The organism is Achromobacter sp. NPDC008082, from assembly GCF_042957345.1.
Taxonomy (GTDB): Bacteria; Pseudomonadota; Gammaproteobacteria; order Burkholderiales; family Burkholderiaceae_B; genus Achromobacter; species Achromobacter kerstersii_A.
Genome location: NZ_JBIBIB010000002.1, coordinates 1 through 57,089 on the forward strand (window position 1 = coordinate 1; position 57,089 = coordinate 57,089).

Here is a 57,089-nt window from a genome sequence, read left to right on the forward strand (position 1 = left end):
CGCCGATGATAGTGGACGGACGTCTGTGAAAGTAGGTCATCGTCAGGCTTTTATTCCGCAAAACCCCACAGGTAACCCTGTGGGGTTTTGTCTTTTATAGTGAGAACCCAAGGTGTTCGTGATATTAGGTGATACCTGATATCACTTGAGTAGTTGGGTGTTCGATGCAGTGCTGAAGCAGTACCCAGAATTCGAGCGGTTGATGAGTCACGCAACCCCTCAAGCAGTTACGCTTGACGACCATAGCAAGGTGGTACCACTCCTTCCCATCCCGAACAGGACAGTGAAACGCCTTCGCGCCGATGATAGTGGACGGACGTCTGTGAAAGTAGGTCATCGTCAAGCTCTTATCCCTCAAAGCCCCGCCGGTTCCCGGCGGGGCTTTGTTTTTGTGCGTTCGACCCTGGAAATGCGCGCAAAACCGTGTGCGTCAACCCTCGTCAATCAGGCTGTGAGCCGCGCCAATGTTGAATGTGCACAAATAACAACGACCGTGGGCGGGCGGAGTTTGTGCGGTAAGATTGACCGAGTCAATTCGTTGGAGCGTTATCGTGAGTGATCCCCAGACCCCTGTGCCCGGTACGACGTTAGACCTGCGCACGCTGACCCACGTGGCTTATGGCTTGTTTGCCTTGGGCTTCCTGACGAGCGGCATTCTGGGCATTGCGACGCTGGCTGCGGTTGTGCTGATGTACCTGAAGCGCTCCGATGCGGCCGGCACGGTATACGCCGCCCACTTCGACTGGATGTTGCGCACGTTCTGGTGGGCCATGTTGTGGCTGGCGATCAGCGGTATTGCCCTGTACATCTTCATCGGTTGGATCGGACTGATTGCGACGGTGGTGTGGGTGTTGTATCGCCTGATCAAAGGATGGCTGGCGTTGCTGGAAGGCAGCGCGCCAACCACGTACGCCTGAGCAGAGCTGTACGTTAGAAGGGCCGGCTTATCGCCGGCCTTTTTCATGTGTGTGCGCCTTGTGTGTGCGCCTTGTGTGGGCTCCCTGTGTGCGTTCCCGGTAGGCGTTCCCAGTAGATGCACCTTGTAGGCGCTTCCTGTAGGCGCTTCCTGTAGGCCCTTACAGGCAGCGCTTCCTGCAAGCGCAGCCGGCAGACACGCACTCACGCGCAAGCGTCTGCGACTCAATACCTGCCAGACACGCCTGCTGACCTTGATGCGCATTCGAGCAGGGTACGTGCGGGGATGCGCTCAGCGTGGCGCAGATTGCCTGTCTATGAGCGTTGCGGGCGTTCGTGGGTGCTAGGCGCCCACATTCGATTGTGCGGCGGACTGCCGTTCGCTGCCCGCAGGTACGAATCGCTTGAAGACGCGCATGCAGCTTGGCGATCAGAGGAGTTGACCGTAGAGCATCGTTTGGGAATTTGCCGTCTCCAAAGAATATGGAGGACCGGTTTGCGCGAAGCGTTGCGCTGGAAAATAGCGCTTGCGCGAGAGAGTTGGGCTAGCCCGGCGGTAAGCCAGGGCGTCGCGACAATCCAGTAGGCAGGGACGTACGGGGTACGCCCTTTGCCTGCTTACTTCAGATGTGCGTTGACCAGTTTGGTCAGTTCGAACATCGTGACCTGATCCTTGCCAAAGATCGGACGCAGCTTGGCATCGGCGTTGATGTTGCGCTTGTTGCTGGCATCTTGCAGGTTGTGCTTCTTGATGTATTCCCAGATCTTCTTGGTGACCTCGGTACGCGGCACGGCTTCCGAGCCGATGACAGCGGCCAATTCGGCGCTGGGGGTCAGGGGCTTCATGAATGCAGCGTTCGGCTTGCGCGCGGTCGCGGGTTTGGAGGTTGTGGCCATAATGCGGCGCTCCTTCTCTGGCTGTTGGAAAAATTGTCCTGCGGCCGGAGCATAACGTGTCTCTCTCGTAAAGACAAAGGCATTTATCCTCTGTAGCAACTAAAATGGGCGCACCGTCCCCTCTATCACGTCATTCTGTAACCTCCTATGTACGCACGATCTCCGTTGGAATCAATTCGGCTCTTTCATGACGAGTTGACAGCGCTGCGGCGCGATTTGCATGCACACCCTGAGCTGGGCTTCGAAGAAGTCCGTACCTCCGGGATCGTGGCCGGCGCGCTTGAGGCGCTGGGGATCGAAGTGCACCGTGGCATCGGCAAGACCGGTGTGGTGGGTGTCATCCGTGGCAAGCGTTGCGATAGCGGGCGCATGATTGGCCTGCGCGCCGACATGGATGCGTTGCCCATGACGGAGGACAACGACTTCGGCCACAAGTCCACCAAGCCGGGCTTGATGCATGGTTGCGGTCATGATGGCCACACGGCAGTGTTGATCGGCGCGGCAAAGTACCTGGCGCAGACGCGCAATTTCGACGGTACCGCGGTGCTGATTTTTCAGCCGGCGGAAGAAGGGCGTGGCGGCGCACGTGCCATGCTTGAGGATGGCTTATTCGACACGTTTCCGTGTGATGCGATCTATGCCTTGCACAACTGGCCGGGACTGCGGCCCGGCACGATCGGCATCAATCCAGGGCCGATGATGGCGGCAGCGGACCGCTTCGAAATCCAGATTACGGGCCGGGGCGGCCATGGCGCGCATCCGTATCAGACGATTGATCCGGTGACGATTGCCGGGCAAATCATCACCGCGTTGCAGACCATCGTGTCGCGCAATGTGAACCCGCTGGATTCGGCTGTGGTGTCGATCGGGTCGATGCAAGCGGGCCATCCGGGTGCGATGAGTGTGATCCCGCGCGAAGCCAAGCTGGTTGGCACGGTGCGCACGTTCCGCAAATCCGTGCAGGAGATGGTCGAGACGCGCATGCGCGAGTTGGTCACCGCCATCGCCAGCGCCTTCGGCGGCACAGCCGAACTCATTTACGAACGCATCTATCCCGCGACCCTGAACACGCCGCAGCACGCGAATCTGGTGGCCGATATCGCCACCGAGATGATCGGCAAGGAAAACGTGGTGCGTGATCTGGTGCCCTCAATGGGCTCCGAAGATTTTTCCTTCATGTTGCAGAATAAGCCCGGCGCGTATTTCCGGCTGGGCCAGGGCGGCGCCGAGTCCGGCTGCGTGCTGCACAACTCGCATTTTGATTTCAACGATGCGGTCATTCCCCTGGGCAGCGCGATGTTCTGCGCGCTGGCAGAACGGGGCATGCCGCTGGCAGATTAAGAAGCCTTTCATGTCTACTCAAAACACGACTCAGCTCACCATCACCCGCCCCGACGACTGGCACCTGCACTTGCGCGATGGCGCTGCGCTGGAAGCCGTGGTGGCGGATACCGCACGTCAATTCGCACGCGCCATCATCATGCCGAACCTGAAGCCGCCGGTGACGACCACCGAGCAGGCTTTGGCGTATCGCGGCCGCATCCTGGAGGCGTTGCGCAAGGCAGGCGGAAACCCGGACGGTTTCACGCCGCTGATGACGCTCTATCTGACCGACAACACGTCCCCCGAGGAAATCTTCCGCGCGCACGAGTCCGGCCAAGTCTATGCCGTGAAGCTGTATCCGGCGGGCGCCACCACCAACTCGGACGCTGGCGTGACCGACTTGCTGGGCAAGTGCACGAAGGCGCTCGAAGCGCTGGAGAAGTGCGGCATGCCCTTGCTGGTGCATGGCGAAGTGACGGACCCGGCGATTGATGTGTTCGACCGTGAAGCGATTTTCGTTGAACGCGTCATGAAGCCGTTGCGCCGCGCGTTCCCGGCACTGAAGGTGGTGTTCGAGCACATCACGACGAAGGAAGGTGCGGAGTATGTGCGCGACGCCGAAGGGCCGATCGCCGCGACGATCACGCCACAGCATCTGCTGTACAACCGCAACGCCATTTTTCAGGGCGGCGTGCGTCCGCATATGTACTGCCTGCCGATCCTCAAGCGTGAGACGCATCGCCTGGCTTTGGTCGAGGCGGCCACCAGCGGCAGCCCGCGCTTTTTCCTGGGCACCGACAGCGCGCCGCACGCGCGTGGCCTGAAAGAGCATGCGTGCGGCTGTGCGGGTTGCTACACCGCGCTGCATGCGATGGAGCTCTACGCGACCGCGTTCGACGCCGTTGGCAAGCTGGACAAGCTGGAAGGGTTTGCCAGCTTCCACGGCCCTGACTTTTACGACCTGCCGCGCAACACGGGCACGTTGACGCTCGTGCGCGAGACCTACCAAGTGCCCGACGAGCTGGCATTCGGCGACACGACGCTGGTGCCGTTGGCGGCCGGCGAAGCATTGGCCTGGCGCGCCCATAGCTGAGCGCCGGCTTTGCGCTGAAAATGCGCGGTCGACAATGAAAAACGGGGTGGACGGCAAGTTGCTGTCCACCCCGAATTTTTTGCTGTGTCGCAAAGCGTCTATATATATAGACAACCTACATACATGGCCTACACAGGCGTCCTGCCAAGACCAGCGCCTTAAAGCGTGCCGTCGCGGCGCGCTTCCAGCAATTCCCAGCGGGAGAATTTTTCTTCCAACTCGCTTTCCAGCTTGGCGAGTTCACCGTTGATGCGTTCGACTTCCGCAGGGGCGTCGCGGTACAGGCTGCCGTCGGCCAGCTTGCCTGCGAGTTCCGCCTGCTGCGCTTCGAGCGCCGCGATGGCGTCTGGCAGGCCTTCAAGTTCGCGCAAGTCCCAGGCATTCATCTTCGTGGCCTTGGCCGGCTTGGGGCGGGCAACCTTGGCGCGCGCGGCGCTGTCGTCGGCTGGCTTGACGGCAACGTCGGCGTCCTCGGCCGGCGCTGCGGGCGCCGGGCGCTGGGCGACCCATTCGTCGTAGCCGCCAACATAGTCGCGCCAGTGTCCGTTGCCCTCGTAGGCAATGGTCTGGGTGACGACGTTGTTCAGGAATGCGCGATCGTGGCTGACAAGCAGCACGGTGCCGGCGTATTCCTGCAGCAACTCTTCAAGCAGTTCCAGGGTTTCGATGTCCAGGTCGTTGGTGGGCTCGTCCAGGACCAGTACGTTGGCGGGGCGCGCGAATAGACGGGCCAGCAGCAGGCGGGCGCGTTCGCCGCCGGACAAGCTGCGCACCGGCGAGCCGGCGCGAGCGGGCGAAAACAGGAAGTCGCCCAGGTAGGTCATGACGTGCTTGCGTGTGCCGCCAATTTCAACCCATTCGCTTCCCGGGCTGATGATGTCGACGAGCGAGGCGTTTTCGTCCAGCTGCGCGCGCATCTGGTCGAAGTACGCAACGGCCACGTTAGTGCCCAGGCGCGTGGTGCCGGTGTCCGGCTGCATTTCGCCCAGGATCAGCTTGAGCAAGGTCGTCTTGCCCGCGCCGTTAGGGCCGATGATGCCGATGCGGTCACCGCGCAGGATGGTGGTGGTGTAGTCGTCCACTACGACCTTGTCGCCGAAGGTCTTGCCGACGTGTTCGAGTTCGGCCACGAGTTTGCCCGAGCGTTGGCCTTCCGCTAGCGCCAAGGACACATCGCCGATCCGTTCGCGGCGTTCGGCACGCTGGACCCGCAGGCTTTCCAAGCGGCGCACGCGGCCTTCGTTGCGGGTGCGACGGGCTTCGACGCCCTTGCGTATCCAGACTTCTTCTTGCGCCAGCAGCTTGTCGAAGCGAGCCTGTTCCAGGCGCTCGGATTCCAGCCATTGCGCCTTGCGCTCTTGCCATTGCGAGAAGTTGCCGGGAAAGCTCAGCAGGCGGCCGCGGTCGAGTTCGACAATGCGGGTGGTGACGGCATCTAGGAAGCGGCGGTCGTGGGTGATGATGACCGCGGCGCCGCGCCAGCTGCGCAACATGTCTTCCAGCCAGGCGATGCCCTCGAAGTCGAGGTGGTTGGTGGGCTCGTCCAGCAACAGCAGATCGGGTTCTTCGACCAGGGCGCGCGCTAACGCGACGCGCTTGCGGGTGCCGCCCGACAAACCGGCAATCTGCGCATCCGCGGGCAGGCCCAGCTTTTCCAGCATGGAGCGCACGCGGGAGGGGCGCTGCCAGTCTTCGTGGTCGCCTTCCACATTGCAGACCACATCGAACACCGTGGCGTTTTCATCCAGCTCGGGTTCTTGTTCGACCGTGGCGACGCGCAGCCCGGAATTGCGGGCGATGTCGCCGTCGTCGGGCAGCGTGCGGCCATCGAGCAGTCTCAGCAGCGATGACTTGCCGGCGCCGTTGCGGCCAATAAGGCCGATACGTTCGCCGGCCTGGATGGCGAAGTCGGCGTGGTCCAGCAGTGGGTGGTGGCCGTAGGCCAGCTGGATGTCGGTAAGGGTGATGAGAGTTGCGAGGGCCATGTAGGGGTTCGTTTTTGCGGCGTCTAAGCGGATCAGCGCGTATTGTCGCCGAAACCCCGTAAAGCTGTTTGACGACACTTCTGGCGCGCGCCAAGGGGACAGAGCCGTGACCTGTAATAGAATACGAACCGCAAGGCGGGTCGGGCGATCGCGGTGGATGCAAATCCATCGAGGAAGGTCCGGACTCCATAGGGCAGGGTAACGGCTAACGGCCGTCCGGTTGCGTCTTCGGGCGCGGCTGAGGAATAGGGCCACAGAGACGAGACTGGGAAGCGGGCGTGCATGGCACGCACCGATACGGCCATCTCCGTATCGCGCCCTTCGGTAACGAAGGGCGGCGTCGCAGGGTGAAACGCGGCAACCTCTATCCGGAGCAACATCAAATAGGCATGCGTGCGGCCCTCGGGTCGCGAAGGGCGGCTCCGTCCAAGCATGCGGGTAGGTGGCTAGAGCGGCTCAGCAATGATCCGCGCAGAGGAATGATCGTCCGCCAGGGCAACCTGGTGTACAGAATCCGGCCTATAGACCCGTCTTGCATCGAATTTTCCACGCGAGAGTTGGCCGGGCCGGGAGCCTGGCTGACTTCGGCCGCGCCCGGCGTTGGCTTCCCCAATTTTTTCGCAGCTTATCGCGGCAAGGTCGGCGGGAAGCCTCGCCACGACGGGCGATACGGCCCCACGTAAAACAATGCAAAGTCATCCTTAGGCGCTACTTCTGAAGAAGGACTTGTAGAGTGTGCCGCAACCTCCTGATTTATTAGGAGGTTTTTCTTTTTGCGGATTTACATATTGATCTAAGTCCTTGTTGTGATTGAAAAAATTGCAACCACGCGCTTGACCGCCCCTGTGCCATACCGTAGAGTGGGAAATAGTAGGAAATTGTGCAATTAAGTGGGGTAAAAGTGGTGTTTCAGGGAAGCAGCGCGCTCACGCTGGATGCCAAGGGACGGATCTCGATTCCGACCCGGCATCGTGACGCGCTGATGTCGCAGGCCGATGGCCGGCTGACCCTGACACGCCACCCTGACGGCTGCTTGCTGGTGTACCCGCGTCCCGAGTGGGAAAAGAAGCGCGAACAGATCGCCGCTTTTCCCATGACGGCTCGTGCGTTGCAGCGGCTGTTGCTGGGCAACGCTCAGGACGTCGAACTGGACGGCTCCGGCCGGGTCCTTATCGCTCCTGAACTGCGCAACGCTTCCGGTATGACGCGCGATGTGATGCTGCTCGGTCTGGGCGCGCACTTCGAGCTGTGGGACGCCGCTACTCTGGCCAGCCGCGAGGCTGAGGATTTGGCCAAGGGTATGCCGGATGTGTTGAACCAGTTTTCGTTCTGAAAAATTTATGGAATTCGAACATCGGCCCGTTCTGCTGGAGCCGACGGTGGACGCACTATTGCTGCCCGACTTCGGCGGCAAGGGCGCGACACGGTCGCACACGCAGACCGAGCCGGATACGGCTACGCGGGCGGAACGCGGTGTGTTTGTCGACGGCACTTTTGGCCGCGGCGGGCACAGTCGCGAACTGCTTGGACGCTTGGGCAAGTCCGCGCGGCTGGTGGTGTTCGACAAGGACCCCGAGGCGATCGCGGTAGCCAATGCGTTGGCGGCGGCGGACCCCAGGGTCACGGTCATTCATGGCGGCTTTGCCACCATGGCAGAAGAATTGCAGCAGCTCGGCATCGACAAGGTTGATGGCGTGATGCTGGATCTGGGCGTTTCGTCGCCTCAGATTGATGACGCAGAGCGCGGCTTCTCATTCATGAGAGACGGCCCGCTCGATATGCGGATGGACACCACTCGTGGTCCCACGGTGGCGGATTGGCTGGCGCAAGCCAGTGTGGATGAGATGCGGGAGGTCATAGCGGATTATGGCGAAGAACGGTTTGCTTTTCAGGTTGCAAAGGCGATTGCTGCTCGCCGCGCAACAAGGCCGCTGCGCACCACGCTCGAGCTTGCCGAGTGCGTCGCCAGCGCCGTCCGCACGCGCGAAAAGGGGCAGCATCCGGCCACACGCACCTTTCAAGCTCTACGGATTTACATCAATCGGGAACTCGAAGAGCTCGCGCGCACCCTCGCGGCAGCTCTAGACCTGCTTGCCCCAGGGGGGAGGTTGGCGGTGATCAGCTTTCATTCGCTTGAAGACCGCATGGTCAAGCAATGCATCGTGGCGGCGGCTCGTCCGGCCGCCGCGCATGCACGCCTGCCGCTGCGCGAAAGCGAAATGCCCCAGCCCGTCCTGCGTTCCCTGGGCCGTGTTCAGGCCGAAGACGATGAAGTCTCCGGCAATGCCCGCGCCCGCTCTGCTGTCCTGCGCGTTGCCGAACGCACCGAAACGCCGCTGCCCGCCGAGGGCGGTTTCGCGTTTGTGAAGATCGGCTCGCTGCCCGGCAGCGACCTGGCTCCGCCGCCTCGGCGCGGCGGCAAAGGGGGGCGGCGCTAATGGGCCGTGTGAACCTGATCGTTGCGGCGCTACTTATGCTGTCGGCCATTTCCCTGGTCACCAGCCGGTATCAGTCGCGCCAGCTTTTTGTTGAGCTGGGGCGCGATCAGGCGCAAGCGCGCGACCTCGAAACCAACTGGCGCCGCCTGCAACTTGACCGCGCCGAACTCGCCCGCAACGCGCGGGTGGACGTCATTGCACGTGACGGCCTGAAGATGATTCCCATCGTTCCGGACCGCACGCTGTATTTGAATCAAGCGCCCGTCTCCGCCACCGGAGGCGCGCAATGAAACGCGTTCCCTTCTTCGACAACCCCGTACTGCGCGGGCAATTGCCCACGTGGCGTGCACGCCTGGTGCTGATCCTGCTGTTTGGCGGGTTTACGGTGCTGGCTGGCCGCGCGCTGTTTCTGCAAGGGTTGTCGACGGAGTTCCTGCAGCAGCAGGGTGAACGCCGCTACGAACGCACGCTGACGCTTGCCGCCACGCGCGGCAAGATCATGGATCGCAATGGCGCCGTGCTGGCGTCCAGCGTGCCCGCCCGCGCTATCTGGGCCATTCCCGAAGACGCCAAGCAAGGCACGCCCGCGCAGATGGACGCGCTGGCCAAGCTGCTGGAAACGCCCGTGGCCGATCTGCGCCACCGCCTGGTCGACGAAGACAAGAACTTCGTCTACCTGAAACGTCAGGTCGCCATGGACGTGGCCGACAAGATCAAGCAGCTGGGCATGCCCGGCATTCATCAGCAGCCCGAAACCCGCCGCTATTACCCGGATGGCGACGTGATGGCCCACGTGGTGGGGTTCAACAGCGTCGAAGATCAGGGCCAGGAAGGCGTTGAGCTGACCTTCAACCAGCAGTTGCAGGGCCGCCCCGGCAGCCGCCGCGTCATCAAGGACCGGCTGGGCCGCGTCATTGAAGACGTGCAGGCCGTGACGTTGCCGGTTGATGGCCGGGATCTGCGCCTGTCCATCGATACCCGTTTGCAGTACCTGGTGTTCAAGGAATTGAAGGACGCCATGGACAAGCACCAGGCCAAGGGCGCTACCGCCGTGGTCGTGGACGTGCACACGGGCGAGATCCTGGCGCTGGCGAACGTGCCCACGTTTGATCCGAACAAGCGCGAGTCCTTCCACGGTTCCAAGCTGCGCAATCAAGCCATTACCGATACGTTCGAACCCGGCTCGATCATGAAGCCGTTCACCGCTGCGCTGGCGCTGGACCTGGGCCGCATCACGACGTCGACCTTGTTCGAAACCGGCAATGGCCGCTTCCAGTATCAAGGCAGCACGATCAGCGACGTGAGCCGCAATGGCACGCTGGACGTGGCGGGCGTGCTGCGCAAGTCCAGCAACATCGGCATGACGATGATTTCCGAGAAGCTGGAATCCCGCGAGATGTGGGATCGCTTCACCGAGCTGGGCCTGGGTCAGGCCCCTCAGGTGGGATTCCCCGGCGCGGCCCCTGGCCGTCTGCGTCCGTGGGACCGCTGGCGCTTGATCGAAAAGGCGACGATGGCCTACGGCTACGGCCTGTCTGTGTCGCTGTTGCAAGTGGCGCGCGCCTATACCGTGTTTGCCCGCAATGGCGACATGGTGTCGCTGACGCTGGTCAAGCGCGACAGCGACCCCACCAGCGTCAAGATCTACACGCCCAAGACCACCGCCATGGTGCGCGCGATGCTGGAAGCCGCCGCTGGCCCCGAAGGCACGAAGGCCGCTCAGGTGCAGGGCTATCGCGTGGCCGGCAAGAGCGGCACCGCGCGCAAGATCGTGGATGGCAAGTACAGCATGCAGCGTTACCGGAGCTCGTACGTGGGCTTCGCTCCGGTGTCTGACCCGAAGATTGTCGTGGCGGTGTCCATCGACGAACCGACAGTTGGCGGTTATTACGGCGGCGCCATTGCCGCGCCCGTGTTCTCCCACATCGTGGGGGGGAGCTTGAGGCTGATGGGGGTGCGGCCGGACGCGCCTTTTGAATCCACGATTGTTGCTGGTCTCAAGGAGCCAGGCAGATGAGCGCCAAAGGCTTCCTCTCTACCCCGGTCGCCACGGTTGCTGAAACCGTGGCGTGGTTGCATGCGCGCGTCTCGTTGACCGCGCACCTCAAGCTGGACTCGCGCGATATCGAGCCGGGCGATGTGTTCGTCGCCTGCCCGGGCCTGTCCAGCGATGGACGTCTCTATATAGATAAGGCGTTGGCGCTGGGCGCCAGCGCTGTGCTGTTCGAAGCCCCCGCCAACGACGCCATCCAGACCGCCGCGGCCGACACGCCGATGCTGCCGGTCACCGGCCTGCGTGCCTTGCTCGGCGAGCTGGCTGACACGTGGTACGGCCGTCCGTCCGCCGCGTTGGCGGTGGTGGCGGTAACGGGCACGAATGGCAAGACCTCGTCTGTGCAATGGATTGCGCATGCGCTGAGCCGCAACGACAAGCCTTGCGGCACCATCGGCACCTTGGGCGCCGTGCTGCCCGACGGCCGGACGCTGGGCGGCGACCTGACCACGCCCGACGTGCTGACCGTGCACCGTACGCTCGCCGCCATGCGCGACGCGGGGGCGCAAGCCGTGGCGATGGAAGCGTCGTCGATCGGTATTGAACAAGGCCGCCTGGACGGTGTGCGTGTGGCGCTGGCCGCCTTCACGAACCTGACGCGCGACCATCTTGATTATCACGGCACAATGGAACGCTACGAGGCCGCCAAGGCGCGCCTGTTCAATTGGCCGGGCCTGACCGCCGCCGTCGTCAACGCTGACGATGACGCCGGCCGCCGCCTGATCGCAAGCATGCCCGCAGGGATGGCGATGGGCTACAGCCTGAGCGATGCGGCTGAGCTTCCTGCCGCGATGCGCGCGCGTGATCTTCAAGCCACGTCGCAGGGCCAGATCTTTACGCTGATGTCGCCGCATGGCGAAGCCCAGATCGTGACGCGTCTGCTGGGCGCGCACAATGTGTCGAACCTGCTGTTGGTGGCGGGCGTGCTGTACAAGCTGGGCCTGCCGTTTGCGCAGATCGCGCGTGAACTGGCCGCGACGGACCCCGTTGACGGCCGTTTGCAAACCGTGGAAACGGTGCCGGTGTCGACGCAGACGCCGGCCGGCCGCGGCGGCCCGCTGGTGGTGGTGGATTACGCCCACACGCCGGATGCGCTGTCGCGTGCGTTGACCGCATTGCGCGCCGTAGCGGTGGCGCGGTCCGGCCGCTTGATCTGCCTGTTTGGTTGCGGCGGCGAGCGTGACCCGGGCAAGCGCCCCGAAATGGGCCGCATTGCCGCAGAGCTGGCCGACCATGTCGTAGTCTCCAGCGACAACCCGCGCACGGAATCGCCTGAATCGATCGTCGAACAAATTCTGACGGGCATTCCCGCAGCCGCCCACGCCGACGTTCAAGTGGATCGGGCACGCGCCATCATGCAGACCATCTGGTCCGCGTCGCCCGACGACGTGGTGCTGCTGGCCGGCAAGGGGCACGAGACCTATCAGGATATTGGCGGCGAAAAACTGCCTTTTGATGACCGCGAGTGGGCACGGCTGGCGCTGTTGCTGCCGCAGGTCAAGGGCGTGTCGACGGACACCCGCCGCATTGGCACGGGTGAATTGTTCGTCGCGCTGGTGGGCGAGAACTTTGACGCGCACAACTATCTGGATCAGGCCGAAGGCCGGGGCGCATGCGCGGCGGTGGTGGCGCATGCCGTGGGCGACGCCAAGCTGCCGCAACTGGTGCTGGGCGATACGCGCGTTGCGCTGATGCGCATCGGCGCGGCCTGGCGCGCGCAGTTCACGCTGCCTGTGGTTGCCGTGACGGGCAGCAACGGCAAGACGACCACCAAGGAAATGATCTCGGCCATGTTGGCCGAATGGCAGGGCGAGGCTGGCCGCTTGGCCACCGCCGGCAATCTGAACAATGACATCGGCGTGCCGCTGACCCTGCTGCGCTTGCGCACGGAACACCGCGCCGCCGTCTTCGAACTGGGCATGAACCACCCGGGCGAAATCGCGCAATTGGCCGCCATGGCCGCGCCCACGGTTGCGCTGGTGACCAACGCGCAGCGCGAGCATCAGGAATTCATGCACACCGTGGAAGCGGTGGCGCATGAGAACGGTGCGGCGATTGCGGCGCTGCCTGATGACGGCGTGGCCGTGTATCCCGGCGATGAGCCGTACTCGGCCATCTGGGACGCCTTGGCCGAACCGCGCCGCGTGCTGCGCTTTGGCTTGCAGCCGGGGCTGGATGTGTATGCGGAACAGATTCTGGCCGATGTCGGCGCCACGCGCTGCCGCGTCGTCACGCCCGTCGGCGTGGCCGATCTGGTGTTGCCCGTGCCGGGTTTGCACAACCTGCGTAATGCACTGGCCGCTATCGCCAGCGCCATCGCAGCGGGCGCGCCGCTGGATTGCGCGGTGCGCGCCCTGGCGGGATTTGTCCCCGTTGCGGGCCGCATGCAGCACAAACATTTGAGTGACGGAACGTTGCTCATTGATGACACCTACAATGCCAACCCCGATTCCGTTCGCGTGGCCATCGACGTGTTGGCGCGCATCGCCGGCAAGCGTGTTTTGGTGCTGGGCGACATGGGTGAAATCGGGGACAACGGCCCCGCCTTGCATGCCGAGGTGGGCAATTACGCGCGCGAGCATGGGCTTGACGCGCTGATCACGCTAGGCGACGCCAGCCGCGCGGCTTCGGCCGCATTCGGTGTTGGCGCGCACGCCTGCGCATCGGTAGACGAAGTGGTTGCCGCCTTGCGCGGTTTGCGCGCGTCCTGCGTATTGGTTAAGGGATCGCGCTTTATGCGCATGGAGCGGGTAGTGACGGCTTTTTCTATGAATGACGCGACGGCGGCCAAGGGGCAGGGAGAGCACCATGCTGCTTGAAATCGCCCGTCTGCTTTCTGATGATGTGCGCGCCCTGGGCGTGTTCGAATACATCACCTTGCGCGCCGTGCTGGCGTGCGCGACGGCGTTGCTGATCGGCCTGGTTGCCGGTCCGCGTGTGATTCGCAAGTTGACCGAAATGAAGATCGGCCAGGCCGTGCGCGCCTACGGCCCGGAAACGCATCTGGTCAAAACCGGCACCCCCACGATGGGCGGCGTGCTGATCCTGATTTCCATCGCCATCAGCACCTTGCTGTGGGCGGACTGGACGAACCGCTTCGTGTGGGTCGTGCTGCTGGTGACGTTCGGCTTCGGCTGGATCGGCTGGATGGACGATTACCGCAAGGTGGTTTATCGCGATCCGGAAGGCATGCCCGCGCGGCAGAAGTTCTTCTGGCAGGCCACGATCGGCATCATCGCCGCCGTGTACCTGGCGTTTGCCGTGTCCGCGCCCGCCAACACTGAACTGTGGCCGTTGTTCAAGGCCTGGGTCGGCAGCGGCTTCACGATGGCGTTGCCCACGCGTGCCGACTTGATCGTGCCGTTCTTCAAATCGGTGAGCTATCCGCTGGGCGTGCTGGGTTTTGTGGCGTTGACGTGGGCCGTGATTGTCGGCACCAGCAACGCCGTGAACCTGACCGACGGCCTGGATGGCCTGGCCATCATGCCAACCGTGATGGTCGGTAGCGCGTTGGGCATCTTCGCCTACGTGGTCGGTCGCGTCGACTATTCCAAATATCTGCTGTTCCCGTATATTCCTGGCGCCTCGGAATTGATGGTGCTATGCGCGGCGATCGGGGGCGCGGGCTTGGCATTTTTATGGTTCAACGCGTATCCGGCGCAGGTCTTCATGGGTGACGTCGGCGCGCTGGCGCTGGGCGGCGCGCTGGGCACCATCGCCGTGATCGTGCGCCAGGAAATCGTGCTGTTCATCATGGGCGGCGTGTTCGTGGTGGAAACGCTGTCGGTGATGATCCAGGTGACCTGGTTCAAGTACACGAAGCGACGTTATGGAACAGGTAGACGCATATTCCGCATGGCCCCGTTGCATCATCACTTTGAAGTGGGTGGCTGGAAAGAAACCCAGGTGGTTGTGCGTTTCTGGATCATCAGCATGATGCTGGTGCTGATCGGCCTCTCTACTCTGAAGTTGCGATGAACACGATTGAACCCTCCCGCGCTGACGCGCCGCTCGTCCTGATCCTTGGATTGGGCGAGACGGGTGTCGCCGCCGCTCGCTGGTGCGCCCGATTGGGCGCCCGCTTGCGCGTGGCCGACACACGCGCCGAACCGGGCGGCCTTGCCGCGCTGCGTGACGCGCTGGCGCAAAGCGATGTGGAATACCGTTTGGGCTGCGACGCGTCGTTTGATGTGGCGCTGCTGGATGGTGTGAACCAGGTGGTGCTGAGCCCCGGCCTGGCGCCCGCGCTGCCGCCCGCCGCCGAGCTGCTGCGCGAGGCGAAAGCCCGCGGCATCGAAGTCGTCGGTGAAATTGAATTGTTTGCGCGCGCACTGGCCGATCTGGCCGAGACGCGCGAATACCGTCCGCGCCTGTTGACCGTGACGGGCACCAATGGCAAGACCACCGTGACGGCGCTCACGCGCGACTTGATCGACGCCAGCGGCCTGACGGTTGTGGCGGCGGGCAACATCAGCCCGGCCGCATTGACCGCGCTGATGGACGCGCTGGACAACGACGCGCTGCCGCAAGTCTGGGTGCTGGAACTGTCCAGCTTCCAGCTGGAAACGACGCAGTCGCTGAGGGCTGACGCCGCCGTCGTGCTGAACGTTACCCAAGATCATCTGGACTGGCATGGCGGCATGGACGCTTATGCCGAGGCCAAGGCGCGCATCTTCAAGATGGCGCGCATCGCTATCGTCAACCGTGACGACCCGATGACGCTGCGCATGGTGCCGACGGTGAACGCGCTGAATGTGCGCAGTTTTGGCCGCGACATGCCGGAACTGGTGGGCGACATGGGCCTGGAACTGGGGCAGGGCGTGGCCTGGCTGGTGGCGTCAGAGCCCAGCGATTTCGACGAACCTGCGCCGCCCGTGCGCCGCAAGAAAGATGCGCCCGAACCCGTGCGCGCCAACGGCCGCATGAGCCGCTTGATGCCCGTGGACGCCTTGCGCATCCGCGGCATCCACAACGCCCTGAATGCGCTGGCCGCCTTGCAACTGGCGCGCTGCCTGGACTTGGGCTGGGGCGCCATGCTGCGCACGCTGCGTGAATATGCAGGCGAGCCGCACCGCGCGGCGTTCGTGCGCCAGATTGGCGGCGTGGACTACATCAATGACAGCAAGGGCACCAACGTGGGCGCCACCGTGGCCGCGCTGGAAGGCCTGGGCCAACCGGTCGTGCTGATCGCCGGCGGCCAGGGCAAGGGCCAGGATTTTTCTCCGCTGATCCCGGTGGTGTCGCGTCATGCGCGCGCCGTGATGCTGATCGGCGTGGACGGCCCCGAAATCGGCCGCGTGTTGGCGCCGACCGGCGTCAACTGCATCACCGTTGACTCGTTGCATGACGCCGTGCGCGGCGCGGCCGAACTGGCGCAGCCTGGCGACGCCGTGCTGTTGTCGCCGGCTTGCGCCAGCCTGGACATGTTCCGCAACTACCCGCATCGCGGGCAGGTGTTCGTGGAAGAGGTCGAAGACCTGGCCCGCGACCGTGGAGAGGTGGCATGAGCCTGATCGCCGATCTCACCGCCAGCGTCAATGCCGTACGGCCCGGCCGTACCAAGATGCGCAACTTCGATCTGCCGCTGGTCATCGCGGCATCGACGCTGTTGCTGCTCGGCTTGCTGATGGTGTATTCGGCGTCGATCGCGCTGGCCGACGGCCCGCGTTACGCGTCCTATGGGCGTTATTACTTCGTGATCCGCCACGGCTTGTTCGTCAGCGCCGGGCTGGTGGCGGGCGCCGTTGTGCTGGCCATTCCCATCCGGGTCTGGCAGCGCATGGCGGTGCCGCTGTTCGTGGTGTCGATGATCTTGTTGGTGGCGGTGCTGGTTCCCGGCATCGGCCGTGAAGTCAACGGCGCGCACCGCTGGATCCCGCTGGGCCCGCTGAACTTCCAGCCGTCCGAATTGATGAAGCTGGCCGCCTTGCTCTACGCCGCCGATTACACCGTGCGCAAGCAGGAACACATGCAGGCGTTCGCCCGCGGCTTCTTGCCGATGGCGTTCGCGCTGGCCGGCGTGGGCATGCTGCTGTTGCTGGAGCCTGACCTGGGCGCGTTCATGGTGATCGTGGCCATCGCCATCGGCATCCTGTTCCTGGGCGGCATCAACGGCAAATACTTCAGCAGCCTGCTGGCCGTGCTGGTGGGCACCTTCCTGATGCTGATCTGGTTGTCGCCGTGGCGCCGTGCACGTCTGTTCGCCTACCTGGACCCCTGGAATGAAGACAACGCGTACGGCAGCGCCTATCAGCTGTCGCACTCGCTGATTGCCTTGGGCCGGGGTGAATGGTTCGGCGTGGGCCTGGGCGCCAGCGTTGAAAAGCTGCACTACCTGCCCGAAGCGCACACCGATTTCCTGATGGCGGTGGTGGGCGAAGAACTGGGCTTTGTGGGCGTGATGGCGGTGATTACGCTGTTTGCCATCATCATCTATCGCGGTTTCGATATCGGCCGTCAGGCCATCGCCATGGAACGCACGTTCGCGGGCCTGGTGGCGCATGGCGTGGCGATGTGGTTCGGCGTGCAGTCGTTCATCAACATGGGCGTGTGCCTGGGCCTGCTGCCCACCAAGGGTTTGACGCTGCCGCTGATGAGCTATGGCGGTTCGGGCGTGGTGATGAACCTGTGCGCCTTGGCCATGCTGATCCGGGTCGACGTGGAAAACCGCGTCATGATGCGTGGGGGGCGAGTATGACCGCGGCCCGCACCATTCTGATCATGGCCGGCGGCACCGGCGGACACATCATGCCGGGCCTGGCGGTTGCCGATGTGCTGCGCGAGCGCGGCTGGCGCGTGCTGTGGCTGGGCAACCCCGACAAAATGGAAGGCAAGCTGGTGCCGCCGCGCGGTATCGAACTGGTGCCGCTGCGTTTTCAAGGCGTGCGAGGCAAGGGCGCATCCGCGCTGCTGAAGCTGCCGTTCTTGCTGCTGCGCGCGTTTGGAGAAGCCTGGTCGCGTTTGTCGGATGTGCGTCCGGACGTGGTGCTGGGCATGGGCGGCTACGTGGCGTTCCCGGGGGGCGTGATTGCTGCGCTGCGCGGCACGCCGCTGGTGGTGCACGAACAGAATGCCGTGGCAGGCACGGCGAACAAATGCCTGGCGAAGATGTCGCGCCGCGTGTTGAGCGGGTTCCCCGGCGTGCTGCCCAAGGGCGAAGCCATGGGCAACCCGGTGCGTGCCGACTTGTGCGCGCTGCCCGACCCGGCCACGCGCTACGCCAACCGCACGGGCCCGCTGCGCGTGCTCGTCGTGGGGGGCAGCCTGGGCGCGCAGGCGCTGAACACAACCGTTCCGCAAGCGCTGGCGCGCTTGCCGCAACAAAACCGTCCGATGGTCATCCATCAGGCCGGCGAACAACATTTGCCCGCGTTGCAGCAGGCCTATGCCCAAGCGGGCGTAACGGCCGATTGCCGCGCGTTCATCGATGACATGGCGGGCGCCTTGGGCGACGCGGATCTGGTGATCTGCCGCGCGGGGGCCATGACGGTGTCCGAAGTGGCGGCCGCTGGCGTCGCCGCGCTGTTCGTGCCGTTTCCGCACGCCATCGATGATCATCAAACCGCCAACGCGCGCTTCTTGAGCGACGCCGAGGCCGCCTGGCTCCAGCCGCAGACCGCCTTGACGCCCGAGTGGCTGGCGGACTGGCTGGCCCAGCGCACCCGACAAGAACTGGAAGCCGTCGCCATCCGTGCCCGCGCGCATGCGCACCCGGAAGCGGCAGCGCATATCGCCGACGTCTGTGAACAAGCAGCGGGGCGTTCATCATGAAACACAGAATTCAACATATCCATTTCGTAGGCATCGGCGGCTCGGGCATGAGCGGCATTGCCGAAGTGCTGCTCAACCTGGGCTACACCATCAGCGGCTCCGACCTGAGCGAGTCCGCCGTGACGCGCCGTCTGGCCAGCCTGGGCGTGAAGATCGCGATCGGCCACGTGGCCAGCAACGTCACGGGGGCGGGCGCCATCGTGACGTCCACGGCGGTGGCGGGTGACAACCCTGAAGTGATCGCCGCCCGCGCGTCGCGCATTCCCGTGGTGCCGCGCGCCATCATGCTGGCTGAGCTGATGCGCTTGAAGCGCGGCATCGCCGTGGCGGGTACGCACGGCAAGACCACAACCACCAGCCTTGTGGCCAGCGTGCTGGCCGCGGGCGACCTGGACCCGACGTTCGTGATCGGCGGCCGCTTGAACTCCGCCGGCGCCAATGCGCGCCTGGGCCAGGGCGACTACATCGTGGTCGAGGCCGACGAGTCCGACGCGTCCTTCCTGAATCTGCTGCCGGTGATGGCCATCGTGACCAACATCGATGCCGATCACATGGACACCTATGGCCATGACGTGGCGCGCCTGAAAAGTGCGTTCATCGAATTCACGCAGCGCCTGCCGTTCTACGGCAGCGCCGTGCTGTGCTCGGACGACGCCAATGTGCGCGAGATCATGCCCTTCGTGTCGCGTCCGATCACCACCTACGGCCTGAACGAAGACGCGCAAGTGCGCGCCTATGAAGTGCAGCCGGAAGGCACGCGCATGCGCTTCAACGTGCAGCGCACACACCGCGACACGCTGCTGCCGCCGTTGCAAGTGGTGCTGAACCTGCCGGGCCTGCACAACGTGCGCAATGCGCTGGCCGCAATCGCCGTGGCAACCGAATTGGGCGTATCCGACGACGCCATCTGCGACGCGCTGGCCGCCTTCAAGGGCGTGGGCCGCCGTTTCACGCAGACGGGCGAATTCCCCGTGCCGGCCAGCCATGGCGGCGGCACGTTCACCGTCATCGACGACTACGGCCATCACCCCGTTGAGATGGCCGCCACGCTGGCCGCCGCGCGCGGCGCCTGGCCTGACCGCCGCATCGTGCTGGCGTTCCAGCCGCATCGCTACACGCGGACGCGTGACTGTTTTGAAGATTTCGTGCGCGTGCTGGGCACGGCCGACGCGGTGTTGTTGACTGAGGTCTATTCGGCCGGCGAGCCGCCGCTGGTGGCCGCCGACGGCCGCGCCCTGTCGCGCGCGCTGCGTGTGGCCGGCAAGGTGGAACCGGTGTTCGTCGAAGACGTGGCCGAGCTGCCCCAGGCAGTGCTGGACTTCGTGCGCGACGGCGACGTGGTGATTGTGATGGGCGCGGGTTCGATCAGCAAAGTCCCCGGCCAAGTAGGAGAGCTGGCATGAGCACGCAATTCGGCAAAGTGGGTGTGTTGTACGGCGGGCGTTCCGCCGAGCGCGAAGTGTCGCTGATGTCCGGCAAGGGCGTGCAGCAGGCGCTGGCCAGCGCCGGCGTGGACGCGCATCTGTTCGACACTGGCGAACGCAGCCTGGCCGAGCTGGCCGCCGAAGGCTTCGACCGCGTCTTCATCGCGCTGCATGGCCGCTATGGCGAAGACGGCACGATTCAAGGCGCGCTGGAATTGCTGGGCATTCCTTACACCGGCAGCGGCCCGATGGCGTCCGCGCTGGCCATGGACAAAACCATGACCAAGCGGGTGTGGCAGCAGATTGGTCTGCCCACGCCCGACTTTGAAGTGCTGGACGCCGACACGGAACTTCGTCTGGTGCCCGACCGTCTGAGCTTGCCGCTGATTATCAAGCCGCCGCATGAAGGGTCCACCGTCGGCATCACGAAAGTGGTGGGCTATTCCGACATGAAGGAAGCCTACGCGGCGGCCGCGCGCTTTGACAGCGTCGTGCTGGCCGAACAATTCATCACCGGCCGCGAGCTGACCGTGGCCGTGCTGGGTGCAGGCAAGGGCGCACGCGCTCTGCCCGTGATCGAGATCGCGGCGCCCGGCGGCAACTACGACTACGAACACAAGTATTTCTCGGACGACACGCAGTACTTCTGCCCGGCCACATTGCCGGACGGCGTGGCTGAAGAAGTCGCCGCGATTGCTGTGAAGGCCTATCAGGCGCTGGGCTGCGAAGGCTGGGGCCGCGCCGACTTCATGCTCGACCGCAACAACCGGCCGTGGCTGCTTGAAATGAATACCTCGCCTGGCATGACCAGCCATTCCTTGGTGCCGATGGCCGCGAAGGCCGTTGGGATCAGCTACGCCGATCTGTGCGTGGCAATTTTGTCTGAGGCGTCGTGCAAAGTGCACAGCGCCGCGCGTAACGCTTGACCTGGATAATCCGTGTGGAACGACGCTCGTACTACCAACCTGATCGCCAACACGCTAGCCGTGATGGCGGTTTGCGCCATGCTCATCGCGGGCGTGGTGTGGGTAGCGCAGCGCCCGTTCTTCACGCTGACGGCCATCGAGCTGGAATCGATGCCGGACACCGAGCTGCACTATGTGTCGCCGCAAGCGGTGCGAGCCGCCATCGCGGGGCGCTTCAAGGGCAACTTCTTCACGGTGGACCTGGACGACGCGCGCGAGATCTTCGAGTCGGTGCCGTGGGTGCGCCATGCCACCGTGCGCCGGATCTGGCCCAATGTGCTGCGCGTGCGCATCGAGGAACAGCAGCCGCTTGCGCTGTGGAACGAGAACCAGATGATCAACACCTGGGGCGAAGCGTTCACGGCGAACACGGGCGAAGTGGACGACGAAACCGTCCTGCCGCAGTTCTCCGGGCCCGAGGGCACGGAGCCGCTCGTCGTGCAGCGCTATGCCGAGCTGGCGCGCTGGTTTGCGCCGCTGGACATGCATGTGAAGCAGCTGGAGCTCAGCCCGCGCTACGCCTGGCGGGTGGTGTTGTCCAACGGCATGATGCTGGACTTGGGCCGCGATCCGGGCGCCGATGCGCCGGACCCGCATGGCCTGCCCGGCGCTCTGCCGTTCGCGGCCCGAATTCAACGCTTTGTGCAGGCGTGGCCCGCCGTGTCGGGGCGCCTGGAAGGGCGCACCATCACGCAGGCCGACCTGCGCTATCCGAATGGTTTCGCCCTGGCGCTGGCTCCGTTGCCCGCGTCGGAAACCAAATCCAAATCCACACCGAAACCTCCCAAGAAACGCTAACGCCATGACCCGTGACATCAAGGACCTTATCGTCGCCCTCGATATCGGCACCAGCAAGGTGGTGGCTGTGGTGGCTGAAATTTTGCCCGAAGGGCGATTCGAAGTGCTCGGCCTGGGCCAGCACGAATCGCGCGGCATGCGCAAGGGCGTGGTCGTCAATATCGAGACCACTGTGAATTCCATTCAGCGCGCGCTTGAAGAAGCCGAGCTGATGGCAGATTGCAAGATTCGCGACGTCTACACCGGCATTGCCGGCAGCCATATCCGCAGCTTCAATTCCAGCGGCATGGTCGCTGTGAAGGACAAAGAAGTCACCGCCACCGACGTTGCCCGCGTCATCGAGACCGCCAAAGCGGTGAACATCCCGACAGACCAGCAGGTGCTGCATGTGCTGACGCAGGAGTTCATCGTCGACGGCCAGGAAGACATCCGCGAGCCCATCGGCATGAGCGGCCTGCGCCTGGAAGTGCGCGTGCACATCGTGACGGGCGCGGTCAGCGCCGCGCAGAACATCGTCAAGTGCGTGCGCCGTTGCGGCCTGGAAGTGCAAGACCTGATCCTGCAACCGCTGGCATCCAGCCTGGCCGTGCTGACCGCCGACGAGAAAGAACTGGGCGTTGTGCTGGTGGATATCGGCGGCGGCACGACCGACGTCGCCATCTTCACCGGCGGCGCAATCCGCCACACCGCGGTGCTGCCGATTGCCGGTGACCAGATCACCAACGACATCGCCGCCATGCTGCGCACGCCGACGCCGGACGCCGAAGAAATCAAGCTGCGCTACGGCGTGGCCAAGCAGGTGCTGGCCAGCCCGGATGAGTCCGTGGAAGTGCCGGGCCTGGGCGACCGCGGCCCGCGCCAAGTGAAGCGCCAGGCGCTGGGCGCCGTGATCGAGCCGCGCGTTGAAGAACTGTTCACGCTGGTGCAGCAGGTGGTGCGCGATTCCGGCTACGAAGATCTGCTGGCCTCGGGCGTGGTCCTGACCGGCGGGTCGGCGCAATTGCCCGGCATGATCGAACTGGCCGAGGACGTGTTCCTGAAGCCGGTGCGCGTGGCGGTTCCCGAATATGAAGGCAGCCTGGCTGACGTGATGCGCAATCCGCGTTTCTCGACGGTGATGGGCTTGTTGCAGGAAGCACGGATGCAGCGCGTGCGCGGCCGCAAGGTCGCCGCCCAGACCGGCAATTTCAAGAGCTTGCTGGCGCGCATGAAGGAATGGTTTATGAATTGAAAGGTGCAGGTTGGGGCCTGCTCCTTGGTGTGACTCGCGGTTGTTTTGCGGGAAGCGCCAGAAAGAGGAGGCGTCTCAAACCCGTCGCGGACCTATGTAGTCGGCATCGGCTTTGAGGCGATTCACAAAATATAGGTTGTTGGGGAATTTTTGTGATTTGCAAAATCGGACTTGTGAGGGAGTCATCATGATGAACTTTGAGATGCTTGAGAACAACACCAAAGGGACCGTAATCAAGGTCGTTGGTGTGGGCGGTGCGGGCGGCAATGCGGTCGCGCACATGATTCGCAGCGGCGTGCACGGCGTGGATTTCATCTGCGCCAACACCGATGCGCAGGCACTGGCGGCGACCAACGCCCCGGTGCAAATTCGTCTGGGCCGTACTGGCCTGGGTGCGGGCGCCAAGCCCGAGCAAGGACGTGCGTCGGCTGAAACCGCGCGCGAGGAGATCCGTGCTGCGCTGAACGGCGCTCACATGGTCTTCATCACCGCCGGCATGGGCGGTGGCACCGGCACCGGCGCAGGTCCGGTCGTGGCCGAAGTGGCGAAGGAACTGGGCATTCTGACCGTGGGCGTGGTCACCAAGCCTTTCACGTTCGAAGGCAACAAGCGCCTGAAGATGGCCGAAGACGGCATTGCCGAACTGGCCAAGCACGTGCATTCGCTCATCGTGGTTCTGAACGAGAACCTGTATGAGCTGATGGACGAGGACGCGACGCAGGAAGACTGCTTCCGTTCCGCCGACGACATCCTGCACAACGCTTGCGCGGGTATCGCCGAAATCATCAACGTCGAAGGTAACGTCAACGTCGACTTCGAAGACGTGAAGACGATCATGGGCGAGCAGGGCCAGGCCATGATGGGCACGGCATCGGCTTCGGGCGCAGACCGCGCTCGCGTCGCTGCCGAGCACGCCATTGCTTGCCCGCTGCTGGAAGGCGTGGACCTGAACGGCGCTCGCGGCGTGCTGGTCAACATCACCGCCAGCCGCACGCTGAAGATGCGCGAAACGCGCGAAATCATGGAAACGATCCGCAGCTACGCTTCGGACGACGCGACCGTGATCTTCGGTACGGCCTATGACGAGTCGATGGGTGAAAACCTGCGCGTGACCGTGGTGGCAACCGGCCTGGGCCGTGCGCAAGCGCGTCCGCAGCTGGTTCAGAACACCGCTGAGGTGCTGCGCACCGGTACCGACAACATGCCCATGGGCACGATGCCGGCCGGTCAAGGCGGCGATTACCGCAATCTGGACATGCCGTCGGTCATGCGCAATCCGCGCAGCCAGGCGTCGGCCCAGGTGCGTGCACTGGAAAGCTCGGGCATGGATCACTTCGACATCCCGGCGTTCCTGCGTAAGCAAGCGGATTGAACCTAAGAGCCGATCACAGGCTCTAATCGCACTCCCTCATCTCCGGCTCGCCTGTCCCCGCGGGCGAGCCGGAGGCGGAGCGGTCCGTGTTTCCCTTGCACGTTTCAAATAAGGGACGGAGGTATCGGTCGGTTCTGGCGCACGTTGGCGTCATGGATCGGACAGCGTTACAATACGTCAGTTACGCCGGCAATCTGTACTCTTCGTGCCGGCTTCTTGGCTCCAAAGCACCTAAGTCTCATGTTCCGACAACGCAGCATTCAGAATCTAGTCCGCACGACAGGCGTCGGCGTCCACTCCGGACGGCGGGTAGAACTCACCCTGCGTCCGGCACAACCCAATACCGGTATTGTTTTCCACCGCGTCGACCTGCCCGAGGTCGTGGACCTGCCCGCGCAGGCCACTGGCGTGGGCGATACGCGCATGGCGTCCGTCCTGCAACAAGGCAACGTCCGCGTCTCCACGGTGGAGCATCTCATGTCGGCATTGGCCGGCCTGGGTATCGACAACCTGCATATCGACCTCACTGCCGAAGAAGTCCCCATCATGGACGGCAGTGCGGCCACGTTTGTTTATCTGTTGCGCTCGGCGGGCATCGTCGAGCAGAACGCGCCCAAGCAATTCATCCGCGTCAAAAAGACGGTCGAAGTGCGTGAAGGCGAAGGCCGCAACGAGAAATGGGCTCGCCTGGAACCCCACGAGGGTTACGCGCTGGCGTTCTCGATCGACTTCCGCCACCCCGCCATTGATTCCACGGCCAATTTCGCCGAGATCGATTTCGCCACGCACTCGTATGTGCGCGAGATCGCCCGTGCGCGCACCTTCGGTTTCGTGAACGAAGTGGAAGCGCTGCGTTCGATGGGCCTGGCCCGCGGCGGCAGCCTGGACAACGCGATCGTCATGGACGAGTACCGCGTGCTGAACAGCGACGGGCTGCGCTACGACGACGAATTTGTGAAGCACAAGATCCTGGACGCCATTGGCGACTTGTATCTGCTGGGCAAACCCCTGGTGGCGCGCTATGTGGCGTGCAAGTCGGGCCACGGCCTGAATAACCAGCTGGCCCGTGCGCTGCTTGCTCAGCAAGACGCCTGGGAACTGGTCACCTATGAATCGCAGGCAGAAGCGCCGCAGGCCTTCCGCCACGAATGGAAGCTGGCGTAACGCCGCTTTCTGATCGGGCCTGAACCGGGGCGTGTCCCCGGTATTCCCATCAGGCCCCTGCTTAAGGATGGCGCTGGCCGCCATCCGTTAGCGCAAAAATCGCCATCCGGTTGCAAACCATCGGGTCTAAACCCCCGAGAACTTGGTTTCGCTTCGTTTCCGGGCGCCCCTGGCGCCGGACAGGGCCGGATGGCTTCAGCTACGCTTGTGATGCTTCAAAAGCTTGGCGACGGCGTCGGCCAACGGGCCGGGACGCAGCGTGTCATGCAACGATTTGAACGCGCCCAGTGCGGTGTCTCCGAGCGGTTGCGCCTCTTTGGGAGGCAGCGGCTGACGGGCGCCGGGCTTCGGTAAACCCGCTTGTACCTTGACGGCAATTTCGTTAAGGTTCCAGCCTTGGTCGGCCAGGGCGCGCGCCACGCGCGGCGCCAATTGCCGCATCTTGGCGGCATGCGCGGCGCTTGGCACCACCAGATGCAGGCACTGGTTTTCCAGTTTGCCGACCTGGCAGACAGCACCTAGCGGGGCGGGCAGAACCGCCGCCACCGCATACTGAATTTGCAAGTGCTTGCGGGCAGTCGCCAACACACCGGCGCCCCGCATGTCATGACCCAGCCATCCCAGAGCGGTATTTTCTTTCCGCCGGCTGGCACTGGAACGTTGACGGTATGAAGTGGGTCTATTCATCCCGGCTATAAAGATTTAGGAAGCACACCTTGAAAATCGTGATTATGCACGCCCGCGACGGGCGGGACGGGCATTTCACCCTGGGAGGAGCGCGACTGGCGTTGTTTCTCGGGGCCGCGCTCGTGACGGCAGCCATCTTTGGCGCCGCGCTGCAACGATACCTTACTCCCATGCTGCCGGCGGTTCAGACCGTCGGGTGGCCGTTGGCCACTCAGCCGGGCCGGGACACTGATTTCCTGCGTGGAAACATGAACTTGCTGGCCGCTAAAGTTGGCGCGTTGCAGGCCAAGCTGGTCAGTATCGACGGCCTGGGCCAGCGCGTGGCCAAGGTGGCCGGCGTGGCCTATACGGACCCGGAGCTGGCCAAGCAATTGGCCGTGGCCCAACCCGAAGCGTTGACGCAGCCCGAAGCCACGCAGGTCATGGACGACCTGTTCACCGACCACCCGCCGCCCAGCGCGGCGTCGGCCGAAGCCTTGGGCCGCCAGCTGGACGAAATCCAGGCCCGGCTTGCGCAGCAGTCCGACAACCTGAAGCTGCTGGATGCGGCGCTGACCAAGCGGTCGGCCGACCAGGCCCGCATGCCGACCGCGATGCCGATCACCGATTACCCCTATCTGAGTTCGTCCTATGGCTGGCGCCGCAACCCGGTGACGGGGCGCACGGCCATGCATGAAGGGCTGGATTTTGCGGCCCCGTCTGGCACGCCGATTCTTGCGGCCTCTGGCGGCGTGGTGCTGGAAGCCAAGTTCCAGCCCGGCTTTGGCAACATGGTCGAGATCGACCATGGCGATGGCCTGATCACGCGTTACGCCCATGCGTCATCGCTGATGGTCAAGCAAGGGCAGCTTGTCGAGCGTGGCCAGCAAGTGGCCCGCGTGGGCAGTTCGGGGCGGTCTACCGGCCCGCATTTGCACTTTGAAGTCCGCCTTGCCGGACAGCCGCTGGACCCCCGATTGTTCCTGGGTTCGCAGCAGCCCGCGCCGCCCGCGGTGGCGCAGGCCACCACAAATGAACCTGCGGCGCGCTGACCGGTCCAACAGGACAATCAAAGCACCCTGGTCATAGATCCAGGCTATTACGCTCCAGGTGCGTTAAACTGGTTCGTTTCCCAGCGGACCCCCGCTCAACCAATAACATCAAAAGTCACGGGCGACGCTGCCCAGGCCTTGTGCAGGCGCGGCGTGGTACGTGCGGCCGACATACGCATGGTTTCTCTGCTCAAAAAACTCATAGGTAGCCGCAATGACCGGCTGCTTAAGCAGTATCGCAAGCTGGTAACCCAGATCAATGGGCAAGAGCCCAAGATTTCCGCGCTTTCCGATGCGGAGCTGGCGGCCAAGACCGACGAATTCCGATCCCGATACGCTCAGGGAACGTCCCTGGACGACCTGCTGCCCGAAGCCTTCGCCGTGGTTCGCGAAGCCGGCAAGCGGGTATTCGGCATGCGCCACTTCGACTCTCAGTTGCTGGGCGGCATCGCGCTGCACAGCGGCAAGATCGCCGAAATGCGCACGGGGGAAGGCAAGACGCTGATGGCGACGTTGCCCGTTTACCTGAACGCGGTCGCCGGCAAGGGCGTCCACGTCGTGACGGTGAACGACTATCTGGCCCGCCGTGATGCGGAATGGATGGGGCGCCTGTACCACTTCCTGGGCATGACCACGGGCGTGGTGGTGCCGCAGCAGCCGAACGAAGAGAAGAAGGCCGCCTACGCTGCCGACATCACGTACGGCACGAACAACGAATTCGGCTTTGACTACCTGCGCGACAACATGGAATACCGTGTTGAGGACCGCCGCCAGCGCGTGCTGTTCTACGCCATCGTCGACGAAGTGGACTCGATCCTGATCGACGAAGCCCGTACGCCGCTGATCATCTCCGGCCAGGCCGAAGATCACACCGAGCTCTACATCCGCATGAACGCGGTGCCGCCGCTGCTCAAGCGCATGGCCACCGAGCCCAAGCCGCAGGAGCCGGAACCCGAAGGTGATTACTGGGTCGACGAAAAGAGCCAGCAGGTCTATCTGTCGGAAGCCGGCCACGAGAACGCCGAAGCCATTCTGGCCCGCCTGGGCATCTTGCCCGAAGGCGAGTCGCTGTACGACCCGCGCCACATTGCGCTGATGCACCACCTGATGGTGGCTTTGCGCGCCAACAACCTGTTCTTCCGCGACCAGCAGTACGTCGTGCAAGACGGTGAAGTGGTGATCGTCGACGAATTCACGGGCCGCCTGATGGTGGGCCGCCGTTGGTCCGATGGCCTGCACCAGGCCGTCGAAGCCAAGGAAGGCGTGAAGATCCAACACGAGAACCAGACGCTGGCGTCGATCACGTTCCAGAACTACTTCCGCATGTACGAAAAGCTGTCCGGCATGACCGGTACGGCCGATACGGAAGCGTACGAATTCCAGGAAATCTACGGGCTTGAAACGGTCATCATCCCGACCAACAAGCCTATGATCCGCAAGGATCAGAACGATCAGGTCTTCAAGACTGATCCGGAAAAGTACAACGCAATCCTGGAAGACATCCGCGATTGCCACGAGCGCGGCCAGCCCGTGCTGGTGGGCACGACCAGCATTGAAAACTCCGAGCTGCTGTCGGGCCTGCTGAAGAAGGCCAAACTGCCGCACGAAGTGCTGAACGCCAAGCAGCACGCCCGTGAAGCCGAGATCGTTGCCGAAGCCGGCAAGCCGGGCCACATCACCATTGCCACCAACATGGCCGGTCGCGGTACCGACATCGTGCTGGGCGGCAGTGTGGATAAGCAGGTTGACCTGATCCGCGCCGACGAATCGCTGTCGGAAGCCGAAAAGAACGCACGCATCGAACAGGTGCGCGCGGAATGGAAGCCGCTGAACGAGCAGGTCAAGGCCGCTGGCGGCCTGCGCATCATTGGCACCGAGCGTCACGAATCCCGCCGTATCGACAACCAGCTGCGTGGCCGTGCCGGCCGCCAGGGTGACCCGGGTTCGTCCCGTTTCTACCTGTCGCTGGAAGATTCCCTGATGCGCATCTTCGCGGGTGACCGCGTGCGCGCCATCATGGAACGCCTGAAGCTGCCCGAGGGGGAACCCATCGAAGCAGGCATGGTGACGCGTTCGATCGAAACCGCGCAACGCAAGGTGGAAGGCCGCAACTTCGACATCCGCAAGCAATTGCTGGAATACGACGATGTGGCCAACGACCAGCGCAAGGTGCTGTATTCGCAGCGTAACGACGTGCTGGAAGCTGCCAGCGTCAGTGAAACGGTGAACAACCTGCGCGACGCCGCCGTGGTTGAGCTGTTCAACACCTACGTGCCGCCGGAATCGGTGGAAGAGCAGTGGGACATCCCGGCCCTGCAAAAGGCGCTGGAAGCCGATTGGCACCTGCATCTGCCGCTGACCGAAATGCTGGAAAAAGAAACCAGCCTGACGGACGAAGAGCTGCGCGAACGCGTGGTTAACGCCGCGCGCGAGGCCTACCAGGCCAAGGTCGATCAAGTCGGCACGGAATCGTGGTCGCAGTTTGAGCGTTCGATCATGCTGCAAGCGATCGACACGCACTGGCGCGAGCACCTGTCGTCGCTGGATTACCTGCGCCAGGGCATCCACCTGCGCGGCTATGCGCAGAAGAACCCCAAGCAGGAATACAAGCGCGAAGCCTTTGAGCTGTTCTCGGGCATGCTGGACCGCATCCGCGACGACGTGGTCCGCGTGTTGATGACCGTGCGTGTGCAGTCGTCGGAACAGGTTGAACAAGCCGAAGCCGAAGCCGCGCAATCGCATGTGCAAAACGTGCAGTACCACCACTCTGATTACGACGAAGCGTTGGCCCAGACGGAATCGGATGACGGTGCGCAGCCCGTGCGCAATGCGCTGCCCAAGGTTGGCCGCAACGACCCGTGCCCGTGCGGCAGCGGCAAGAAGTACAAGCAGTGCCACGGCAAGCTCGTCTGATCAGGAAATAACGCCATGCTGCATTCTGTCGGCCGCACCGAATTCGACCACGCCGTCGTGATGGTGCGCGACCGGCTGGATGCGCTGGCGCCGCACTTCGAGCGCCAGGGCTTTCACCTGAGCGACAAGGCGGTGCACAACTTGGGCTCGTGCAATCGGCTGATCGTGCTGGAAGGCACGTATGTTGAATTGCTGGGCTGGCCGCAAGGCGCGCCGCCTGCCCGCAAGGAAATCGCTGATTCTCCGTTCGGACTGGAAGCGCTGGTGTTTCGCACCTATGACGCTGAGGCCACGTATGAACGGTTGAAGGCGGCCGGGTTCGCCGTGAATCCGGTGCAGGAACTGACGCGCCCCGCGATGCTGGACGGCCAGGAAGTGCAGGCCCGCTTTCATACCGTGCGTTTTGCCGAGCAGCCCTTGCCCGGCATTCGCATGTATTTCTGCCGCCATCTGACGCCCGAATGCGTTTGGTCTCCTGAATTGATGGCGCACCCGAACGGCGCGCGCAGCTTGTTGCGTATCGACGCGCGCGCGGCGGATGCCCGGGCCGTGGCCGAGCGCTTGGCGCTGGTGGCGGACGTTACCGCCGAAGCCGCCACGGGCGGCTGGGATGTGCCGCTGGCCAATCTGCGTATTCACGTGCAGCAAGACGCAACGGCGGTCACGCCGGTGTTGTCCACGCTGACGCTGGAAAACCGCGACGGCGCGCACTACACGCTGGATACCGGCCTGTAAGTCTCCCCCCGCAGCCCGCTCCCTGCGGCCTCTCTCCTGCAGGCCCCTTCTGCAGGCACTTTCTGCGGCACCTCCTGCGGCACCTCCTGCGGTTACTCATCCCTGTTTTTAATGCCCATCCCGGGCAGAAATGCGCGCGTTTTTGCCGTGCGCATTTCCGGGCAAACCCGAGTTGCGAAGCAAAGTGTATGCACTTTAGTATGCACTTCATCCCCCTTCGCCAGCCGCCCTGATGACCCACCCCCCTTCAGCCATCCGACCCGCTGCCCGGACGTCCGCCGGACAGGCGGAGCTGTATGGCGCGGTCAAGGCGATGGCGGTGCGGTTTGATTTCAAGCCGGGCGAACGCATCAACGAAGTCGAGCTCGCGCGCCGTTTGAACGTCAGCCGCACGCCGTTGCGTGAAGTGCTGAATCAATTGATGGTGGAAGGTTTTCTGACGCGGTCGGTGAACCGTGGCTTCATCGCCCGGCTGCTGGACGCCAAGCAGATCCATAGCCTGTACGAATATCGCGCTGTGCTGGAGGCCGGCATTGTGCGCGCGGCGTGCGAGCGCGCCAGCGACGAAGAACTGGCCAGCCTGCGCGCGTTCGTGGAGCGGTCGCGCGATGTGCCCGAAGACAGCGACGCCACGCGCTTGCTGGAGCTGGACGAAGCATTCCACCTGCATCTGGCGCGCCTGTCGCGCAACGAAGAGTTCGTGCGCGCCCTGGAAAGCGTCAATGCCCGCATCCATTTCGTACGCTGGATTGACATGCAGCAGGGCCGCCGCAGCCATACCCAAGGGGAACATCTGCGCATCGTGCAGGCGCTGGAACAGCGGGATGCCGATGGGCTGGCCGGGCTGATGAGCACGCATATCGGCCGGCGGTTGGATCAGATCACCGACGTCATACGCACCGGTTTTTCAACGATTTACATGCGGGACCAGGCCGAACCCGCCACGGCAGCGCCGGCCAACACTACAACAGCAGGGGAAAAAAAATGACTCATACGATGAAGCGGATTGCAGCGAGCTTATGCGCGCTGGCCGCGGTGGGGGGCGCCATGTTCGCCGCGCCCGCCGCCGCCGAAGAACGGCCATTGATCCTGGTCGTGCCGTACCCGCCGGGCGGCAGCACGGACATCCTGGCGCGCATCTTGCAGCCGCGTTTGTCGCAGCAATTGGGCGGGCGCGCCGTTGTCGTGGAAAACCGCCCGGGCGCCGCCAGCCAGATCGCAACGGCCTTTGTGGCCCGCGCGGAACCCGATGGCAACACGTTGCTGGTCAGCTTCGACAACCACGGCATCAACCCCGCCGTGAAGCCCAAGCTGCCCTACGACACGTTCAAGGACTTCGTCGCCATTTCGCAGACCGTGCGTTTTCCGCTGGTGATCGGCGCCAACCCGAACGTGCCTGGGGATAACTTGAAGGAGTTCCTGGCGGCCGCCGCCAAGGAATCGCCCAACAAGTTCAACTACGCCTCGACCGGTGTCGGGTCGCTGAACCACCTGGCGCCGGAAGAACTCAAGCGCCTGTCGAAAGTGGAGTTGCTGCACGTGCCATATGGCGGCGGCGGTCCGGCCATTCAGGCGGTGGTGGGCGGTCAGGCCAATATGACGTGGCTGAGCTTTGCGGCGCTGCGTGGCCAGATCCAAGGCGGCAAGATCAAGCCGCTGGCGGTAGCGGGCGAAAAGCGCCTGCCCGAATTGCCGAATGTGCCGACCGTGATCGAGTCCGGCTTCCCCGGCTTTGTCGCCTATTCGTGGAGCGGCATGTTCGCGCCCAAGGGCACGCCGGAAGCCACCGTGAAGAAACTGACGGCGGACTTCAAGGCGGTGCTGGCCGACCCGGAAATCAAGAAGAAGGTCACCGAAGCGGGCTTCGAGATCGTAGCGTCTGACGGCCCTGCGCTGGATGCGTACGTGAAGTCGGAGTACGACCGCTGGAGCGCCTTCATCAAGAGCAGCAACATCAATCTGGATAACTGAGCGGTGGGCGGCCGGACGGCTTGCCGTTCGGCCCCATCCGCGAAACACGTGGAGATGACATGGAAAATTTGACCGGCGCCGAAGCCATGGTGCGGATGCTGCAGCACAACGGCGTCAAACATATTTTTGGCCTGTGCGGCGACACCAGCCTGCCGTTCTACGACGCGCTGTACCGCCTGGACCACGGCATGCAGCACATCCTGACGCGCGATGAGCGCAGCGCGGGCTATATGGCGGACGCCTATGCGCGCGTGACCGGCAAGGTCGGCGTGTGCGAAGGCCCCAGCGGCGGCGGCGCAACGTATCTGCTGCCCGGCTTGGTGGAAGCCAACGAATCGTCTATTCCCGTGCTGGGCATCACGTCAGACGTGGCGGTGGGCTCGCGCGGCAAGTATCCGCTGACGGAACTTGACCAGGAAGCCTTGTATCGCCCGCTGACGAAGTGGAACCGCACGATTGATCGCGCTGACCAGATTCCGGGCATGGTGCGGGCGGCGTTTCGCGCCATGACGACGGGCAAGCCGGGCGCCGCGCACCTGTGCTTTCCGTATGACGTGATGAAGCAGCAAGTGGATGCGTCGGACGTGTGGGCGCAGCCCGAGCACGGCCAGTTTCCGTCCATGCGCTTTGCGCCGGACCCCGCTGACGTGGCCCGCGCCGCGCAGCGCCTGATCGGCGCGCGTTCGCCGGTGATCATTTGCGGCGGTGGTGTCGTCATCGCCGGCGCCAGTGGCGCCTTGCAGGAACTGGCGGAAACGCTGAAGGCGGCGGTTTGCGTCACGGTCAGCGGGCAGGGCAGTTTGGCCGATACGCACCCGCTGAACGCAGGCGTGGTGGGTTCGAACGGCGGCGTGATGGCCACGCGCGACGTGGTGGCCGCTGCCGACGTGGTGCTGTTCGTGGGGTGCCGCGCGGGGTCCACGTCGACCGAGCACTGGCGCTTCCCGAACCGCGACGTGCCGATTTTGCACATCGATATCGACCCGATGGTGATCGGCGCCAACTACCTGACCGAAGTGGGTCTGGTGGGCGATGCCAAGCTGGCGCTGCAAGCGCTGGGCGCCGAAGTGCAGGCGCGTCTGGCGCATCGCAACGCCGACGCCGTTGACGGCGCGGTGCTGGCTGGCCGCGCCAAAGCGGCCCGGCTGGCGCAACTGGAGCCGCTGGCCAACAGTCTGGAAGCCCCGATCCGCCCCGAGCGTGTCGTGCAATCGCTGAACCGCCTGCTGCCCGATGATGCGATCGTGTGCGCGGACCCTGGCACGCCTTGCCCGTATTTTTCGGCTTACTACGACGTGTCGCGCCCCGGCCGGCACTTCATCACCAACCGCGCGCACGGCGCGCTGGGCTTTTCGATGTCGGCGGCGCTGGGCGCCTGGGTTGGCCGGCCGCAGTCCAAGTGCGTGTCCGTGATGGGCGACGGCAGCTTCGGTTTCACCGTGGGCGAACTGGAAACCATCGTGCGTCACAAGGCGCCGCTCTTGATGATCGTGTTTTCGAACTCGGTCTATGGCTGGATCAAGGCCAGCCAGAAGGCAGGCTACGACCAGCGCTACTACAGCGTGGACTTCAACCGCACCGACCATGCCCGTATCGCCGAAGCGTATGGAGTGAAGGCGTGGCGCGTGGAAGACCCGTCCAAGCTGGACGCCGCGATCAAGGCCGCCATGGAACACGACGGCCCGGCGCTGATCGACGTGGTGGCGCAGCCGCTGCAAGACGCGGCCGCGCCGGTCAGCCAGTGGATGGGCTGATACGGCATGGCGGGGATGCGGCAACGGTGGCGCAGTGTTGCGGCATCCATGCATAAAGGGGCCCTTCGGGGCTCCTTTTTTTGTGCCGGAGCGCGGCGCGCGCTCCTATACTGATCCGCTTCGGCGCGCAGGCGCGTGGCCTGCGGCACATTACAGGGGAATCGGGCATGGACTTGGGGATCAGTGGCAAGACGGCTTTGGTGTTTGGCGGCAGCCGCGGCATGGGCCGGGCTTGCGCCCTGCAATTGGCGCGGGAAGGCGTGGCGGTCACCATCGCGGCCCGCAATCCGCAAACGCTTGAGCAAGCCGCGGCCGAGATCTCGCACGAAACCGGCATCGGCGTGGGCTGGGTATCGGCCGATCTGACGCAAGCCGCCGGGCGCGATGCGGCATTGGCCGCCTGCCCGCACCCCGACATCCTGATCAACAACGCCGATGGCCCGATGCCGGGCGACTTTCGCGACTGGACGCGGGACGACTGGATTGCGTCGCTGGACGCGATGATGCTTGGGCCGATCGACATGATCCGCCGCGTGGTCGACGGCATGATCGAGCGGCGCTTTGGCCGCATCGTGAATATCGTGTCGCGCAGCGTGAAGGCGCCGCATGCGGAGCTCGGCCTGTCCAACGGCGCGCGCTCAGGGCTGGTCGGTTTTGTGGGCGGGCTGGCGCGGCAGACCGTGCGCCACAACGTCACCATCAACAACCTGCTGCCGGGGGCGTTCGCGACCGATGCGCAGGTGCGGCACATCCAGGGCATGTTGGAGCAGTCCGGCGGCAAGACGTTCGACCAGCTTTGGGACGAGCGCAGCCGCGCCAATCCGGCGGGGCGCTACGGACAGCCCGAAGAAATGGGCGCCTTGTGCGCGTACATCTGCTCGGTGCATTCCGGCTACATGACCGCGCAAAACATCCTGATCGACGGCGGCGGCTACCCCGGCACGTACTGAGGATTCCCCATGGACCAGACAGACATCAAGATCCTGGCCTTGCTGCAAAAGGACGCCACCTGTTCGGTTGCTGAAATTGCCGAGCAGGTGAACCTGTCCGTCACGCCATGCTGGCGCCGCATCCAGAAGCTCAAGGACGATGGCGTCATTGCGCGCAACGCCATCCTGCTGGACCCGCGGGCGCTGGGGCTGAACCTGACCGTCTTTGTGTCCATCAAGACTAGCCAGCACAACGAGAAGTGGACGCAAAGCCTGATCAACGCGGTGATGGCGCTGCCCAATGTGGTGGAGTTTCATCGCATGGCGGGCGATATCGACTACCTGCTCAAGGTGGTCGTGGAAGACATGGCCGCGTATGACCGCTTTTACCGCCGGTTGATCGGTGCGGTGGATCTGCTGGATGTCAGCGCGAGCTTCTCGATGGAAATCATCAAAAGTACGACGGAATTGCCGCTGGACGCGGTGTAACGGCCGGCGCGCAATTTTTTTTCTTGGGCGAGGGCTGCGGCGGATGCAAATTTCTTTCGGCGTGTTGCACAAGGCCCATCTCGCAATTCTTTTGCGCGGCGCTCGGCGTAGGATATCGCTCATTCCTGCTAGGGAATGAATCGGGATATCAGAGGACCCTATGTCGTTGGCAGTACCCGCCGGCTGTGCCGGTTTGGCCAAATCGCGGCAAGCGCTATCGGTGGACGACCTGCTGGCCGGCTGGAACGGCGCCGACGATTTATGGGTGTTCGCGTATGGGTCCTTGATCTGGCATCCCGGTTTTGCCTGGCGCGAGCGCCGCTTGGCGACGGTGCGCGGCTATCACCGATCGTTGTGCTTGTGGTCTCACGACCATCGCGGCTCGCCTGATAACCCCGGGCTGGTGTTCGGCTTGAACCGGGGCGGTTGCTGCCGTGGCGTGGCATATCAGATTTCGGCGGCCGATGTGCGCGACGTGTTCCAGGCGCTCTGGCGCCGCGAGATGGTGACCGGCGCCTACACCCCCCGTTGGCTCACGTGCCATACCGAAGCCGCGCCGGTGCGCGGGCTGGTCTTCCTGCTGAACCGCGCTTGCGATGAATACGCCGCTGACCTGAGCGACGACCGCCTGCTCGCGTGCATACGCAATGCCGTCGGGCATTCGGGGCCGTGCCTGGATTACGTGGTGGAGACCGAGCGTGCGCTGCGCGCGCACGGCATTGACGATTGGCGGCTGGGCGATCTGGTCCGCAAGCTGGGCCACGCTTTTTGACGCTTGGGCCCTGCGCCTTAGAAGTGCCAGCGGCCGAACATGTACAGCACGTTGCCTGCGCCGGAGGCGCCGGGAATGTAGGTGGCGTAGAACATGGCGTCTTTGTAGCCTGCGCCCACCAGCGGCAGGATGCCGGGGAACGGCACGTAGCTCATGATGTCGTGCCGCGCGGTCAGGAACACCGTGTAGCCCGCGCCCAGCCGGAAGTTCTCGCTGACTTGTCCGATCTTCAAAAAGCCGTAGCCGGCAATCGGTTCGACCTTGCTGTGCGAATCCAGGAACGCCATGGCGTACAAGCCCTGCCAGTCGCCGTCCTCGTCGTAGATGCTGCGGCCATAGCCGCCACCCCACGCCAGTTCGTTGAAGCTGTCGATTTTCTCTTTGCTGTACATGGCGCGGTTGTGCCAGGCGTAGCCGGAAACGTAGAGGTCGTGGCCGCCTTCGGTCCAGATCTGGTCCAGGCGATTACAAGCGGACTGCGCCCAAGAGGGCATACCATCACAGGCTTGAGCAGCGGCGGCGAAAGTCGAGAGCAGCAAGCAAAGGACGGCTGCCCGGAATTTGGCGGTCATTACGGGTACTAAGGGATGAAGATGACAATTCCATTACTTTACATGGAGTCATGGGCATATCCCTGTCAGACCGCTGTCATGAAACAGTGTTCGAATGCCTCTGCCCGCGGAGCGCGGGCAGAGGGCCAACATAGATTAAGAATTCTCTGTGGCGGCCAGGCTACAGCAGGAAGAGCGTCGCCAGCCCCAGGAAGATGAAGAAGCCGAGCGAGTCGGTGGCGAAGGTCAGCAGCACGGACGATCCCATCGCCGGGTCCTTGCCGAAGCGGGCGCGCACCATCGGCACCAGCACGCCGACGGACGCGCCGACCAGCATGTTGCAGATCATCGCCGCCATCATCACGAGGGCGATCGAGAGCGAATGCGAGATCACCCAGGCGAACAAGGCGGCGACCAGGCTGCCGCACAAGCCCACCAGCAAGGTCACGAACAGCTCGCGCTTGACCAGCTGCCACAGGTTGCGTCCGGTGATCCGGCCCATGGCCAGCGCGCGGATGATCAGCGTCATGGTCTGGTTGCCGGAGTTGCCGCCAATGCCGGCCACGATGGACATCAGGAAGGCCAGGATGACGATCTGGCTGACCGTGCCTTCGAACTGGGACGCCACGAAAGACGCCGTGGCGGCGGTACAGAGGTTGAACAGCAGCCACGGGGCGCGGTTGCGCAAGGCGGTGCTGACCGGGGCGAAGATGTCTTCTTCTTGCAGACCGGCGCGCGACAAGGCCTGTTCTTGCGAGTCTTCACGCATCACGTCCACGACGTCGGCGATGGTGACGCGGCCGATCAAGCGGCCCTGGTCGTCCATCACGGGGGCGGACACCAGGTCGTAACGTTCAAAGGCGCCGGCCGCGTCGGCGTCGGAATCCAGCGGGTTCAGCGCCAGGAAATCCGAATTCATCACGGCGCGCACTTCGGTTTCGGGTTCGCTGACCAACAGGCGCGACAGCGGCAGAATGCCTTGCAGCTTGTCCTGGCGGTCCACCACGAAAATTTGGTCGGTGTGGTCGGGCAGCTCGTGCAGGCGGCGCAGATAGCGCAGCACCACTTCCAGCGTGACGTCTTCACGCACCCGGACCATTTCGAAGTCCATGATCGCGCCCACGCTGTCTTCCGGATAGCCCATGGCTTCCAGCAGCTGTGCGCGTTCTTCTTCGGTCAGGCCCTTTTGCACTTCCGCCACCACGTCGGGCGGCAGGTCGGGCGCCAGGTCGGCCAGCTCGTCGGCGTCCATGTTGCCGGTGGCGGCGACCAGGTCTTGCCGGTCCATCGCTTCAATCAGCGATTCCCGCACCCAGTCTTCGACTTCCAGCAGCACGTCGGCATCGTGCTCGGGGCTGACCAGCTTCCAGATGGCCTGGCGTTCGTCCTTGGGCAGCGATTCCAGGATGAAGGCGATATCGGCCGGATGCAGGCCGTCTAGCAGGGTCTTGAGTTCGGCCTCGTGCTGGCGGTGCACCAGGTCTTCAACCAGCGTGGCTTTGGCGTCGCCTTCTTCTTGGCGATGCACCAGATCGGCTACCAATTGCTGGCGGCGCAGGCGTTCCTGCACTTCGGCCAGGGCGGTCTGTGCGTCTTCCGGGTCGAGGCGGCGTGGCGTCGCGGGCGGTTTCTGCGCGGCGGCGGACTGCGTCATGCGTTACGGCTCAAAGAGTGGGGAGGGGGCGGCTGCGCCGCGCTTCGTCGGTGGCGACGTATGTCAGGGTGGCCTCGGTGACCTTGACGACTTCGGCGTCCAGGCGTTGGCGTTCCGCGTAGACCTCGACCGACACCGTGATCGACGTCGTGCCGGTCTTGACGATGGCGGCGTAGAAACTGAGGAGGTCGCCCACGAACACGGGCTCTTTGAACTGAAAGGCGTTGACTGCGACGGTGGCGACGCGGCCAGCCGCGCGGCGGGCCGCCGGAATGGAGCCGGCGATGTCGACTTGGGACATGATCCAGCCGCCAAACACGTCCCCATGGATATTTGCGTCGGCCGGCATCGGCATGACGCGCAATACCGCGTCGCGATCGGCGGGCAAAGTCGTAAACGGGGATTTGTTGCTGGAGGTCATGCGGCCGACTCCACTGCTAGGGAACCAGCCGATTATGCAGGAAAAAAGCGACTGCGGCGTGCATGGAAGGGCGGCCGCCGCGCTTTGCGGCGGCGGCCGCGCGGATCAGGTCGCCAATTTGACGATGCCGTAGCCGCCAACCAACAGCCACGCGTACAGGATCAGGCCCAGGGCCATCACGCGGGGGCCGGCCTTCTTGATCTGGGCAAAGCGGGTTTCGATGCCCAGCGCCGTCATGGCCATGGTCAGCGCAAAGACATCCAGGCGGCGGATGGCGGCGATGGCGTCGGCGGGAATGATGTTCAGCGAATTGATGATGGCCAGCACCAGGAAGCCGACCGCAAACCAGGGGATGGGCAGCTTGGCGCCCTTGGCCTGGCCGCCCGCGTGGCTGGCGGCGCTGCGCAGGTACATGCCCAGCACCAGCAGCACCGGCACCAGTAGCGCCACGCGGGTCATCTTGACGATGGTGGCGACTTCGGTGGTGGCGGGATCAATATTGCTGGCCGCGCCGACCACCTGCGCCACTTCGTGGATGGTGCCGCCGATATAGATGCCGAGCGCCTGGGTGTCCAAGTTGAGCCAGCCGGCGTGATAGAGGATGGGGTACAGGAACATGGACAGCGTGCCGAACAGCACCACGGTGGCCACGGCCACGGCGCTCTTGTGCGGGGCGGCGCGCAAGGTCGGTTCGAACGCCAGCACGGCGGCCGCGCCGCAGATGGCGCTGCCTGCGGCGGTCAGCATGGCGGTGTCGCGATCCAGGCCCAGCATGCGCTGGCCGACAACGGTGCCAATCAATAAGGTGCCGAGCACGACGGCCACGGAAACGGCCAGCCCGGGCAAGCCCACGGCCGCGATCTGCTGAATGCTGATGTTCAAACCGTAGAAGGCGACGGCGATGCGCAGCAGGCGCCGCGCGGTGAAGTTCACGCCCACGCTCCAATCCGCCGGCATGGTGCCGCGCAGGAAGTTGCCATACAGCATGCCGCAGACAATGCCGACCACCAGCGGCGAAAAGCCCAACTGGCGAATGGCGGGCAGGTCCGCCAGCTGCATGACGGCCGCGGCCATCAGGCCGACGAACAGCACGCCGTTGAGTTTGTCGCGCCACGGGGTGGCGGTGGCCGATGCTGCGGCAGCCGATGCTGCGGCAGCCGGTGCTGCGGCAGCCGGTGCTCCCGGGGCTGCGGCTGCTGTCGCGGGAAGTGGAACTGCGGTGCTGGTGGTGGTGCTCATGATGGCCCTTTGGGCATATCTAAATAACTTCCCGAAATATTAGATGTGCCACTACTATTTGAAAAATCTTTATTTTGAATATGTAATATCGGAAATTCTGATAGTTATCTGCCTATGACCCCAGATCAGTTGCTGACCTTCGCCTGCGTCGCCGATACCGGCAATATCAGCCGCGCCGCGCAAGTGCTGCATTTGTCTCAACCCGCCGTGTCGGGCCAACTGCGCATGCTGCAAGAGTGGTTTGGCGAACCGCTGTACCGCCGCAGCGGCCACGGCATTGCATTGACCGAGGCCGGCGAACGGCTGGCCGAACAAGCCCGGCAACTGCGGCAGGTATATCGGCAGGCGCAGGCGGTGCGGGAATCGTGGCGCGGGCTGGAAACCGGCGCGCTGCGCTTGGGCGCCAGCACCACGCCCGCCAGCTATCTGCTGCCCAGGCTCGTCGCCGATTTTCGCCACAGCTTTCCTGCGGTCAGCCTGCATCTGTCGGATGGCAACACGCGCGAAATCGTCGAGCGGCTGCCCGCGCTGGACCTGGCCTTTATTGAAGGGGATGTGCCCACGGGCCTGCCGGCGGATACGGCGGTGCACGCCTGGCGGCAGGACGAAGTCGTGGCGATCGTGCGGGCGGACCACGCGTTGGCCAGCAAGGGCGCGGTGACGTTGCGCGACCTGGCCGCCTCGCCGCTGGTGATGCGCGAACCCGGCTCCGGCGTACGCCGTCTGGTCGAACGCGCGTTCGCCGATGCCGGGCAGGCGCCGTCGGTGGGGTTAGAGCTGGCGGGGGTGGAAGGGGTGAAGCAGGCGGTGCGCGCGGGGCTGGGCGTGGGCTTTGTGTCCGTCATGTCGATGCGGCATGAGGACGGTGCGCTGGCGGCGTTGCGCTTGTTGCCCAAGCCGCTGACGCGCACGCTGAGCATTCTGGTGCCGCACGCGGACGCCGCGGCCCGCGCCGCCGAACGCTTTTTGGCGATGTGCCTGGCGGTCGGGGCGGCGGACGGCGGGTAGGGCGCTTGCCCCTCAGGCTTTGGCCAGACGCTTCAACGCCAGCTGGACCCAGTAGGTGCCACCCAGCGGCAGCAGGTCGTCGTTGAAGTCGTAGCTACCGTTGTGCAGCATGCAGGGGCCCAGGCCGTGGCCGCTGTCGCGGTGTTCGCCCGTGCCGTTGCCAATCCACACATAGCAGCCCGGCAGTTCCTGCAGCATGAACGCGAAGTCTTCCGCGCCCATTGTGGGCTGCACGTGGTCGTTGACGTTGGCCTCGCCCACGATGTCGCGCATCACGTCGGCGCAGAACGCCGCTTCTTCAGCGTGATTGATGGTGGGCGGGTAATTGCGCTGGAACGTGAATTGCACGTCGCAATCCATGGCGGCGCAGGTGTGGCGCGTGATCTCTTCCATACGGCGTTCGATCAGGTCCAGCACGTCCAGCGTGAAGGTGCGCACCGTGCCGCGCAATTCGGCGTGATTGGGCACGACGTTGTCGGCGCTGCCGGCGTGAATCTGCGTAATGCTGAGCACCGCCGCGTCCAGCGGATTGCGGTTGCGCGTGATGATGGTCTGCAACGACTGCGCCAGCTGCACGGCCGCCATGACCGGGTCGATGCCCAGGTTGGGCATGCCAGCGTGCGTACCCTTGCCCTTCACGATAATCGAAAACTCGTTGCTGGACGCCATGATGGGGCCGGGCGTCACGCCGAATTGGCCCGTCTTCATGCCGGGCCAGTTGTGCATGCCGAACACCGCTTCCATCGGGAAACGCTTGAACAGGCCGTCATCGATCATGCGCTTGGCGCCGCCGCCGCCTTCTTCGGCGGGCTGGAAAATCACGTACACAATGCCGGCGAAATCACGGTGTTGCGATAGATATTGCGCCGCCGCCAGCAGCATGGCGGTGTGGCCGTCGTGGCCGCACGCGTGCATCTTGCCTTCGTTCTGGCTGGCGTGCGCAAAGGTGTTGACCTCTTGCATCGGCAACGCGTCCATGTCGGCGCGCAGGCCCACGGCGCGTTCGCCCGGCTGATTGCCGCGAATGATCCCGACAACGCCCGTGCCGCCCAAGCCGCGGTCGACCTCGATGCCCCATTCTTCAAGCTTGGCCGCAACCACATCGGCGGTGCGGAATTCTTCGAAAGCCAGTTCGGGATGCGCGTGGATGTCGCGTCGGATCTTGGAAATGTCTTGATGCCAGGCGACGATGGGTTCGAGCAGTTTCATGGGGAAAGTCAGGCGGAATTGGGGAACGCAACAAGGTTATCATCAATCAAAAATCTATTTAATGGAGACAAATACCATGACGCGTCCGTGGCTTGCCCATTACCCGAAGGGGGTTCCGGCGGAGATCTCCACTGAGGGTTATTCCTCGTTGGCCGACTTGCTTGACCGGGCCTGCAAACAATATGCGTCGCGCATCGCCTGCACGGCGATGGGCAGCGACATCACCTATGCGCAGCTGGATCACTATGCCCGCGGCTTCGCCGGCTGGCTGCAAAGCCTGGGCCTGCCCAAGGGCGCGCGCGTGGCGTTGATGATGCCGAACGTGCCGGCGTATCTGGTTGGCATGTTGGGCACGTTGCGCGCGGGGCTGGTCGTGGTGAACGTAAACCCGCTCTACACCGCTGACGAGCTCGAACGCCAACTGCAAGACAGTGGCGCATCTGTCATCCTGATTCTTGAGAACTTTGCGAACACCTTGCAAGCGGTGAAGAACCGCGGCCAGCTCAAGCACATTGTCGTGACCGGGCCGGGTGATTTGCTGGGCGGGCTGAAGGCGCCTTTGGTCAACTTTGTGGCCCGCCATATCAAGAAGATCGTCAAGCCGTGGCGCATCGACGGCGCACATAATTTGCCAGCCGTGTTGCGTGATGGCGCGCGTGCGCCGTTCACGCCACCCGTCTTGTCGATGGACGATGTGGCGGTGCTGCAATACACGGGCGGCACGACGGGCGTGCCCAAGGGCGCGATGCTGTCGCACCGCAATCTGGCGGCCAACGTATTGCAGACGGAAGCCGTGGCGCAGCCCGTGGTGCACGATCTGGCGCGCACGCAGCTCACTATCATCAGCGCGCTGCCGCTGTACCACGTGTTCGCGATGACGGTTTGCGGCTTGTACGGCCTGCACGCGGGCATGCGCAACGTGCTCATCATCAACCCGCGCGATCAGCCGTCGCTGATCAACGCGTGGCGCAAGGTGCCCATCAATCTGTTCCCAGGCGTCAATACGCTGTTTAACGCGCTGGCCCATAACGACGACTTCGCGAAGCTGGATTTCTCGGCATTGCGGTTGACGTTGGGAGGCGGCATGGCGGTGCAGCAGTCGGTGGCGGAGCGTTGGCTGAAGATTACCGGCCGGCCGCTGATTGAAGGTTATGGCTTGTCCGAGACCTCGCCTGTCGCCACCGTGAACCCCACCGACGCCACCGCGTATTCAGGCTCGATCGGCTTGCCGCTGCCTTCCACCGACGTGGCAATTCTTGATGATGCGGGCCATGAAGTGCCGCTGGGCGAGCGCGGCGAAGTAGGCATACGCGGGCCGCAGGTGATGCTGGGGTATTGGCAGAAGCCCGAAGAAACGCGGCAGTCGATGACGGCCGACGGTTACTTCCGCACGGGCGACATCGGCATCATGGACGCGCAAGGCTACACGCGCATCGTCGACCGCAAGAAGGACATGATTGCGGTGTCGGGCTTCAAGGTCTATCCGAACGAGGTCGAAGCGGTTGTCGCGCAAATGCCCGGCGTGCTGGAGTGCGCCGCCATCGGCGTGCCTGACGAGCACTCAGGTGAAGCCGTGAAGGTGTTTGTTGTGAAGAAGGACGCGTCGCTGACCGAGGCCCAGGTGCAGGACTGGTGCCGCGAAAAGCTCACGGGCTACAAGCGCCCGCGCTTCGTGGAATTCCGCGAAGAATTGCCGAAGAGCAATGTGGGTAAGATCCTGCGCCGCGAACTGCGCCCCGACGCGCCGGCCAAGGCGCCCCAGGACGCTGCGGCCGCCTGACAGGCCTTATGCCGGGTCGGACGGCGGATTGTCCAGGTGCGGGGCAATCATGTCGTGCAGGGCGCGTTCGATAGCGGGGTTGCCCGCGACGACGCGTCCGCCGATCGGCCAGGGGTCAAGCTTGTGCATGTCTGTGCAGGTGCCGCCCGCTTCGCGCAGGATCAGCGTGCCAGCGGCCACATCCCACGGCGCCAGGCCCATTTCCCAATACCCGTCGTAACGGCCGCAGGCGGTCCACGCCAGGTCCAGCGCGGCCGCGCCCATGCGGCGCACGCCGCGCGCACGCTTGATGGCGTCGTTCAGCATGGGCATGTATTGATCGGCGAACGAAAAATCGCGGAAGGGGAAACCGGTGGCCAGCACCGAATCTTCAATCGTCTGCGTGCGCGAACACTTGATGCGGCGGCCGTTCAGCCACGCGCCAATTCCGTACACCGCCGTGAATAGCTCTTCGCGGTTGGGGTCGTACACCACACCGATGACGGGGGTGTCTTCCTTTAGCGTTTCCGTGGCCGACACCGCCGTGCCTGCGTGGGCGATCAACGCAATCGATACCGCGTAGTGGGGAATGTCGTGCAGGAAGTTGGTGGTGCCATCCAGCGGGTCGATGTACCAGGTGGCGCTGCCTTGAGGCTTGCCGCCCGTTTCTTCGGCCACGATGCCGAACTTGGGCGTGCGCGTTTGCAGCTCCTGGATAATCACGGCTTCGGCCTCGCGGTCCGCCTGGGACACGAGATCGTTGCGCGCCTTGCGGTCGATCACAAGATCGGCGCGATGGTGCGCGTAGGATTGCAGAATGGCCGCGCCTGCATGCGCCGCAGTGACTGCCGCATCGATCGCGGCGCACAGGTCGATGGGCTGGGCCAGTGAGCGGGGCTGATCATAGGTATCCATGTAAACCAGTGTAAGCCCAGCTATGCGTCAAACCCGTGGCAGCGGCTTGAAAGGCGGATTCCGCGTGGCGTCCATCCAACGGCCGCGCCCGCATCGCTCGATAATTCGCGCTTGTCTCAACTTTGATTATTTCCCCCCGGATTCCATGTCCTCGTCTTATTTGCCCCTGACCCCCGCCGTGACGGACATCGATGCCGACGGCCAGCTGTTCAGCCCCTTGTATGACGATGTGTATCACGCGCCGGCTGGGGCACTGGGGCAGGCGGAGCACGTGTTTCTGCGGGGTAATGGCCTGCCGGAACGCTGGCGGGGGCGCGATGCGTTCACCGTCTGCGAAACGGGATTCGGCCTGGGGCTGAACTTTCTGGCGCTGTGGAACGCCTGGCGCCATGACCCGCAGCGGCCCGCCGCCCTGCATATGGTGTCGATGGAGGCGCATCCATTCACGCGCGAGAACCTGGTGGCGCAGTTGGCCCGGTATGCGCCCGCGCCGCTTGAGGAGCTGGCGCAAGCGTTGTGGGCGCAATGGCCGGCGCTGCTGCCTGGCCTGCACCGGCTGGAGTTCGAAAATGGCGCGGTCACGCTGACCCTGGGTTTTGGCGATGCCCAGGGGCTGGCGCGGCGCTTGAACGCGCGGGTGGATGCCTTTTTTCTGGATGGTTTCGCGCCAGAACGTAATCCCCGAATGTGGGCCTCGCCCCTGTTGCGCGATCTTGCCAAACTGGCGGCGCCCGGGGCCACGGTTGCGACCTGGGCATGCACCAGCGAGCTGCGGCATGCCTTGCAGGGCGCCGGTTTCGACGTGGAGTGCGCGCCGGGGTATGACGGCAAGGGGCTGATGACCGTGGGTACGGTTCGCGCGCCGGGCAGCGCGGCAGCGGCCCCGCGCTCGACGGTCAGGCATGCCGTGGTGGTGGGGGCGGGGCTGGCGGGTGCGGGCGTTGCGCAGTCGCTGGCGGGGCGGGGATGGCGCGTTACGGTGCTGGATGCCGGTCGCGCGTTGGGAGCACCTGCGCATGCAGGGCATCTGGCGGCGGCGCTGACCCCGGTGATTGCGCGTGACGACAACGCCCGCGCGCGGCTGTCGCGCGCAGGCAGCCAGCGTGCCGAAGCCCGCTGGAAAGGGCTTGCCGGCGGCGCCGCGCCCCGTGTCTGCGGCACGGTCCAGGTCGAGCGCGATGCGGGCAAGGCCGCCGCGCTGGCCGGCACCTTGGAAACGCTGGCGTTTCCCTCTGATTGGGTACGCATGGTGGACCGCGACGAGGCCAGTGCGCTGGCGGGCCTGCCGCTGGCGCGTGGGGGCGTGTTCTTTGCGCAGGGCATGCTGGTGCAGCCGAATCGTCTGATCGATGCGCTGCTGCAAACGCCGGGTGTGACGGTGGCGCCTGCCAAGGCGGCGCGGTTGGAACCCGTGGGGCCGGGCTGGCGCGTGCTGGATGAGCAGGGCCAGGAAATCGCGCATGCCGAAACCGTCATTCTGGCCAACGCGTTTGGCGCGCAGGGCGTGCTGGCCGACAGCGGTTTGCTCGATCCTTTGCCGCGCATTGCGCAGATGCATGCGCTGGCGGGCGAGGTCACGCTGGTGCCCGCGGCGTCGCTCGCGGGCGGCCCGCGCTGCATTGTCGGGGGCGAGGGCTATCTGCTGCCCGATGTGGGCGCCGGTTGCGTGCTGGGCAGCACGTATATGCACGGCGCCACGCAGACGCAGGTCAGCGCGGAAGGCCAACGCGTCACGCTGGACAAGGCGGCCGGCCTACTGAGCGGTCACTTTCCCGACTTTGATGCATTGGTGCCGGGGACGTTGCCGGGCTGGGCCGGATGGCGCGCGGTGTTGCCGGGGCGCTTGCCTGCCGTGGGCGAGTTGCCGCATGCTAGGGGCGTGTGGCTGGCTGTCGGCTACGCCTCGCGGGGGCTGTCCTGGTCGGCATTGATGGGTGACGAGATTGCCGCGCGGCTGGCGGGTGAGCCCGGTCTGCTGGAAACCGATCTGGCCCAACTTGTTTCACCGCGATGAAAAAAAGTCGAAGGCTTGAGGGGGCCGTCAGTCAGGTGGCGTAGAATTGCAGTAATTGCCAGGATTTGGCGCCAAATAGGCCGCTTTGGGCTCAAAATTGGCGTTTCGGCCACGCGCGGCATCATCGCCGATTCGTGTCAGCCGAGGGCTTTATGCCCCCTTTTTTGGATGAGATTGCCGTCCAAAAGAGGGACCGAGTTTATTTCAAAGCTCAAATCCGTCAAAATAGCGTCTTTTGATGGTTTTTGGCTTAAGCCGGGGGATGCTCTGTGCCGCCCAAGTTCGACTTTGCCCATACTACCCAGCTCGATAACATCGAGCTGCTGACGTCCCGCCCTAGTCGCTTCGATTTCGATGCGGGCGATGGGTTGCACCTGGTAGTCGAGGCGCATGCGCCTGGTGTTTTTCGCCTGCGCTGCGGCGAGGCGAACCACCTGAATGATGACAAGCCCAGTGCGCGTGCGCGCGCTGTGGCCGAGATGCTGCTCGCGCGCCAAGAGGCCGTGGGCGAAGCTGCCATTGCTCCCCGCGAAGGGGGCGACGGTTGGCGCATCACACAGGGCGATGTTGCCCTGGAAATCCAATCGAATCCCGTGCGCGTGGCGATTTACCGCAACGAAGAACGGGTATTCGAATCCGAGGTTTCCGCGCATACGCCCGCATTCGGGCATAACGCGCTGGACCAGGACGACAGCGCGGTCTGGACGGCGGGGTTCACCCTGCAGCCCGACGAGCGCGTGTTCGGCCTGGGCGAAACCCCGGGCGATCTGAACCGCCGCGAAGAATCGGTCGTTTCCGATGACCCCGAGCACCGCGCCTTGCCGTTGGCATGGAGCCCGCGAGGCTGGGGCGTCTATGTGAACACGATGCGCCGCATTGAACATTCGGTGGGCGTTGCGCCTGCGGATTCGGCCTACGTGCTGACCGTGGACGACGCCGTGCTGGATCTGTTCCTGTTCGCCGGCGAACCCGCTGAAATCCTGAACCAGTACACCGCGCTGACCGGCCGAGCCGGCCAGCCCGTGCTGTGGGCGATGGGCGCATGGCTGCAACAGGCCGCGGGCGAAATGCCCACGCAGACGGTGGCTTTGGTGGCCCGCATGCGCGAAAACCAGATTCCGGTTGACGCCGTGACGCTGGCGCAGCCGGCGGCCTGGGGCTTCCAGGCGGACAAGGCCGTGTTCGAATGGGACGCTCAGCGTTTCCCGGACGCCAAGCAGATGCTGGCCTTGTTCCACAAGCACAACGTGCATGTCTCGGCTTCTGGTTTCCCCGGCGTGCTGAAGACCAGCCCGCTGTTCGAAGAACTGGAAGACCGGGGCTGGCTGCTGGCCAAGGACGACGGTTCCGCGCAGGTGTTTGACGGCAACGCCGCCACATCGGGCCAGCCTTATGGCCTGCTCGACCTGACCTATCGCGACATCTACAACCTGTGGGTTGAGCGTCATCGCCAATTGGTGGAAGACGGCCTGGACGCGCCCGCGTGCGACGCCCAGATCGCCATCCCTGACGGCGTCACCGCCCGCAACGGCGAAACCGGCCCCGCGCTGCGCAGCATGTATCCGCTGTTGGTGCGCCGTGCTTTGTTTGACGCCGTCGCCGGCCTGAAGGTCCCGCCGGAAGGCGTGGTGCCCAGCGCCGACTTGTTCCCCGCCGCGCAGCGCCTGCCGTGGCAGGTGGGGCCGCAGGCTGAAAACACCTGGGACGGCTTGCGCCATACCTTGCGCACCGCCTTGTCGATTGGCGCCAGCGGCTTGCCCGTGCAGGTGCATGGCATCGGTTCGGCCTCGCGCGACCGCTCGGGCATGACGTCCGAGCTGTACCTGCGCTGGCTGACCGTGGGCGTGTTCTCGGCAAACTTCTCGTTCCAGGGTGTTGAAGGCTTGATGCCTTGGGACTTCGGCGAAGAAACGCTGGCGCAGGCCCGTACCTGGATGCAATGGCGCTATCGCCTGGTGCCTTATGTGCTGGGCGCCATCGAAGATTCGGCCCGTACCGGTTTGCCGGTGCAGCGTTCCATGGCCCTGTCGTTCCCGAACGACCCGCATGCCCATGAGTGGGACTTGCAATACCTCCTGGGCCCGGCCCTGCTGGTGGCGCCGGTCACCGAACCGGGCAAGCAGGTGCGCGTGTATCTGCCCAAGGGCGAAGCCTGGTGGGATCTGAACACGGGTCACCGCTACGAAGGCGGCACCACCTGGACGATCGACTGCGAGCTGGGCCAGTTCCCGGTGTTCGGCCGCGAAGGGCACATGCTCTGTCTGGGACCGGCCGCGCAGCACACGGGCGAGTTCAACTCGGCGCGTATCCTGGATGAAGTCTGGATGTTCGGCATGCCGGTGCATAACCCGGTCGTCATGCGCAACAAGATCCGCGTGATGCAAATGCAGGGCTCCAGCTACATCAAGGGTCTGGAAGGGCTGCGGATTTCGCCGTCCGAAGGCCTTGAGGTCAAGCGCCGGGGCGCGGAAGTCCGCATCTCTCGCGCTCGCTGACAATCGCGTGGCCGGTTGACCGGCCACCGTTATAAAAGGGGCAGTCAGGAAGGCTTTCCTTCCTGACTGCCCTTTGCGCCTTTTTGGTAGCCGCCAGATCGCAGCATCGGTTGTAGGCGCTGTCGGAGACGCCGCAAGGCGATGATGGCGACTATATTACTTATAGTTATTAAAAATGGAAAAAACGGTCGTTCTCTTTAGAAGAGAAAAGATACAAAATCGCTTGCCATGATTCACATCGAGAACCTATCCAAGACCTATGCCACGCCGCATGGACAATTCCAGGCGCTGCGAGGCATCAACCTGCACATCGAGCAGGGCGAGGTCTTCGGCATCATCGGCCCCAGCGGGGCCGGTAAAAGCACGTTGGTCCAGTGCATCAATTTGCTGGAACGCCCCAACGAAGGCACGATCACCATCGGCGGGCAGGGCCTCACCGGGCTGAACGAAGCGCAGTTGCGCGGCCAGCGCCGCCGCATCGGCATGGTGTTCCAGGGCTTTAATCTGCTGTCGCGCCGCACGGTCTACGGCAACGTGGCCTTGCCGTTGGAAATTGCCGGCGTGGCCAAGGCCGAGATTCCGGCCCGTGTCGAGCGTCTGCTGGCGCTGGTGGGCCTGGAGCATCTGCGCGACCGTTATCCCAGCCAGATCAGTGGCGGCCAGAAGCAGCGCGTGGGCATTGCGCGCGCGCTGGCCAACAACCCGGACGTGCTGCTCAGCGATGAAGCCACGTCCGCGCTTGACCCTGAAACCACGCACAACATTCTGGCGCTGCTGCGCGACATCAACCGCAAGACGGGTGTGACGGTCGTCATGATCACGCACCAGATGGAAGTGGTGCGCGAAGTCTGCGACCGCGTCGCCGTCTTGTCGCAAGGCGAAGTGGTGGAAGTGGGCAGCACGCGTGAAGTGTTTGCGCAGCCGCGCCACGAAGTCACGCGCGGCATGGTGTCGGCCGCCACCGCGTCCGACCTCACCGACGCCACACTGGCCGCCGTAAAGGAACGCATCGCCACGCTCACCGCCGCCAAGCCGGGCCAGGCCGTGCGCCTGTTGCGCCTGTCCTTGACCGGCACCGATGCGTCGGGCTCGTTCCTGTCCGACCTGGCCAAGCAGTTTTCGTTGGACGTGGGCCTGGTGCAGGCCCGCGTTGAAGATATCCAGGGCGTGGCCGTGGGCACGATGTTCGTGCTGGCCCAAGGCGCGCCCGCCGCGGTCAAGGACGCGATTGCCGCGTTGACCGCCCGTGACATTACCGTTGAAGAAATAGCTCATGAGTCCGCAACTGATCGACCTGCTTATTACGTCGCTGCTTGACACCTTGTTGATGGTGGGTGTGGCCAGCGCCATCGCGGTGGTCATCGGCATTCCGCTGGGCGTGACGCTCACGGTGACCGCGCGCGGCAACATGCTGGAGAACCAGCCCGTCAACCACGTGCTGGGCGCCATCATCAACGCCACGCGTTCGGTGCCGTTCGTGATCTTGATGGTTGCCATCATCCCGTTCACGCGCCTGGTTGCGCAGACCTCCATCGGCACCACGGCCGCCATCGTGCCGCTGTCGGTAGCCGCGATTCCGTTCATGGCCCGCATCGCCGAAAACGCCATGCGCGAAGTGGACCCGGGGCTGATCACCGCGGCGCGCGCCATGGGCGCATCGCCGATGCAGATCATCATGAAGGTGCTGCTGCCCGAAGCCTTGCCCGGCCTGATCGCCGCGACCATCGTCACCGTTGTCAGCCTGATCGGCTATTCGGCCATGGCCGGCGCCATCGGCGGCGGCGGCTTGGGTGACCTGGCCATCCGCTACGGCTATCAACGCTTCCAATCGGACGTCATGGCGGCCGTCGTGATCGTGCTGATCGTATTGGTTCAGGCGATCCAAAGCCTGGGCGACCGCTTCGTGCGCCGCCTGTCGCATCGCTGATCACAAAGACGCCCATTCTTTCTTCTCTCTACTTCCGTTATTCGGGAACTCGCATCATGAGCATCAAGGTTTTGAAGTCGCTGGCCGCGTTCGCCCTGGGCGCCGCCGTTTTCGCCCAGCCCGCGCTGGCTCAGGACAAGCCGCTGAAGGTGGGCGTCACCGCCGGCCCGCACGCCCAGATCTTTGATGTGGTGAAGGCCGAAGCCGCCAAGCAGGGCCTGAACTTGCAGATCATCGAATTCACCGACTACGTGCAGCCCAACGTTGCGCTGGCCTCGGGCGACCTGGACGTCAACAGCTACCAGCACCAGCCGTATCTGGACAACGCCAACGCCGACCGCGGCTACAAGCTGGTCAGCATCGCAAAGACCGTGATCTTCCCGATCGGCATCTACAGCAAGAAGATCAAGTCGCTGGCTGAGCTGAAGGACGGCGCGCGCATCGCGCTGCCGAACGACCCGACCAACGGCGGCCGCGCGCTGTTGCTGCTGCAAGCCAATGGCCTGATCAAGCTGCGTCCGGAAGCCGGCCTGAAGGCCACGCCGATCGACGTCGTCGAGAACAAGAAGAAGCTGCGCTTCATTGAACTGGACGCCGCGCAACTGCCGCGTTCGCTGGATGACACCGACGCGTCGGCCATCAACACCAACTTCGCGCTGGAAGCCGGCCTGAACCCGACCAAGGACGCCATCGCCCAGGAATCGCCGGATTCGCCGTACGCCAATGTGCTGGTCGTGCGTGAAAAGGACAAGGACCGCCCCGAGTTCGCCAAGCTGATCAGCATCTATCACAGCCCGGCCGTGAAGCAGTTCATCGAGACCAAGTACAAGGGCGCCGTGGTGGCGGCCTGGTAAGTCCAGGTTCACCCCAGCCCAAGAACGGCCGCCTTGCGCGGCCGTTTTTTTATGAACGCTGAAGGGCGCGCGGAGGAAACTTCATGGCGGATCTTCGTCAAACCTTTTGACAAGATAAAAAAAATCCGCCATAATTTCTGGCTTCGGTCGGGCTGATAGCTCAGTCGGTAGAGCAGCGGACTTTTAATCCGTTGGTCGCGAGTTCGAGTCTCGCTCAGCCCACCACCCCCGCTTTTTGTTCAAGCGGAAAGAGAAACAAGCACCTGCGAGTGATCGCGGTGCTTTTTTTTCGTCTGTCGTGAATGCGTAGAAAAGATTGCGTAGAGAGAAATTACGTAGAAAAGAGATTGGGCAGAAAAGCGTGCTTCAAGAAGGCGTGCGCGCCGACGCATCTGCCAGCGCATGCAAGCTTAGCCCGCACGTGCGCGCCCGTTCAGACAGCGATTCGCTTTGGGCCAGCGCCCGCCGGCTTTCTTCCAGCAGTACATCCAGCTGTTCCTGCAACGTAGACGCCATGGCCCACGCGCGTTCGGCGAAGCGGTCGGAGAATTGATCCACGCAGGTCTTGCAGATGGCGGCGCCGTTCTTCTCAAGCAGCGGCGCGCCTTGCGCCAGCGTTGATTGGCAAAACATACAGGCGAGGGCGCGGTTCATGCGGGCGGCTCATCATCGGGTGGGCGGACGGCGCCGTGCAAAACACGGCGCCTGCCCTTAGACAACGGCCTGGCGGGCCAACTCTTAAGTCAGCCAAGCGCCCTAGGACGAACAGACTCGGACAAAAGGATGAGGCAACCTTAGCCCGCGTAGGCGGCCCGCAGCGCGACCGGGGCGGGTTCTGCCGTGACGTCGATGATGGTTTCGGCCGGCACCTTGAAGAAGGCGGCGGTGGCGGCCAGGCGCTTGGCCTGATCTTCCAGCGAGGACGCCGCGGCGGCCGCTTCTTCCACCAGCGCGGCGTTCTGCTGGGTTACGTCGTCCATCTGCGTGACGGCGCGGTTGATCTGGTCGATGCCTATGGATTGCTCGGTGGATGCCTCGGTGATCTCGGCCATGATCTGCGTCACGCGCTGCACCGAGCTCACGATCTCCTGCATCGTCTCGCCGGCCTGGCGGACCTGTAGCGCGCCGCTGTCCACATTGCTGGTGGACTGCTCGATCAGGTCCTTGACCTCGCGCGCGGCCTGCGCGCTGCGCTGCGCCAACGACCGCACTTCGCCCGCCACCACTGCGAAGCCCTTGCCCTGTTCACCCGCGCGGGCGGCCTCCACGGCGGCGTTCAGCGCCAGGATATTCGTCTGGAAAGCGATGCCATCAATCACCGAGACAATCTCGGCGATCCGGCGCGAGCTGTCCGAAATGCGCGCCATGGTCTCCACCACTTGATGCACGGCGTCGCCGCCACGCATGGCCACGCCGCGGCTTTCGGCGGCCAGCGCGTTGGCCTGATGCGCGTGCTCGGTATTCTGTTTCACCGCCGTGGCCAACTCTTCCATGCTGGCCGCGGTTTCTTCCAGCGACGCGGCCTGCTCCTCGGTGCGCGAAGACAAGTTCGTGTTGCCCGACGAGATTTCCGCTGCGCCCGTGTTGATTTCATTCACGCTGCGGCGCACTTCCGCGACGGTGCGGGTCAGGCTGTCCTGCATGCGCTTGAGCGCGGCGAACAGCACGCCAATTTCGTTATCGGCGCCCACGGCCACGCGCTGGGTCAGGTCGCCCGACGCGATACGGTCAAAGTGCACGGCCGCGTCCTTCAGCGGCGACAGCACCTGGCGGCTGATGAAGCGCCAGCATCCAATCGCCAGGACCAGCGCCAGGGCCAGCATGACGATGGTCGAGATTTCCGCCTGGTCGTAACGCCGGTCCGAGGCGGTGTTGATCTCGACCGCGCGTTGTTCCGTGTGGTTCAGGAAGGCGGTGACGCGTTCTTCGAAGCGGGCGTCAGCGGCTCGGGCGTCTGCGACGGCGGTGACGTACTGCTCGGCCGATTGCTTCTGCAGGGCCTCGCCCAGCGAGTCAATGCTGCGCACATAGGCATTGAACGTGCCATCCAGATCCCCCGCCAGTTTGCGGCCGGCTTCCGACAATTTGGGCACGCGTTGGTAGACGCCGTAGCGCTGGCGCGCCTCGTTCAGGAACTTGGCCGCCTGATCCACACTTGCCTGCGCCTGCGCGCCGCGGCCCGCCTGCACATCCAGATAGGCCGCCACCAGCGTGATGCGGGTGCGCAGCAACAGCACCTGGGTTTCATAAAGCGGGCGTGTCTGTTCCGTGGAAACGCGGTTCAGGTCGTCGACGGCCTCGTCTGCTGCCTTGGCGAACAACCAGCCCATGCTGGTGGCGCCGGCCAAGGCCACGACGAAAAGAGTCAGGACGGCGAGCAGTCCGGTTCGGATTTTCAGGTTCTTAAACATCGCAAGGCTCCTGCAATGGCGGAAGGCGCAAACGCCGTCGACCGTGATCTAGTGGTAAACCCGAGCCAAATGTAAGTTTGAATTACATATTTAACAATTGATCATTTTTCACTGGCACGTTCTGGTTTCGGCAACGCCCGGATGACAAGGCGGCAAAGAGGGGGCAAGGAGGCGGCAAGGAGGCGGCACAAGCGGCGCAGACGGCACAAGCGGCACAAGCGGCACAAGCGGCACAAGCGGCAGACGCGCGCAGGGCCGGCCCGGAATCAGAACAGCGGTGGCGTGTCGCTGCGGATGAAGCGCAGAAAGCGGTGGGCGGCCTCTGGCAAGGGGCGGGACACATGGGTCTGCACCTGGATCTGGCCGCCATTGAGCAGGGCGTCGTCGACGGGGCGGCCAATGAGCCGGCCGCTATCCAGCTCTTGGGATGCCGAGAGCCGCGCGCACAAGGTCACGGCGTTGCCGGTCAGTACATAGTTGTAGACGGCGTCGGGCAGGTTGGACGTGAAGGCGGGCGACAAGGTGGTGTTGTACAGGCTTGATGCCATATCCAGCAGCCGGCGCAGCGCGCTGCCGCCTTCGGGCAACGCCAGCGGATAGGCCGACAGTTGCGTCAGATGCAGGGCGTCGTGAACGGCCAGAGGGTGGCCGGGGCGCATCACGGCAACGATCTCGGCAGGACGCGAGAAGATGACGGCGATATCTTTTTCCGCAGCATGGCTGTACGTGACGCCGATGTCCGCCTGCGCCGAACGCACGCGTTCGGTGACGAGCCCCGCATCCAGCACGGTCAGGTTGAATCGCACTGACGGATGTTCGGCCTGGAACGCCGCAAATTTCTGCGGCAAGGCCTGCGCCGCAAATCCGTGCGCGCCCGCCACTTTCACCGTTTGTGTATAGCGGCCGTTTTGCCCGCCGATCTCGGCATAGGTGCGGGCCGCGTCGGCTTCCACCCGGCGCGCGTGGTCCGCCAGGATACGGCCCACTTCGGTTACGCGCATTCCCTTCGGATGCCGTTCGAACAGCTGGTTTTGCAGCCGCTGCTCCAGGCCCGCAATCTGCCGGCTGACGGCGGAGCTGACCACGTTCAGGCGAGCCGCCGCGCCATTGACGGACCCGGTGTCGACGACGGTCAGAAAATAACGAAGCGCGGTGCTGTCGAATTGGAATCGCTTCATTGATGTGAATGCCGTAAATCTCAATGTCGAGTCCAGGCGGTTGGCAGCCGCAAAAATAGCGCGTGCTAAAGCGGATGGCGTTGGAATAGCCGCCCGCCACGGCGTCTCGTGAACGCGCAGGCCAACAGGTACGGACCACGGAAGCGATGGCGGATTGCGCCATGGATAGGCAGGCAAGCGTCATCCGGAGAGCCCGGCGCGCCAGGATGCCCGCCCCAATCATGCAGGACAGGCGGATGTGCCAGAGGTGGAATTTATTCCAGCTCCACCTTTTGCCACAATCGCAAATTTATCAATATTGCATTCTAATTTCGGCAATTACCCTATTGCCGCGGCGCAATGGCGAATTGCAGTGTGTGCGCGCCAATGCAAAGCGCGCCCGTAGGCGCGCTGTGAAGACTCGGGATGGACGGCGGATCAGTCCACCACGAAACCGCTGGGGCCGCTGTGGCCCAGCAGCTCGCGTGCGCATTGCATTGCTTCGTTAGCCGTCGCCACCGCCAGGAACGGCATGCCGAAGGCGCGCGCCATCTTTTCGCCGCGCTTGCGCATCTTGTCCAGCGCGTCGGGCTCGCGTTCGATGGCAATGAACGCGCGGCAGCGCGCCTTCAAACGCGGCATGTTGGTGGTCTGCCATTCCACCATGGCCTTGCGGTCGTCATGACCCGCTTCTTGGCGCATGTCAGGCACGACCATGACAAAGGTCTGCGGGTTGTCCACCAGCATTTCCATTTCGCGTATCCAG

47 protein-coding genes, 1 tRNA gene, 1 rRNA gene and 1 other RNA gene (1 of these 50 running past the window's edge) are annotated in these 57,089 nt (G+C 64.0%); 37 read left to right on the forward strand and 13 right to left on the reverse strand.

Annotation, left to right across the window (positions count from 1 at the left end; translation table 11 throughout):
- Positions 1–232 precede the first annotated feature (232 nt).
- Both rrf and ACFZAI_RS07140 read left to right on the forward strand, forming a co-directional pair.
- A 5S ribosomal RNA gene (gene rrf, locus ACFZAI_RS07135) occupies positions 233–345 on the forward strand.
- A gap of 206 nt (positions 346–551) precedes the next feature.
- Positions 552–917: a DUF4870 family protein gene (locus ACFZAI_RS07140; protein ID WP_391566289.1), complete on the forward strand. Its 366-nt coding sequence runs from the start codon at positions 552–554 to the stop codon at positions 915–917.
- 616 nt (positions 918–1,533) lie between these two features.
- On the opposite strand, the gene ACFZAI_RS07145 is transcribed toward ACFZAI_RS07140, so the two are convergent.
- On the reverse strand, positions 1,534–1,812 hold the full coding sequence (locus ACFZAI_RS07145; protein ID WP_006217453.1) for an SWIB/MDM2 domain-containing protein: 279 nt from the start codon (positions 1,810–1,812) through the stop codon (positions 1,534–1,536).
- A 147-nt stretch (positions 1,813–1,959) separates the two neighbouring features.
- Here ACFZAI_RS07145 and ACFZAI_RS07150 point away from each other — a divergent pair, with 147 nt between their 5' ends.
- Together ACFZAI_RS07150 and pyrC are read left to right on the forward strand one after the other, a co-directional pair.
- Positions 1,960–3,153 carry a M20 aminoacylase family protein gene (locus ACFZAI_RS07150; protein WP_391566290.1) on the forward strand — a complete coding sequence of 398 codons (1,194 nt, stop codon included), beginning with the start codon at positions 1,960–1,962 and terminating at the stop codon, positions 3,151–3,153.
- A 10-nt stretch (positions 3,154–3,163) separates the two neighbouring features.
- Positions 3,164–4,228 (forward strand): dihydroorotase, encoded by a 1,065-nt coding sequence (gene pyrC / locus ACFZAI_RS07155; RefSeq protein ID WP_391566291.1) that lies wholly within the window; start codon positions 3,164–3,166, stop codon positions 4,226–4,228.
- Positions 4,229–4,386: 158 nt separating this feature from the next.
- On the opposite strand, the gene ACFZAI_RS07160 is transcribed toward pyrC, so the two are convergent.
- Complete coding sequence (locus ACFZAI_RS07160; protein WP_391566292.1) at positions 4,387–6,213, reverse strand: ATP-binding cassette domain-containing protein; 1,827 nt, start codon at positions 6,211–6,213, stop codon at positions 4,387–4,389.
- A 132-nt stretch (positions 6,214–6,345) separates the two neighbouring features.
- Between ACFZAI_RS07160 and rnpB the strand changes: the two genes are divergently transcribed.
- From rnpB to lpxC, 16 genes are all read left to right on the forward strand, one after another.
- An RNA gene (rnpB, locus tag ACFZAI_RS07165) (RNase P RNA component class A) lies at positions 6,346–6,751 on the forward strand.
- A 366-nt stretch (positions 6,752–7,117) separates the two neighbouring features.
- Entirely contained in the window at positions 7,118–7,546 is a 429-nt protein-coding gene (gene mraZ, locus ACFZAI_RS07170; protein ID WP_006226256.1) for a division/cell wall cluster transcriptional repressor MraZ, read from the forward strand.
- A 7-nt stretch (positions 7,547–7,553) separates the two neighbouring features.
- Positions 7,554–8,651 carry a 16S rRNA (cytosine(1402)-N(4))-methyltransferase RsmH gene (gene rsmH / locus ACFZAI_RS07175; RefSeq protein WP_342066874.1) on the forward strand — a complete coding sequence of 366 codons (1,098 nt, stop codon included), beginning with the start codon at positions 7,554–7,556 and terminating at the stop codon, positions 8,649–8,651.
- The gene (gene ftsL, locus ACFZAI_RS07180; RefSeq protein ID WP_054420433.1) at positions 8,651–8,941 is read left to right on the forward strand and encodes a cell division protein FtsL; all 291 of its coding nucleotides are present in this window, start codon (positions 8,651–8,653) and stop codon (positions 8,939–8,941) included. The genes rsmH and ftsL overlap by 1 nt, the downstream gene beginning before the upstream one ends.
- A complete protein-coding gene (locus tag ACFZAI_RS07185) occupies positions 8,938–10,668 on the forward strand; it encodes a peptidoglycan D,D-transpeptidase FtsI family protein (RefSeq protein ID WP_391566293.1) in 1,731 nt (576 codons plus the stop codon). The genes ftsL and ACFZAI_RS07185 overlap by 4 nt, the downstream gene beginning before the upstream one ends.
- A complete protein-coding gene (murF, locus tag ACFZAI_RS07190; protein ID WP_391566294.1) occupies positions 10,665–13,523 on the forward strand; it encodes a bifunctional UDP-N-acetylmuramoyl-L-alanyl-D-glutamate--2,6-diaminopimelate ligase MurE/UDP-N-acetylmuramoyl-tripeptide--D-alanyl-D-alanine ligase MurF in 2,859 nt (952 codons plus the stop codon). Before ACFZAI_RS07185 ends, murF begins: the two co-directional genes overlap by 4 nt.
- Positions 13,513–14,682 carry a phospho-N-acetylmuramoyl-pentapeptide-transferase gene (gene mraY, locus ACFZAI_RS07195; protein ID WP_391566295.1) on the forward strand — a complete coding sequence of 390 codons (1,170 nt, stop codon included), beginning with the start codon at positions 13,513–13,515 and terminating at the stop codon, positions 14,680–14,682. Before murF ends, mraY begins: the two co-directional genes overlap by 11 nt.
- Positions 14,679–16,211 (forward strand): UDP-N-acetylmuramoyl-L-alanine--D-glutamate ligase, encoded by a 1,533-nt coding sequence (gene murD, locus ACFZAI_RS07200; RefSeq protein ID WP_391566296.1) that lies wholly within the window; start codon positions 14,679–14,681, stop codon positions 16,209–16,211. The genes mraY and murD overlap by 4 nt, the downstream gene beginning before the upstream one ends.
- Positions 16,208–17,401, forward strand: coding sequence for a putative lipid II flippase FtsW (gene ftsW / locus ACFZAI_RS07205; RefSeq protein WP_391566297.1), 1,194 nt, complete (start codon positions 16,208–16,210; stop codon positions 17,399–17,401). The genes murD and ftsW overlap by 4 nt, the downstream gene beginning before the upstream one ends.
- Positions 17,398–18,474 (forward strand): undecaprenyldiphospho-muramoylpentapeptide beta-N-acetylglucosaminyltransferase, encoded by a 1,077-nt coding sequence (gene murG, locus ACFZAI_RS07210; RefSeq protein WP_391566298.1) that lies wholly within the window; start codon positions 17,398–17,400, stop codon positions 18,472–18,474. Before ftsW ends, murG begins: the two co-directional genes overlap by 4 nt.
- Complete coding sequence (gene murC / locus ACFZAI_RS07215; RefSeq protein WP_391566299.1) at positions 18,471–19,877, forward strand: UDP-N-acetylmuramate--L-alanine ligase; 1,407 nt, start codon at positions 18,471–18,473, stop codon at positions 19,875–19,877. Before murG ends, murC begins: the two co-directional genes overlap by 4 nt.
- The gene (locus tag ACFZAI_RS07220; protein ID WP_391566300.1) at positions 19,874–20,824 is read left to right on the forward strand and encodes a D-alanine--D-alanine ligase; all 951 of its coding nucleotides are present in this window, start codon (positions 19,874–19,876) and stop codon (positions 20,822–20,824) included. Before murC ends, ACFZAI_RS07220 begins: the two co-directional genes overlap by 4 nt.
- A gap of 12 nt (positions 20,825–20,836) precedes the next feature.
- Complete coding sequence (locus ACFZAI_RS07225; RefSeq protein ID WP_391566301.1) at positions 20,837–21,661, forward strand: cell division protein FtsQ/DivIB; 825 nt, start codon at positions 20,837–20,839, stop codon at positions 21,659–21,661.
- Between the two features lie 4 nt (positions 21,662–21,665).
- Entirely contained in the window at positions 21,666–22,892 is a 1,227-nt protein-coding gene (gene ftsA, locus ACFZAI_RS07230; RefSeq protein WP_006217473.1) for a cell division protein FtsA, read from the forward strand.
- 187 nt (positions 22,893–23,079) lie between these two features.
- Entirely contained in the window at positions 23,080–24,264 is a 1,185-nt protein-coding gene (gene ftsZ / locus ACFZAI_RS07235) for a cell division protein FtsZ (RefSeq protein ID WP_391566302.1), read from the forward strand.
- 240 nt (positions 24,265–24,504) lie between these two features.
- Positions 24,505–25,428, forward strand: a complete 924-nt coding sequence (lpxC, locus tag ACFZAI_RS07240) for a UDP-3-O-acyl-N-acetylglucosamine deacetylase (RefSeq protein WP_054420456.1) — start codon at positions 24,505–24,507, stop codon at positions 25,426–25,428.
- Between the two features lie 195 nt (positions 25,429–25,623).
- Here the strand turns inward: lpxC and ACFZAI_RS07245 are convergent, their stop codons facing one another.
- The gene (locus tag ACFZAI_RS07245) at positions 25,624–26,031 is read right to left on the reverse strand and encodes a DciA family protein (protein ID WP_391566303.1); all 408 of its coding nucleotides are present in this window, start codon (positions 26,029–26,031) and stop codon (positions 25,624–25,626) included.
- A gap of 128 nt (positions 26,032–26,159) precedes the next feature.
- Here ACFZAI_RS07245 and ACFZAI_RS07250 point away from each other — a divergent pair, with 128 nt between their 5' ends.
- The 9 genes from ACFZAI_RS07250 (at position 26,160) to ACFZAI_RS07290 (ending at position 36,709) form a co-directional block, all read left to right on the forward strand.
- Complete coding sequence (locus ACFZAI_RS07250; RefSeq protein WP_054420459.1) at positions 26,160–27,146, forward strand: M23 family metallopeptidase; 987 nt, start codon at positions 26,160–26,162, stop codon at positions 27,144–27,146.
- Positions 27,147–27,323: 177 nt separating this feature from the next.
- Positions 27,324–30,059: a preprotein translocase subunit SecA gene (gene secA / locus ACFZAI_RS07255; RefSeq protein ID WP_391566304.1), complete on the forward strand. Its 2,736-nt coding sequence runs from the start codon at positions 27,324–27,326 to the stop codon at positions 30,057–30,059.
- Between the two features lie 15 nt (positions 30,060–30,074).
- Positions 30,075–30,794 carry a VOC family protein gene (locus ACFZAI_RS07260; RefSeq protein WP_391566305.1) on the forward strand — a complete coding sequence of 240 codons (720 nt, stop codon included), beginning with the start codon at positions 30,075–30,077 and terminating at the stop codon, positions 30,792–30,794.
- 232 nt (positions 30,795–31,026) lie between these two features.
- On the forward strand, positions 31,027–31,782 hold the full coding sequence (locus ACFZAI_RS07265; RefSeq protein ID WP_391566306.1) for a GntR family transcriptional regulator: 756 nt from the start codon (positions 31,027–31,029) through the stop codon (positions 31,780–31,782).
- Complete coding sequence (locus tag ACFZAI_RS07270; RefSeq protein WP_391566307.1) at positions 31,779–32,765, forward strand: tripartite tricarboxylate transporter substrate binding protein; 987 nt, start codon at positions 31,779–31,781, stop codon at positions 32,763–32,765. The genes ACFZAI_RS07265 and ACFZAI_RS07270 overlap by 4 nt, the downstream gene beginning before the upstream one ends.
- A 59-nt stretch (positions 32,766–32,824) precedes the next feature.
- Positions 32,825–34,519 (forward strand): thiamine pyrophosphate-binding protein, encoded by a 1,695-nt coding sequence (locus ACFZAI_RS07275; RefSeq protein WP_391566308.1) that lies wholly within the window; start codon positions 32,825–32,827, stop codon positions 34,517–34,519.
- A 167-nt stretch (positions 34,520–34,686) separates the two neighbouring features.
- Positions 34,687–35,469: an SDR family NAD(P)-dependent oxidoreductase gene (locus ACFZAI_RS07280; RefSeq protein WP_391566309.1), complete on the forward strand. Its 783-nt coding sequence runs from the start codon at positions 34,687–34,689 to the stop codon at positions 35,467–35,469.
- A gap of 9 nt (positions 35,470–35,478) precedes the next feature.
- A complete protein-coding gene (locus tag ACFZAI_RS07285; RefSeq protein ID WP_006226278.1) occupies positions 35,479–35,937 on the forward strand; it encodes an Lrp/AsnC family transcriptional regulator in 459 nt (152 codons plus the stop codon).
- Positions 35,938–36,097: 160 nt separating this feature from the next.
- A complete protein-coding gene (locus ACFZAI_RS07290) occupies positions 36,098–36,709 on the forward strand; it encodes a gamma-glutamylcyclotransferase (RefSeq protein WP_391566310.1) in 612 nt (203 codons plus the stop codon).
- 17 nt (positions 36,710–36,726) lie between these two features.
- On the opposite strand, the gene pagP is transcribed toward ACFZAI_RS07290, so the two are convergent.
- The 4 genes from pagP to ACFZAI_RS07310 form a co-directional block, all read right to left on the reverse strand.
- Positions 36,727–37,281 (reverse strand): lipid IV(A) palmitoyltransferase PagP, encoded by a 555-nt coding sequence (gene pagP, locus ACFZAI_RS07295; RefSeq protein WP_391566311.1) that lies wholly within the window; start codon positions 37,279–37,281, stop codon positions 36,727–36,729.
- A 160-nt stretch (positions 37,282–37,441) separates the two neighbouring features.
- Positions 37,442–38,914 carry a magnesium transporter gene (mgtE, locus tag ACFZAI_RS07300; RefSeq protein ID WP_391566312.1) on the reverse strand — a complete coding sequence of 491 codons (1,473 nt, stop codon included), beginning with the start codon at positions 38,912–38,914 and terminating at the stop codon, positions 37,442–37,444.
- 10 nt (positions 38,915–38,924) lie between these two features.
- Complete coding sequence (locus ACFZAI_RS07305; protein ID WP_391566313.1) at positions 38,925–39,335, reverse strand: acyl-CoA thioesterase; 411 nt, start codon at positions 39,333–39,335, stop codon at positions 38,925–38,927.
- A 105-nt stretch (positions 39,336–39,440) separates the two neighbouring features.
- On the reverse strand, positions 39,441–40,574 hold the full coding sequence (locus tag ACFZAI_RS07310) for a YeiH family protein (RefSeq protein ID WP_391566314.1): 1,134 nt from the start codon (positions 40,572–40,574) through the stop codon (positions 39,441–39,443).
- A 114-nt stretch (positions 40,575–40,688) separates the two neighbouring features.
- Here ACFZAI_RS07310 and ACFZAI_RS07315 point away from each other — a divergent pair, with 114 nt between their 5' ends.
- On the forward strand, positions 40,689–41,582 hold the full coding sequence (locus ACFZAI_RS07315; protein WP_391566315.1) for a LysR family transcriptional regulator: 894 nt from the start codon (positions 40,689–40,691) through the stop codon (positions 41,580–41,582).
- A 12-nt stretch (positions 41,583–41,594) separates the two neighbouring features.
- Here the strand turns inward: ACFZAI_RS07315 and ACFZAI_RS07320 are convergent, their stop codons facing one another.
- The gene (locus ACFZAI_RS07320) at positions 41,595–42,791 is read right to left on the reverse strand and encodes a M20 aminoacylase family protein (protein WP_391566316.1); all 1,197 of its coding nucleotides are present in this window, start codon (positions 42,789–42,791) and stop codon (positions 41,595–41,597) included.
- A 76-nt stretch (positions 42,792–42,867) separates the two neighbouring features.
- Here ACFZAI_RS07320 and ACFZAI_RS07325 point away from each other — a divergent pair, with 76 nt between their 5' ends.
- Positions 42,868–44,571 (forward strand): AMP-binding protein, encoded by a 1,704-nt coding sequence (locus tag ACFZAI_RS07325; protein WP_391566317.1) that lies wholly within the window; start codon positions 42,868–42,870, stop codon positions 44,569–44,571.
- A gap of 6 nt (positions 44,572–44,577) precedes the next feature.
- On the opposite strand, the gene ACFZAI_RS07330 is transcribed toward ACFZAI_RS07325, so the two are convergent.
- Positions 44,578–45,465: an inositol monophosphatase family protein gene (locus ACFZAI_RS07330; protein ID WP_391566318.1), complete on the reverse strand. Its 888-nt coding sequence runs from the start codon at positions 45,463–45,465 to the stop codon at positions 44,578–44,580.
- Between the two features lie 145 nt (positions 45,466–45,610).
- Here ACFZAI_RS07330 and mnmC point away from each other — a divergent pair, with 145 nt between their 5' ends.
- The 6 genes from mnmC (at position 45,611) to ACFZAI_RS07360 (ending at position 52,980) form a co-directional block, all read left to right on the forward strand.
- Positions 45,611–47,479 carry an FAD-dependent 5-carboxymethylaminomethyl-2-thiouridine(34) oxidoreductase MnmC gene (gene mnmC, locus ACFZAI_RS07335; RefSeq protein ID WP_391566319.1) on the forward strand — a complete coding sequence of 623 codons (1,869 nt, stop codon included), beginning with the start codon at positions 45,611–45,613 and terminating at the stop codon, positions 47,477–47,479.
- Positions 47,480–47,748: 269 nt separating this feature from the next.
- Positions 47,749–49,974 carry a TIM-barrel domain-containing protein gene (locus ACFZAI_RS07340; RefSeq protein ID WP_391566320.1) on the forward strand — a complete coding sequence of 742 codons (2,226 nt, stop codon included), beginning with the start codon at positions 47,749–47,751 and terminating at the stop codon, positions 49,972–49,974.
- Positions 49,975–50,202: 228 nt separating this feature from the next.
- Positions 50,203–51,291, forward strand: coding sequence for a methionine ABC transporter ATP-binding protein (locus ACFZAI_RS07345; RefSeq protein WP_391566321.1), 1,089 nt, complete (start codon positions 50,203–50,205; stop codon positions 51,289–51,291).
- The gene (locus ACFZAI_RS07350; RefSeq protein WP_391566322.1) at positions 51,248–51,901 is read left to right on the forward strand and encodes a methionine ABC transporter permease; all 654 of its coding nucleotides are present in this window, start codon (positions 51,248–51,250) and stop codon (positions 51,899–51,901) included. Before ACFZAI_RS07345 ends, ACFZAI_RS07350 begins: the two co-directional genes overlap by 44 nt.
- Positions 51,902–51,957: 56 nt before the next feature.
- Positions 51,958–52,755, forward strand: a complete 798-nt coding sequence (locus ACFZAI_RS07355) for a MetQ/NlpA family ABC transporter substrate-binding protein (protein WP_391566323.1) — start codon at positions 51,958–51,960, stop codon at positions 52,753–52,755.
- Between the two features lie 149 nt (positions 52,756–52,904).
- Positions 52,905–52,980: transfer RNA gene (locus ACFZAI_RS07360), tRNA-Lys, on the forward strand.
- Positions 52,981–53,121: 141 nt separating this feature from the next.
- Here the strand turns inward: ACFZAI_RS07360 and ACFZAI_RS07365 are convergent.
- The 4 genes from ACFZAI_RS07365 to ACFZAI_RS07380 form a co-directional block, all read right to left on the reverse strand.
- Positions 53,122–53,409, reverse strand: a complete 288-nt coding sequence (locus ACFZAI_RS07365) for a ClpX C4-type zinc finger protein (protein ID WP_054420490.1) — start codon at positions 53,407–53,409, stop codon at positions 53,122–53,124.
- A 140-nt stretch (positions 53,410–53,549) separates the two neighbouring features.
- Positions 53,550–55,166 (reverse strand): methyl-accepting chemotaxis protein, encoded by a 1,617-nt coding sequence (locus ACFZAI_RS07370; protein WP_391566324.1) that lies wholly within the window; start codon positions 55,164–55,166, stop codon positions 53,550–53,552.
- Positions 55,167–55,432: 266 nt separating this feature from the next.
- Positions 55,433–56,344: a LysR family transcriptional regulator gene (locus ACFZAI_RS07375; RefSeq protein WP_391566325.1), complete on the reverse strand. Its 912-nt coding sequence runs from the start codon at positions 56,342–56,344 to the stop codon at positions 55,433–55,435.
- Between the two features lie 417 nt (positions 56,345–56,761).
- Positions 56,762–57,089, reverse strand: the 3' portion of a protein-coding gene (locus tag ACFZAI_RS07380; RefSeq protein WP_391566326.1) for a hypothetical protein. The gene runs 92 nt beyond the window's last position; 328 of the gene's 420 nt are visible here — the last part of the coding sequence; the start codon falls outside the window, past its right edge; its stop codon occupies positions 56,762–56,764.

What these genes read in the sequence shown, in the direction of transcription:
- ACFZAI_RS07145 (WP_006217453.1), bottom strand. Translation starts at nt 1,812, where the DNA reads ATGGCCACAACCTCCAAACCCGCGACCGCGCGCAAGCCGAACGCTGCA.
- ACFZAI_RS07150 (WP_391566290.1), top strand. Translation starts at nt 1,960, where the DNA reads ATGTACGCACGATCTCCGTTGGAATCAATTCGGCTCTTTCATGACGAG.
- pyrC (WP_391566291.1), top strand. Translation starts at nt 3,164, where the DNA reads ATGTCTACTCAAAACACGACTCAGCTCACCATCACCCGCCCCGACGAC.
- ACFZAI_RS07160 (WP_391566292.1), bottom strand. Translation starts at nt 6,213, where the DNA reads ATGGCCCTCGCAACTCTCATCACCCTTACCGACATCCAGCTGGCCTAC.
- rsmH (WP_342066874.1), top strand. Translation starts at nt 7,554, where the DNA reads ATGGAATTCGAACATCGGCCCGTTCTGCTGGAGCCGACGGTGGACGCA.
- ftsL (WP_054420433.1), top strand. Translation starts at nt 8,651, where the DNA reads ATGGGCCGTGTGAACCTGATCGTTGCGGCGCTACTTATGCTGTCGGCC.
- ACFZAI_RS07185 (WP_391566293.1), top strand. Translation starts at nt 8,938, where the DNA reads ATGAAACGCGTTCCCTTCTTCGACAACCCCGTACTGCGCGGGCAATTG.
- murF (WP_391566294.1), top strand. Translation starts at nt 10,665, where the DNA reads ATGAGCGCCAAAGGCTTCCTCTCTACCCCGGTCGCCACGGTTGCTGAA.
- mraY (WP_391566295.1), top strand. Translation starts at nt 13,513, where the DNA reads ATGCTGCTTGAAATCGCCCGTCTGCTTTCTGATGATGTGCGCGCCCTG.
- murD (WP_391566296.1), top strand. Translation starts at nt 14,679, where the DNA reads ATGAACACGATTGAACCCTCCCGCGCTGACGCGCCGCTCGTCCTGATC.
- ftsW (WP_391566297.1), top strand. Translation starts at nt 16,208, where the DNA reads ATGAGCCTGATCGCCGATCTCACCGCCAGCGTCAATGCCGTACGGCCC.
- murG (WP_391566298.1), top strand. Translation starts at nt 17,398, where the DNA reads ATGACCGCGGCCCGCACCATTCTGATCATGGCCGGCGGCACCGGCGGA.
- murC (WP_391566299.1), top strand. Translation starts at nt 18,471, where the DNA reads ATGAAACACAGAATTCAACATATCCATTTCGTAGGCATCGGCGGCTCG.
- ACFZAI_RS07220 (WP_391566300.1), top strand. Translation starts at nt 19,874, where the DNA reads ATGAGCACGCAATTCGGCAAAGTGGGTGTGTTGTACGGCGGGCGTTCC.
- ftsA (WP_006217473.1), top strand. Translation starts at nt 21,666, where the DNA reads ATGACCCGTGACATCAAGGACCTTATCGTCGCCCTCGATATCGGCACC.
- ftsZ (WP_391566302.1), top strand. Translation starts at nt 23,080, where the DNA reads ATGATGAACTTTGAGATGCTTGAGAACAACACCAAAGGGACCGTAATC.
- lpxC (WP_054420456.1), top strand. Translation starts at nt 24,505, where the DNA reads ATGTTCCGACAACGCAGCATTCAGAATCTAGTCCGCACGACAGGCGTC.
- ACFZAI_RS07245 (WP_391566303.1), bottom strand. Translation starts at nt 26,031, where the DNA reads ATGCGGGGCGCCGGTGTGTTGGCGACTGCCCGCAAGCACTTGCAAATT.
- ACFZAI_RS07250 (WP_054420459.1), top strand. Translation starts at nt 26,160, where the DNA reads ATGCACGCCCGCGACGGGCGGGACGGGCATTTCACCCTGGGAGGAGCG.
- secA (WP_391566304.1), top strand. Translation starts at nt 27,324, where the DNA reads ATGGTTTCTCTGCTCAAAAAACTCATAGGTAGCCGCAATGACCGGCTG.
- ACFZAI_RS07260 (WP_391566305.1), top strand. Translation starts at nt 30,075, where the DNA reads ATGCTGCATTCTGTCGGCCGCACCGAATTCGACCACGCCGTCGTGATG.
- ACFZAI_RS07265 (WP_391566306.1), top strand. Translation starts at nt 31,027, where the DNA reads ATGACCCACCCCCCTTCAGCCATCCGACCCGCTGCCCGGACGTCCGCC.
- ACFZAI_RS07270 (WP_391566307.1), top strand. Translation starts at nt 31,779, where the DNA reads ATGACTCATACGATGAAGCGGATTGCAGCGAGCTTATGCGCGCTGGCC.
- ACFZAI_RS07275 (WP_391566308.1), top strand. Translation starts at nt 32,825, where the DNA reads ATGGAAAATTTGACCGGCGCCGAAGCCATGGTGCGGATGCTGCAGCAC.
- ACFZAI_RS07280 (WP_391566309.1), top strand. Translation starts at nt 34,687, where the DNA reads ATGGACTTGGGGATCAGTGGCAAGACGGCTTTGGTGTTTGGCGGCAGC.
- ACFZAI_RS07285 (WP_006226278.1), top strand. Translation starts at nt 35,479, where the DNA reads ATGGACCAGACAGACATCAAGATCCTGGCCTTGCTGCAAAAGGACGCC.
- ACFZAI_RS07290 (WP_391566310.1), top strand. Translation starts at nt 36,098, where the DNA reads ATGTCGTTGGCAGTACCCGCCGGCTGTGCCGGTTTGGCCAAATCGCGG.
- pagP (WP_391566311.1), bottom strand. Translation starts at nt 37,281, where the DNA reads ATGACCGCCAAATTCCGGGCAGCCGTCCTTTGCTTGCTGCTCTCGACT.
- mgtE (WP_391566312.1), bottom strand. Translation starts at nt 38,914, where the DNA reads ATGACGCAGTCCGCCGCCGCGCAGAAACCGCCCGCGACGCCACGCCGC.
- ACFZAI_RS07305 (WP_391566313.1), bottom strand. Translation starts at nt 39,335, where the DNA reads ATGACCTCCAGCAACAAATCCCCGTTTACGACTTTGCCCGCCGATCGC.
- ACFZAI_RS07310 (WP_391566314.1), bottom strand. Translation starts at nt 40,574, where the DNA reads ATGAGCACCACCACCAGCACCGCAGTTCCACTTCCCGCGACAGCAGCC.
- ACFZAI_RS07315 (WP_391566315.1), top strand. Translation starts at nt 40,689, where the DNA reads ATGACCCCAGATCAGTTGCTGACCTTCGCCTGCGTCGCCGATACCGGC.
- ACFZAI_RS07320 (WP_391566316.1), bottom strand. Translation starts at nt 42,791, where the DNA reads ATGAAACTGCTCGAACCCATCGTCGCCTGGCATCAAGACATTTCCAAG.
- ACFZAI_RS07325 (WP_391566317.1), top strand. Translation starts at nt 42,868, where the DNA reads ATGACGCGTCCGTGGCTTGCCCATTACCCGAAGGGGGTTCCGGCGGAG.
- ACFZAI_RS07330 (WP_391566318.1), bottom strand. Translation starts at nt 45,465, where the DNA reads ATGGATACCTATGATCAGCCCCGCTCACTGGCCCAGCCCATCGACCTG.
- mnmC (WP_391566319.1), top strand. Translation starts at nt 45,611, where the DNA reads ATGTCCTCGTCTTATTTGCCCCTGACCCCCGCCGTGACGGACATCGAT.
- ACFZAI_RS07345 (WP_391566321.1), top strand. Translation starts at nt 50,203, where the DNA reads ATGATTCACATCGAGAACCTATCCAAGACCTATGCCACGCCGCATGGA.
- ACFZAI_RS07350 (WP_391566322.1), top strand. Translation starts at nt 51,248, where the DNA reads ATGAGTCCGCAACTGATCGACCTGCTTATTACGTCGCTGCTTGACACC.
- ACFZAI_RS07355 (WP_391566323.1), top strand. Translation starts at nt 51,958, where the DNA reads ATGAGCATCAAGGTTTTGAAGTCGCTGGCCGCGTTCGCCCTGGGCGCC.
- ACFZAI_RS07365 (WP_054420490.1), bottom strand. Translation starts at nt 53,409, where the DNA reads ATGAACCGCGCCCTCGCCTGTATGTTTTGCCAATCAACGCTGGCGCAA.
- ACFZAI_RS07370 (WP_391566324.1), bottom strand. Translation starts at nt 55,166, where the DNA reads ATGTTTAAGAACCTGAAAATCCGAACCGGACTGCTCGCCGTCCTGACT.
- ACFZAI_RS07375 (WP_391566325.1), bottom strand. Translation starts at nt 56,344, where the DNA reads ATGAAGCGATTCCAATTCGACAGCACCGCGCTTCGTTATTTTCTGACC.